Source organism: Methanomassiliicoccales archaeon (genome assembly GCA_038850735.1).
Taxonomy (GTDB): domain Archaea; phylum Thermoplasmatota; class Thermoplasmata; order Methanomassiliicoccales; family JACIVX01; genus JACIVX01.
The window spans coordinates 1-57,671 of sequence record JAWCLO010000005.1 but is presented as its reverse complement, the minus strand read 5'-3'; the positions used below and the strand labels follow the sequence as shown (position 1 = coordinate 57,671).

Genomic DNA, 57,671 nt, shown 5'->3' with positions numbered 1-57,671 from the left:
GTCTACCTATCTCCCCGATTCCGATGGCCTTCTGCTCTTTTACAAGTTCCGCGGCAATTTCCATGCCTCTTTTCATGATTTCCACTGCTCTACGCAGGCTGTGAATTTCTGATAGTGATGTTAGCAGGACAGGGTAAGGACCTACGACGGCTTCAATGCGAACGCTAATTTCGTTTCTGGCCCTTTGAGCCATTTTTATTGTAATATCATAAGACCGCCAGAAATCCGTTTCATTTACAATAGTAACTTCCTCATAGGGAAGATGCACGAGAATTGCATGTGTTCCTCCCGCTCTTTGAAACTCTTTCAAGGCGGAAACATTCCTGCCAGACGGCCGAAGATGTATGTGATTGTCGAGTATAGGAAAACTCATGAGTTCTACTCAATGTAGGAGGCCTGCCGCCCTCAATTCTTCTGTGATCTTGTTAACAGCGGCCTCAACATCCTCGGGCTTTCTTGCACCAGTACACACGAGCTTTCCAGAGCCAAAAAGGAGAACGACGACTTTTGGTTCATCGATCCTGTAAACGAGACCTGGGAACTGTTCTGGTTCATACTCAACCTTTTCAAGACCTAGTGAAATTGCAATGGCGTTTAGGTTGATCTCGGTGCCAAGATCGGATGATGCAACAATGTTCTGAACCTCGATCTGGGGCTCCATCTTAATTTTTATGCCAGCTCTCTCTATTTGCTTGGCTACTTTGCTTATTGCCACTTTTACGTGCTCAAGGCTTTTTGCACCGGTGCAAACGACCTTTCCGCTTCTGAAAAGCAGGGTAGCTGTCTTGGGTTCCTTCAGCCTGTATATCAATCCGGGAAATTGTTCTGGCTCGTACTCAGCACCTTCTAGAGCAAGTGCGATTGCCTGCAAATCCAGCTCTTCTCCAAGAGAGGTCGAAGCCACGACGTTCTCGATCTTAATTTTGGCCATTGAAAGTCACCTTAGCGGGTATTTATATACCCCTTAATAAACATTCTTAGGTCTAATTTTTATTTTTCTCATTTATTAATATATGGTATTTTAATCTGGATTTTACATGTTGTTTGCTCTTAAACGTTTATTGGTTTTGCAATGATGATACTTTCAGTCACCTGCGGGTCCTATCGCTCACCCCTCAAATTATGATTGTTGCTATGTCAAAGCTTGCTTTTCGCCGGACCTATCGTTATCATGTCATTAATGGAAAGCACATCAAGCACAAATCACATTGTTAGTTTATATTTCGTTTGTAACCCCATCCTTGGATGAGTTAGATTTTGCCAATCTTTAAATATGAACTTTCGCATAATGACATCCGTCGGACGATATAGACAAAATCGTCAGACGATATACTCTTGCAAGAGCCGAGGTCATGACCGAGACTGAGAGGATCACTGTGAGGATTCCTGCAGAAAAACTCAAAGCACTGCAGGAACTCGTTAAAAAAGGATCTTATCCAACAGTTTCCGATGCTATTCGAGAAGCTATCGATGCGATAATCGAGAAGCATTTTACACCAGAACATATCAAGCGCATCACGGTTGAATTGCCAAAGGGCAACGTAGTCGATCTAGAAAACCTTGTAAGAGAGGGAGACTCAGTTTCAATTGATGATGCGATTAGAAACGCCGTTCGAGAATATGTAAGGAGAAGGATTTCGAAAGCGATGGAGGAGATAAAGTAAAGGCGTCTGGAAACTGGAGAGGTGATCGATGACTTGGGAATATATCAATAACGAGGAAATTGAGGAAAATATTCGACCTCTCAAAATTCTCGTTATAGGATGTGGTGGAGGTGGATGCAACTCCATAAATAGATTACACGAGCTCGGCTTGTCTGGTGCTCAGACAGCCGCCATCAACACCGATCGGAAACACCTTTCCAGAATCAAAGCGGATCGAAGGCTATTGATAGGATCGAGTTTAACAAAGGGATTTGGCACAGGTGGGGATCCAGAACTGGGTAGAGTGTGCGCCGAAAACGCATTTGAGCCTCTCAACGATATTTTATGCGGGGCAGATATGACATTTGTTGTTGCAGCGATGGGCGGTGGAACTGGTACGGGTTCTGCTCCGGTCGTGGCCGATCTGGCGCGTAGGAACGGATCGCTTGTGTTTTCAATAGTTACGATGCCGTTCGAATGCGAAGGACGGCGACTCCAAATCGCAACTCATGGACTTCGGCAATTATCAAATTATTCTGACACACTTTTAGTTCTCGACAATAACCGACTCCTGGAAATGGTACCGCATTTGCCTATCGACCAGGCTTTTGGTGTTATGGATCAATTGATATCTGAAATTGTCAAAGGAATTACAGAGGCGATTACCGAACCATCCCTCATTAACATTGATTTTTCTGATTTAAGGTCGATCTTCAGGCAGGGCGGTATATCGACTGTTCTCTATGGGGAGAATTCTGATCCTGATTCGGTTGTCAAGGACGCATTGTCCAATCCATTCCTCGATATCGATTTTACCGATGCAACTGGTGCTCTGATTCACATCACAGGTGGCAGCAATCTCACGCTAAAAAGGGTTACGCGGGTAGTCGAGGGTATTACTGCATTCTTGGATCCGGACGCAAATGTGATTTTTGGTGCAAGAGTTGATGATGAATATGAAGGAATCATCAAAGTCATCGCCATAATCACCGGAATTGAAACTATTGAAAGCGCTGCAGATATTGAAATCTTAAACAGCCATCTTTTAACGACTTAGCGAGTTTGATGGAATAATAATCATGAAGGAATATACGATTCGAAGGAGATCATGGGAATTGGTCTCCTTCCGATGGTACTGTCTTTCTATCTTTGATCAGTTTGACGGCATCGCCTATCACGCCCATGAGGGTATAGAACTCCCAGCGGGTCGGAACCGCTCTTCCAATCAGCCTTCTGAACATTACTTCGGTTCGCTCTCTTCTGAAATCGGGATAACCGATTGCGTCTAGTAGTTCTGAGAAAAACTCATAAAGCTTCTCTTTCTCAACCTCGCTTGCCTGCGTTGGCAGAGAGGATAGAACGCCAGCTAGGAAAATTTCGTAGAAGATTATTGCTGCCGCATGGGATATGTTAAGAATCGGATATTGCTGACTTGTAGGAATGCGAACTAAAATATCACATCTTCTCAACTCGTCTTGCGACAAACCGTAATCTTCCCTTCCGAAAAGAAGTGCTAATCTCCCCTCATTAGCCTTGATCTTTTCGGAAAAATCTCTTGGAGTCAACGCCAACCTAAGAAAATTCTTCTCGCTAGGCGTTGAAATTCCGCTTGTTCCGACAACAAGCGAACAGCCTTTGAGTGCATCATCCAGATTATTAACGATACTCGCTGACTCGAGTATGTAAACAGCGTGCTTCGCCCTCTTGTACGCTTCCTCGGTAATCTGACACGGTTCCACCAGCCAAAGGTCGGTTAAATCAAAATTACCCATAACACGGGCTACTGCTCCGATGTTTCCGTCGTGCTTTGGATTAACGAGTACTACCCTAATCTGTGGCATAGTTCTTCCAGGAAAGCTTATTACGCCTTGCTTACTTAATGATGTCGTGGTGTGGAGAGCAGCCATCAAGACTGCTTATGATGGGAGGCTTTTCGCTGGATCTCAGAGGCAACCAGGTCTCCGCACCGTGGAGGGGGAGGTCATTAGAACGCTTAAATCGATTAATGCGATCACAGATGAAAAAACATCTAGATTTAGGGCTGCAAGTAGAACAGATCGTGGCGTGAGTGCCCTTGGAAATGTTTTTGCATTCGATACCGAATTTCGGGCAAATGAACTGCTTAAGGCTATGAATTCTGTAGCTGGAGACTTATATTTTTATGCGATTGCTAGAGCACCTTTAGACTTTTCACCAAGGAGAGCAAAGAGGCGATGGTACAAGTATCTGGTGCCAAAGTTCGATTGCGATATCGATCTCATGAGGAAATGTGCATCACTTTTTGAAGGAAGGCATGATTTTAAGCAATTCTGCAGGCGCGATGGCAGAAAGACGTTGCGAACAATCGACAAGATCGTCGTAGAAGACTATGAAGGCTATCTCTCTATTGACTTTTTTGCCAGGGACTTCCTTTGGAATATGGTGAGGAAAATTGTTTCCGCAATGATATCCGTTTCGTTAGGGAAATCTTCTATAGCAGACCTTGAAGATGCGTTGGCAGGAAAGGCGATTGATTTTGGAATGGCACCAGCAGAGAATTTGGTTCTAATGGATGTCGAGTACGACATTAGCTTCGAAATTCAATGCACCATGCCATTCTTAAAGAATTTCGCTCGAAAGAGAAATGAGATTGAAGTGCAAAGTTTCTTTTTTGATCATTTGAAGAGTGTATCGTGCGTCAATGCACAAACTCTCCAATCAATAATGTTCGGCCTAATCTCTTCCGAGCGGCATACTTAACGATTTTTGTAGCATGCTCAACCATAGTTTTTATACTAATGCTAAGTTGGAGTGAAGAAACCAACCGCCTATGGAATTGAGTTTGGGGAAGGCCGCCGGGGACTATCCCTAGCCAGGAGAAATCTTCTCCTGGCACAATGGGTAATGATGGTATAAATCTGATTTTATAGTTGATAGTTTCGTTGTGATCCAGGACTGTCAAGAATGAATCAAGTGAAGCGTAAATTCATAATTCAATGACTATGCAAACAATTTTAATATAAATGATGAATTGGTTGATGTGGTTATAGCAATAACTGGTACACCTGGGACTGGAAAAACATCGGTCGCATCGCTACTTCGAGCTAGGGGATATGATATTATCGAAATAGATCAAATCGTACGATCTGCTGGATTGATATCTGGGTATGATGAGGAGCGCGGGAGTGCTGAAATCGATATTGATGGATTAAGCGAAGCAGTTCGATCGGCGATTTCAAATAAGGGCACGATTCTCGTAGGCCATCTTGCTCATTTAATCGATCCATCTCTGCTTGAATTAATCATCATACTCAGGTGCAAACCGTCGATTCTTGAAAAGCGCTTGCGCAATTTGGGTTGGAAAGAGGAGAAAATACTGGAAAATGTTGAGGCTGAGGCCTGCGATGTAATTCTCATTGAATCTTTGGAGCAATCAGACAGCGTTTTCGAAATAGATACAAGCACCAAGACGCCAGACGAGGTGGCGACTTGCGTTCTTGAAATTTTAGCTGGAGAAAGGGAAAAGTATGCATATGGTAATATCGATTGGAGCGAGGAGGTACTAAACTGGTTCTAGAGAAATTGAGAAAAAATTCGGAAATCCTACTCGATCCGCTAGCAAGGTATTTTCAAAAGGTCAATCCTAATGCGTTATCTTGGACAGCACTCCTGTTTGCGATTGTTGCTGGTCTTATGATATATTTCAGTTACTGGTTTTACCACCTCCTCTTATCCTCTTCTTTGATGATAATGCTTAATGGCATTTTCGACGCGTTAGATGGAAAGGTGGCAAGAATATCCGGCAAAGCGTCGAAGAGTGGAGATTTCGTCGATCACGTGCTCGATCGATATGCCGATGTTTTCATGGTTGGTGCAATTGGTATCAGTGGTTGGTGTAATCCATACATAGGCATTTTTGCCGTAATTGGTGTGTTGCTGACGAGTTATATGGGCACACAAGCTCAAGCAGTTGGAGTCGGTAGACTCTACGGCGGCTTATTAGGGAGGGCCGACAGAGGAGCTTTGCTGTTTATTGCACCACTAATTCAGTGTCTTTTAATTCAATCGGGAATAGCTGCAATTTTTGTTGAAGAGTTTGCCTTCTCGACATTTGACATAGTAATGTTATGGTTTGGAATAGTTGGGAATATCACTGCGATTCAACGAGCCTATGTAATTTGGAAAAAAATCAAGTGAATCAATTGAAGAACCTATTGGAATTAGAATATCGCTATCTCTGGGGCATTCCTGTCGATGATATCTTAGCTTCTCCATTCTATGAAATTCGCCTTAAAAAGTTGATCGAGCTTTACAGTGTAATTTTGAATAGCGCCATCGATTTGAAGCGGAAGCCTGACTTATATCAAAATTGGCAAAATTTGAAGCCATTGTTGATAGAGTCGCAAAACTCAATAGGGGGAATGTTTTGAAAAAGCCGATCTTGGAAGAGAAGAGATTCTATCGATTCAGACAAATGCGTCGGGATTAGGTGATATTTGATGATATCTCTGAGATCAGCTCTCATCGTTACGGCGGTTGTGTATGAACTAGCTTCTCGCCATTGATAGTCTTCTTTCGCGTTTTCCTTCGGTAATAAACAAGTGGATGTTTGACTCGTTTGCAAAGCTCATCTGGATCGAAGCAAATCCCATAACTCCTCATAGTTGAGCATTCAGGAGGGGTGTATTCTGTGCCTGAAATTTCACCAGTTATATGTTCTATTTGATACCAGGTTTTCGAATGGTCAAAATCTGGTGAGGTTGAAAATAACTTAAGGATTTCCTCACGTTGCATCCCGATTCCATAAAGAAAAGCCGTCAAAGCAAATCTTCCACTATGAGGGATGTTTTCTCCGGCTTGTACCATTCCTATAAACCTTTTCATACAAGGCGGAAAGTTTACTATACTAACCTTCCCGAAATCTTCTGCCCTGTATTTACTCTTCCTTGCGTTCACCATTTCACGAATCTCAGAGATAATAGTCGAAAATCTATTCAATATGTCATCGTTGACCTCAAGCGGCAATTCATCCTCAATTCTTTCTTGAAGGGCTTGCTGAAGAATTCTCGTGAATCGTTGTTTAGAGAGGTACACGAAACCTCCGTGTATCTCGGTATTAACGAGTTTCCAATCGATGCTTCTTATTCTGGAAGTATATCGAAGGTAGCTAGTGAAATGCATGCGTAAACTTTCATCAATAACAGCGGTCTTCACCCCCAGTTCATCCGCAATTGATGTCAATGATTCGACGGATTCATCACTCAATCGCTTATTCATCGTAACTGCTTCGGCTAATGCATATCGGTGTATCAAGAAGCTGTCGTTTATGCATGATACAATGATTCTTGCTACAGGGTAACTCAAAATTTCAAGAAGACACTCCTCTCTCGACGTTTTTGGAAATTCACCAATCATTCCTGATTGCAATGCGTCTTCGACTCGCGCCTTTCCCAGAGCAATAGCCTCGACAAACGCAGGATCGTTCATGACATTATCGAGCGTGACACCGGCCTCTTTTACGAACCTAGCAGCTTCACGAAGGAACGGAAACTTCGCAAGTCTGTATTCGTCCATGTCGATGTATCCAAAGGCATTTTGTTATTTCATGTTTCCGGGGGACGTCAAGAGCAAGATTCCTTTTGACCCGCAACATCAAACGTCGAATGAAACAATCTTCGTAAGTTGCATAGCTACCAGAGGATCATCAATTGCTTTTGCTAAGTCATCAGTATCTCTAATGGGTCTTTTCCTCCAGATTCTTAGGGCTCTTCTCTCACCGACTAATGGAAGTGACTGTATTGCTGTAAGCGAAGCGCTGTTTATCGGAAATGGGAATTCAACCGCTGTAATGCTTCTGAATCCCCATCCTATGACGACTGCGTCCACGAATTTTCCAGTCTCTAAAGGATACTCAAAGCCTACAAGCAGAGGGTACGTACCAATTTGCCTGCCGAATGTTTTATTTCCTTCATTCAATTCAAGAAATACTCTCTTAAGAACTGTCCCCTTTGGAACAAGCCGTTCCAGCATCGGTCTATCGATTTCCTTTCTTACCGTTTCCTTGAATCTCAAGAAATCAGAATGCTTAATACCCATTCTGAAACTTCGCCTAATTGGCATGACCTGCCTGATGTTTATTCTCCTGATAAGAAGCCCGCTTTTTTGAACCCTATTCAGGAATGCCAGATTATCCCGTAGAGTCTTCTTGCTTTCCCCTTCGAGCCCGATTATGAAATTTAGACCTGGCAGTAATTTTGGAAGACCAGTTTCCCCTCTTTCTCCTCCGATCTCATTGATCAGTTTTATTGCCTCGAAAACTTGCTCAGGATTCGCATTGAGATTGTTTCGCTCGATCACAACCGGATCAGCGCTTTCCATACCCAGTGCAAGGATGTTGCCGCTTGTGCAGTATTCGACAATAGTTTTGAGAATTTTTCTCGCGTCGTCAGGATGATCAGCTATCACCGCAGGATTTGCGTTATCCAGATGTAGAACATCGACATTTAGGCGGGCAATTCCGGATAAAAGCTTTCGGACCGCTGTCTCATTCAATGTAATCGAGTTGCCCTTAATTCTCGCTTTGTATGAAATGAAACATGTCTGCCCCCCGATTCTAAAATTTCTCACCCCAAGGGCATGCAGCGCCCGTACCTCCTCGATGATCTCCTCAGGCTCTCTAAAAAGCGGCGCACCTTTCAGTGGCTCGACGCAAAATGAGCAACCCCCCGACTTATAACGTAGACATCCCCTGTAACTTTCAATGTCAGCTATGAGGGGTTGAGGAAAATCAGGATGCTTTGTCACAATAGTTGCGCCCTTCAATAACCATCTATTCCACTCTTCTTTTGAGCGCCATCTATTTGATGCTTCTCCTCTCGTCAAAAAATCGTAAACGCATGAAGCTGGATCCTTTTTTGCAATGAAGTCAAAGGATCCCAGCTGCTCATAATTATCATCATAGGTTGCTGGACCGCCAAGTATTCTAAATCCGAAGAGACCTTCGGAGAAACGTCGTATCTCTTCCGCCGATGCTGGCATAGCGCGAAGATATCTGCCCGGAACTGATGCGCCGCCAAGGAACACACTGACGTGCGCTGGGGTAGTCCTCACTCCCCGTCTCAAATCATCTATAGTAATATAGGTCACTGACGCGCCAGCATCGAGTGCGGCACCAGCTGTGACCCTGACATGTGGTGATATGTATGGGGGAACGCCTAATGAGGACGGCTCATCAATGAAGCCATCGATGATAAGGACGACCTCGCTCCTCTTCTTCATTTTTGTCATTCCGTTGCCACCTGTTTCTTAGCCATAAAGTTTCTCCTTCTAATCTATATGAGGTTCCTCGGATCCATCGACTGATCAGATTGAAACTTAATATTGAGCAGATCGATGATAATGATCGGTAAATTGGCGCCTTACCTTACAATAGCAATCTGCAAATTACTGTCTGCATGGTAATATTGTGCTGAAGGTGAACTTAGTGAGGTCTATGATTCAATTCTACTTAGTGCTTTGTCCACAAAAATTCGTCGTTTTGTTTTCGACGATCTACACTTTTCAAAAAACTTTATACAAAAAAATACGAAAATATTTTGGTAATTTCGCTATTCCGAAGATTCTTTCGAAGATGCTCGAATTTTCATATCAACGCTTATAAAGCTTTTTCATAATATGGTACCGATTGCCACGTCAGGGGACGTCTTCCTGATGAGCGATATGAAGAGATGAACACAAAGGATTTGCAGGTGTTTTCATGAGCAACGAAGAAAAAACCGTGGAGGAAAGACTGAATAAAGCGTATGAGCCAGCAAGGATTGCAATGGCATACCATCCTTTCTATGAGGGAAAAATTGAGGTGATACCGAAGGTACCTATCCGGAACTTCCAGGATTTTGCAATTTGGTATACGCCGGGTGTCGCAGAACCTTGCAGAGATATACAAAAGAATCCTGAAAGAGTTTACAGTCATACAAACAAGTGGAATATGGTAGCGGTCGTGACGGATGGGACAAGAGTTCTCGGCCTTGGAGATATCGGTCCAGAAGCCGGATTGCCTGTGATGGAGGGTAAAGCTCTATTATTCAAGTATCTCGGAGGAGTTGATGCCGTTCCGATATGCCTGAATACAAAAGATCCCGATGAAATTGTTCAGGCGGTCAAGTGGATTGTACCATCTTTTGGCGGTATCAATTTGGAAGATATCGCTCATCCGAAATGCTTTGCTATTTTAGATCGCCTGCGAAAAGAAGTTGACATCCCGGTTTGGCATGATGATCAGCAAGGCACGGCAACAATTGTAACCGCTGGAGCGATAAACGCATTGAAACTTGTGGGAAAAAAGATGAGCGAAGCAAAGGTGGCGATGATCGGGGCCGGTGCAGCAAATATCGCTATTGCTAGAGTTTTGATCGCTGCGGGTGTGAACATAAGGAACATCGTGATGGTCGATAGCAAGGGCATATTACATCCTGGGAGAAAAGATCTCGAGGGAAAGTATCCTGAAAAATGGGAGATGGCGTTGAAGTCAAACAGCGAAAGAAAAACTGGAGGAATCAAAGAAGCGATGGAAGGGGCTGATATTGTTATAGGTGCATCTCGACCAGGACCGAATGTCATCACAAAAGACATGGTGAGATCGATGGCAGATGATGCTATTGTGTTTGCAACGGCAAATCCCATTCCAGAAATTTGGCCATGGGATGCAAAGGAGGCGGGCGCGAGGATCGTTGCTACTGGAAGGTCAGATTTTCCGAACCAAATAAACAATTCTCTTGGATTCCCGGGGATATTCAGAGGTGCTCTAGACGTAAGGGCGAGGACGATTACGGACGAAATGTGCATTGCTGCGGCATTAGAACTCGCAAAGACGGCCGAAGACAAAGGATTGAATGAGGAATATATCGTGCCTACGATGGACGACTGGGAAGTCTTTCCTAGAGAAGCGGTAGCGGTTGGGATGAAGGCAATTGAGCAAGGAGTCGCTGGAGTGAAGCCGAGCAGGAGCGAATTGTACGAGAGGGCGGAACAAATTATCAAACGAGCTAGAGGTATGACTAAATTGCTGATGGATCGGGGCTGCATAAGACCTCCACGCGTCTAACGTTCGCTGGTCAACTTTCGCTTCTTGAAAGAATATTCGTAGGTATTTTTATCCAGATTTCTTACTTTTTTTCCGACCGTAAGAGGGTAGCATTGAAGGTGCAGTTCCCGACGTTCCCCTCCCCTCATCCTCTTCTATATAAGAGAATACTATTTTTCAGATTTTTATAATGCCAGAAAGTCCTACCGATTTATCGATTATTGTTCATATGCCATTATCAGAAGCAGACACTCGTATGCAATCATTCATCATCGACGCTAAAATCTTATTCAATTTCTCACGGTTGGAAAAAGACATTTTCAATGTATGTTCTTAGGATTACTAACCTGGTAGTAAAATACGATCGATACATATGTGTGAATGGAAAATACAAATGTCGTTCAGAATAAAGAAACATCTGCAAGCATAGAATCCGCGTTCTCAAATCAGCGTTACAGACACGGATTCAACACTTTGGACGCCTTTGATCTGCTGAAGCGCCTCTTCCAGGTTATCAACAATAGCGCCTGCGTCGTTCATAACAAAGGTAACAGTAAGCATCTTGAGTCCAAACGCAACTGGTCTTACTTCCATTCTCGCCACCTCAACGCCCTCTGGTATAACTCCCTTGATCTCATTAGCGATGTTTTCTATTTGAACATCAACGTCGTCAGGCATGAGATTGTATACAGCAGCAACCTTTCCCACAGTGATCACCTACGGACCCGTAAATCCGCACTTGGGGCACGTATAAGCAACACTCTGGTCTCTACATTTCGCACAGCGCCCAATTTCAACCTCTCCGCACATGGGGCATTTGAAGTATGTAAATCCCCTTTCAACAAGTCTTATGCCGCATGAACTGCAGATCTTTTCCTTCTTCATGCTCTCAGCCGGTGCGACATGAAGCATCACTCATTTATAAATCCTTCTTCGTCATAATTATCAACTTCCTCCCAGAGAAGGAAGTACTTCCAACTTTCCCAGCAGTTGTTGTAAAAATGAAGCTTCTAAGCTCCTGGCGAACTATTGTGCTGTATTTGCAAATAATGTTTCGATTAGCTGAGTATATTTCGCCTAGGATATGCCATAGAAACTCACACTATCGGCAATCGGAGGATCTGTGCATCGCTAAGGAGTCGTTAAATTGGAAAGGTTTCTCGACTTCTGTCGATAGCAATTGATTGATAGATAGAAGCTACAATAAATACACGTTGTCATTGCAGTGCAGCTAGGACAAAAATTATCTGGGACTTTTGCCATATAAAAATTTGGTAAAACTCAAAGATCGCGTATGTTGCAGTGCATTCGGAATTTGTGCATATCGACAAAGTTTAAATAATGACAGTTATTAGGGGACTCCCTACATGCCTGTGTGCACTTGCCAAGGGCCCGTAGCTCAGCTAGGTAGGATTCTTCGATGTCGAGCATCCCTAGAAAGAGCATCTGGCTTTTAACCAGATGGCCCGGGGTTCGAAAAGGCCTCGGATCCCCAAGGCCTTCGAAAATCCCCGCGGGCCCGCCTGGAAGGGGGAAGGATGTCAGCAGTGACAAAGTCTGGTAAAAGGTTGTTGCGTCGATGCCTTTTTATAATGATATCATTTAATATGAGGATGGGCCCGAGATCAAGGACGAGGTGAAATTGTGTCTGATGTTATTGAATTTAATGTTTTAGAGCATGAGCTAGTACCGGAGCACCACCTGCTTTCTGAAGAAGAAGCTCAAAAAGTGTTGACGGAGTTACGAATCACAAGAGACCAGCTTCCCAAAATAAGGAAAAGCGATGCGTGCGTACAGGTGCTGGAAAAGATTCATGGCCCCATCGAAGAAGGACGCATTATCAAGATTGTTCGGAAAAGTTCGACTGCAGAGATTTTTGTGGCATATAGAATGGTAATAAGAGGGTGATGTCCGTGCGCGAGCTTGTTGAGCTTTATTTTAATGAAAGGAGTATTGTAAACCATCACATTGCAAGCTTCAATGATTTTCTATCGACAATCGACAACCCGAACAGCCGAATGCAGAAGATTGTTGACAATCTCAGGGTATCTGTTGAGGATATGGAAAGAGGCGTAATAAGACTTGATCCAGATAAGACAGACGGCAGGATAATTGAAATCCGGGTTGGCAGGAAACGAGATGAGAAGACTGGAATGATTGACACACATTCCCGCCCAACCGTTCATATCAGGCTCCCTATCGTCAGAGAAGCAAACGGTGCATCTCATACATTAACACCAATGGAGGCTCGGTTAAGAAATCTAAATTATGTTGCACCTGTTTATGTTGACTTTACTGTTATAGAAGATGGCATTGAAAAAGAGCCAGAACACGTTCACATCGGCGATCTTCCCATCATGGTGAAGTCTAAGAAATGCACTCTTCACAAAGAAAACTTAGAAGAAGAAAAAGAGTTGACCGAGGAAGAATATGTTAAGAAATTGATCGAAGCCGGCGAAGATCCGATGGATCCGGGTGGTTATTTCATCATAGGGGGAACTGAAAGAGTATTGATTTCTCTTGAGGATTTGGCCCCAAATCGAGTAATGGTCGAATTCAATGAAAGATATGGAACGAAAATTGAAGTCGCCAAAGTTTTCTCGCAGAAAGAAGGATATCGGGCGCTGACCTTGGTTGAGAAGAAGAAGGACGGCATGTTAATGGTCACGGTTCCTGCTGCTTCGGGCCAGATTCCTCTTGTGGTGCTGATGAAGGCGCTTGGAATGGAAAGTGATGAGGATATATATGAGGCAATCGTCAGCGTCCCCGAAATGGCCAATATTGTTTATGCAAACATCGAAGAATGCCAAGATAAAAAGCTTTATCCACCTAATGGCATTTTTACAACAGAAGACGCAATCTTGTATCTTGAGAGAAAATTTGCAACAGGCCAGGCAAAAGAATACCGAGTTAAGAAGGTCGAATCGATCATTGATCGCTCTTTGCTTCCACACTTGGGCGATACCTCTGAGGACCGCCTCAAAAAAGCGATTTTCCTGGGCAGGGTGGCAAGAAGTGTTCTCGAATTATCCTTAGGACTTAGGAAGGAAGACGATAAAGATCATTACGCGAACAAGAGGCTTAAACTCTCAGGAGATCTTATGGAGGATCTCTTCAGGGTTGCTTTTACTAATCTAATGAAGGATTTGAAGTATCAATTGGAAAGGAGTTATGCGAGAAAAAAAGACATTCGCATTGCCAGTGCGATCAGACCCGATCTCCTAACAAATCGCCTAATTCATGCGCTCGCAACGGGCAATTGGGTTGGTGGAAGGGCGGGGGTAAGCCAGCTTCTTGACCGAACGTCTAATATGAGTACGCTCAGTCATTTAAGAAGAGTCACCTCGTCGCTCACAAGAAGCCAACCTCACTTCGAAGCCAGAGATCTTCACCCAACGCAATGGGGAAGATTGTGCCCCAACGAAACGCCAGAAGGTCAAAACTGTGGCCTTGTGAAAAACGCAGCGCTAATCATCGACGTTTCGGAGGGCTTTCCAGAAGAGAGTGTTCTTTGGATCCTCAGGGATCTAGGTGTTAAGGAGGTCAGGGGACAGCGAAAAACGGGAACGCGGGTTTATGTCAATGGAGATTTAATCGGTGTTCACGATCGTGCCCGAGAACTAGTAGCGGAAATCAGGCACAGAAGGCGTTCCGGCATCATTTCGCATGAAATTAACATCAGATATGATGAAGAAATGGATGAAGTGATAATAAACTGCGATGAGGGCCGATTGAGACGTCCTCTGCTCGTAATAAGAAATGGAAGAACAGTCCTTACAAGGAAACACCTCGATGAAATTACCGAGGGAAGGTTGCGGTGGTCCGATCTTATCCGCGAAGGTGTAATAGAGTGGCTCGACGCGGAAGAGGAAGAAGATACTTACATCGCAGTCGACGCTTATAGGATTCCGGAACGCTGTCCAAATTGCCAAAAGGCTCTATCACCCATAGATGTTAACTGGCTTAATCCCGGCGCAGAGGAAAACTACGTGTTGCTCCGCTGCCGCCATTGTAAAGGGGACATCAAGACCCCGCTATTGCTTACGAGAGAACATACCCATATGGAGATCGATCCTATTCTCATATTGGGTGTTTGTGCCGGCTTAGTTCCATATGCAGAACACAATTCGTCCCCAAGAATCACGATGGGTGCCGGAATGGCGAAGCAATCACTCGGCCTAAGCGCTACTAATTATAGAAGAAGACCTGATACAAGGGGGCACCTATTACACTATCCTCAGAAACCGATAGTGCAAACAAAAACAATGGACTTTGTTTCGTTCAATGAAAGACCAGCTGGACAAAATTTCGTTGTAGCGGTCCTTTCATATCATGGCTATAATATGGAAGACGCATTGATTTTGAATAAGGCTAGCATAGAGAGAGGACTTGGTCGCTCAACATTCATGAGGACGTATAGAGCTGAAGAGCGTCGATATCCTGGTGGACAAGAAGATCACTTTGAGATACCGAGCCCGGATGTACGTGGAGCTAGGGCGGATCTAGCTTACAGTAATCTTGGTGAAGACGGATTGATAAGCCCTGAGACCGCCGTCAACGGAGGAGATGTACTCATCGGTAAGACATCGCCTCCTCGTTTCCTCGAGGAGGAAACGGATTTCCTCACACCCCAGAAGCGCCGTGAAACCTCCATTACAGTCCGGCCAGGCGAAAGCGGATGGATAGACAGCGTTATGTTGACGGAATCGGAAAACGGAAGCCGCTTAGTGAAGGTGAAAGTGAGGGATGAAAGGATACCAGAACTGGGAGATAAGTTCGCATCGAGACACGGGCAAAAGGGCGTGGTCGGGCTGATCGTACCCCAAGAAGACATGCCGTTCACTTCTGATGGTATCGTACCTGACCTCGTTATTAATCCGCATGCAATTCCATCGAGAATGACAGTTGCTCACGTGCTAGAGATGATTGGAGGCAAAGTAGGGTCGATGGAATGCAGGATGATTGATGGTACGCCATTCAGTGGGGAAAAAGAAAAATCGCTAAGAGAGGCGCTAGTGAGATGCGGCTTTAAGCACACAGGAAAGGAAGTGATGTATGATGGCATGTCAGGACGGATGATCGGCGCTGACATTTTCGTCGGAGTGATATATTATCAGAAGCTGCATCACATGGTGTCAGGAAAGCTTCATGTGAGAAGTCGCGGTCCGGTCCAGATTCTCACCAGACAGCCAACCGAAGGTCGATCGAGACAAGGCGGTCTGAGGTTTGGAGAAATGGAAAGAGACTGCCTCATCGGACACGGTGCTGCTATGGTAATTAAAGACAGGCTACTGGATGAATCTGATGGTACATTCCAGTATGTCTGTGGAAATCCGAACTGTGGACACATTGCGATCCTGGATAGGCGTGGCGTATTGAGATGTCCTGTCTGCGGGAACAATACAAATGTTCACCTCGTCCAGACATCCTATGCATTCAAACTGTTACTCGATGAGTTGCTGTCGCTTGGCGTTGTGATGAGGCTCCAACTGGAGGATTTAAGATGATGCGAGGCGTTTCTAAGCGGATAGGCTCGATTAAGTTTGCGGTGCTCTCACCAGATGAAATCAGGAAGATGTCTGCTACAAAGATCATCACCGCTGATACATACGATGATGATGGGTTCCCCATTGAAATGGGCTTGATGGATCCTCATCTAGGTGTGATCGAACCTGGACTGAGGTGCAAGACTTGTGGACACAAAGCTGACGAATGTCCCGGTCACTTTGGACATATCGATCTCGCAATGCCAGTAATTCACGTTGGGTTTGTCAAAGAGATAAAGAAACTCCTTCAATCAACGTGTAGATCGTGTGGTCGACTGCTTTTAACGGAAGAACAGGCCCGAGAGTATAGAGAGGCAATGGAATCTCTCGAAACACTTGGAGGAGATGCGGTTGAGGTCCGTATGGTTTCCAAGGAAACGGCAAAAGATGCGGCTTCTCGGCCGGTTTGTCCGCATTGCGGTGCAGAACAACTAAAAATCACGCTTGACAAGCCAACCACTTTCAGGGAAAACGGACATAAACTCACGCCGAAGGAAGTGAGGGAGCGGCTGGAGCGCATACCGGATGAAGATTTGATTCCCCTTGGCATCGATCCTAAATCATGCAGACCGGAATGGATGGTTTTGACAGCTCTCCCTGTACCTCCCGTCACCGTGAGACCGTCGATTACCCTTGAGTCGGGTGACCGTTCTGAGGATGACCTCACTCATAAGCTCGTAGACGTACTGAGAATCAATCAGCGACTGAGAGAAAACAGAGATGCGGGAGCGCCCCAGCTCATCGTTGAAGATCTCTGGGAATTGCTGCAATACCATGTTACAACGTATTTTGACAACCAGACCTCTGGCATTCCGCCAGCTCGGCATAGGTCAGGTAGACCTCTGAAAACCCTCGTCCAGAGGTTGAAAGGTAAGGAGGGGCGTTTCAGGTCTAACCTCTCCGGTAAAAGGGTCAATTTTTCGGCGAGGACAGTTATTTCGCCAGATCCATCACTATCGATCAACGAGGTCGGGGTTCCAATAGAGGCAGCTAGAGAGCTCACAGTTCCTGTTTATGTGACACAACACAATATTGAGAAATTAAAGGAAATTGTAAAAAGGGGTCCGAATCCACCTGGACCAGGATATCTTCCTGGTGCCAATTATGTGATAAGGTCTGATGGAAGAAGGATCAAGATTACCGAAAAGAATGCGGAGAGTGTAGCGGAGACCCTAGATATTGGTTTCATCGTGGAAAGGCACCTTGTAGATGGCGACATAGTTCTGTTTAATAGGCAGCCATCACTGCACAGGATGTCGATGATGGCTCATACGGTAAAAGTCATGCCGTGGAAGACATTCAGGCTCAATCTTTGCGTCTGCCCACCGTACAACGCAGACTTCGATGGCGATGAAATGAACCTGCACGTGCTTCAGAGCGATGAGGCAAGGGCAGAGGCAATGATACTGATGAAGGTACAAGAACACATTCTATCTCCGCGCTTTGGTGGACCCATTATAGGCGCAATTCATGATCATATTACAGGTTGTTTCCTACTGACCCATAAGGATTCAAAGTTCACACTAAATGAAACACTGTTCATGCTGGCAAAACTTGATCACAGACCTTTGCCTGAACCCATCGTTGAAAATGGAGTGCAATACTGGACAGGAAAGCAGCTATTTTCGCTGATACTCCCAGAAGATTTCAGGATCACTTTCAGAGCTTCCATATGCAGGAAATGTCCTGAATGTCTCAAAGAAAAGTGTGATCTTGATGCTTATGTGAAGATAAGAAATGGTAAGCTTGTCTGTGGCACAATTGACGAAAAGGCTGTTGGTGCCTTCAAGGGAAGGATCATTGACAAAATTGCGAGGGATTACGGTTCCGATGCAGCGAGGGCTTTTATCGATAATCTTACACGGTTGGCAATCGGCGCCATCATGGTGCGGGGATTTACAACAGGCATCGATGATGAGGATATTCCTGATGAGGCCAAGCGCCAGATAGAAGAAGTACTTAAAGACGCGGAAAAGAAAGTCGAAGATCTCGTCTCAGCGTATCGCGAAGGAATCCTCGAACAACTTCCTGGCAGATCGCTTGAAGAGACTTTAGAAGTAGAAGTCATGAAGGTGCTGGGAAGAGCAAGAGACGAGGCGGGGCAGATTGCGTCAAGACATCTTGGACTGGAGAACTCAGCGGTCATCATGGCAAGGTCTGGTGCGAGAGGTTCCATGCTAAATCTAAGCCAAATGGCTGGTTGCATTGGGCAACAGGCTGTTAGAGGAGAGCGTTTATCAAGAGGGTATTGGAATAGGACATTGCCTCATTTCCGTAAGGGCGATCTCGGTGCTAGGGCCAAAGGGTTTGTCGTTAATTCGTACAAGAGCGGTCTTACACCAACCGAATTCTTCTTCCATAGCATGGGAGGTCGAGAAGGTCTTGTTGATACAGCTGTGCGTACATCTCGTTCAGGTTATATGCAACGCAGGTTGATCAACGCCCTTGAAGATCTTAAATTGAAACAGGATGGCACGGTGAGGAATACAGCAGATATGATCATTCAGTTTAGATACGGTGAAGATGGAATCGATCCGTCGCGGAGCGTTCAGGGGAGTCCAATTGACGTTGACGACCTCTTGATTGAGGTCTTGGGTGACGAGGCTGAGTTGCTGGCGAAGATCGAAGAGAAGAAAGTCGGTGGATACGCAACGATAGAAAAGGATCTCATGGAAGTTGAGGAAGAAGAGGAGTACGAGGAACCCGAATTTGAGGCTGGGGGTGAGGAATGATGGCCATGAAAGATACGGTCAATGCCTTGAGACGCCGTGGTTTGAAAGAGGAAGCGATATCAAAATTACTATCGAAGTTCAAATCCCTGGCCGAAATTTCGACGGCCAATGTAAAAGAGATCGCCTCTCTCGGATTTACCGAGGAAGAAGCCTCAGAGATCGTCGCAAAAGTCGGTGGAAAGCCTGCTAAGGAGCAAAAAAAGGTACCTGCGGAGAAGGCCAAGAAAAGAGAGGAAAAGAAAGAGGAGATTTCTGAAGTTTCGTCAGAAACGAAAGAAAGGATGAGGAAGGCGGAGATTTACATTCCAGTGAAAACGTGCCCTCTGACCGAATTCCAGTCAAAGATGCTAAAAATCGCTGACGAAATGAGACTTCATCTCCCACTGCGAATCATTTTGGACATCTCGGAACGACTCGAGGGCATTGATGTACCTGAGGCGACGTTGAGGAAGATATTAACAAGGGCGCATGAAAAGTATGAACTTCACTTAATGGATCCTCACGAGTCCGCAGGGATAGTCGCAGCGCAGAGTATCGGTGAACCAGGCACGCAGATGACAATGCGTACATTTCACTATGCAGGTGTCGCAGAAATCAATGTCACACTTGGACTGCCAAGACTTATTGAGATCGTTGATGCAAGGAGGATTCCGAGCACTCCCATGATGGAGATTCATGTTGACCCGAAAATTAGGAATGATATTGAGCGGGTCAGGAAGATCGCAATGGACATTGAATCAACAGTTCTTTTGGATATTGCCGACATAGAAACGGATATCATTAACATGAAAGTGATCGTGCATCCAGACGAAAGGAAGATGATACAGAAGGGAATCACGCTCGATGAGGTCTATGCTCAGCTATCTAAGATTCGTACAATTCGTGGTCTTGCAGAGGTTGTTGAAGGAAAGATCGTCATTACTTGCGAAGAACCATCATTCAAGAGACTACAGAATATTGTAGACGCTGTTAGGGAATGTAAGATCAGAGGTATCGACAACATAAAACGTGCGATTTTGAGGAAGGTTGGAGAAGAGTACGTCATTTATACCGAAGGCTCTAATCTGCAAGAGGTGCTTTCCATAGAAGGCGTAGACAAGACAAGAACGACCACGAACTGCATTCAAGAAATATATGAGGTCCTGGGCATTGAGGCGGCGAGAAATGCGATCATCAACGAAGCGTCGAGGACTCTTGAAGAGCAAGGGTTGACTGTAGACATTAGGCATATAATGCTTGTAGCTGACCTGATGACCCATGATGGTGATGTGAAGGCCATCGGCAGGCACGGGATTTCAGGTAGGAAGTCCAGCGTGCTCGCGAGGGCTGCATTCGAAATCACGGCGACGCATCTCCTGCACGCAGCGATAACGGGCGAGGTGGATCACCTAGATGGAGTAGCGGAAAATATTATAGTTGGGCAACCAGTTACTCTTGGAACGGGAGCCGTGAATCTGGTGTATGTTCCCGTTAAAAAGGAGGCGAGCAAATGATTGATCTTGGTAGGGCTATAAAAACGGCGGCAACAACAGGAAAGGTCGTATTTGGAACCCAGAGAACCGAGAAAGCGGTGAAGAAAGGCGAAGCAAAACTGGTTATAGTAGCCAAGAACTGCCCCAGCGAATTCTTGCTCTTTGGAAACCACGGTGTGAAAACATACCGATACGAAGGCACGAATGTTGAGCTCGGTGCACTTTGTGGCAAGCCTTTTTCAGTGGCAGCGCTTGCTGTTATTGATAAGGGCGCTTCAAATATTCTTTCGTTGTGATTTTTATGCCAGAAATCACGTTCACCGAAGAAACGCTTCGCTACATCACTCTCTTTGAAACGATCACAAAAACGAGGGTAAGGGATTGCCTGGAAACTGAAGACAAACTTGTTTTTGTTGTAAATCCCGGCCAGGCAAATAAGGCCGTTGGGAAGGGCGGGGAGAACGTCATCAGGATGAAAAATACTACGGGAAAAAACATCCAGGTAATAGAGTATTCAGACGAACCAGAAACATTCATCAGGAATGTCTTTTATAATTATAATGTACAATGCGTAAAGATCGAAAACCGTGGAAATATAGTTCATGCCACGGTGACTGTTGATCCAAAAGTCAAAGGAAAGGCCATCGGGAAGAATGGGAAGAATCTGAAAATCGCAAGGGACATCATTAACAGGCATCACAATATTCAGAGCATCAGTGTCGCTTAGCCTGAGAGGGTAATTGCTCCCTTTCGACTTCGAGCTTATCGGCGGTCGGGTACTCCTCGATAATGTAGCAATTGTATGGAAGAAATGAGGATATTTCTTCAAGAATCCACGGGGCTATCTCGATCCTTTTCTTACCTCTGTCGATGTAGATCAGTTCTTTCGGTACCTCGAATTCACTAATGAGATAGTCGCTGATTTCCCTAAGCTTATTACCCTCAATGACCCCTTTCAAAAGAGTACCGTCTTTTGTGATAATATCTCCCGCTCTCGCGATGTTCTTCGCTCTTCTCTTAATTCTGTTCCTCATCTGAATGCGGTCTTTAAAAGCAGAGGAACAGTAGTGTCTAGAGATTTCGAGATCGAGCTTCAAGATCTCAATGGCAAGTTCTTCGCTCCCAAGAACTGCACTTGATATATCATTCTTCACTTCAAATCCCTTTGCTTTGAGGCGCCGCCAATTGGTTTCTGAGACTTCAAGCTCATTCAGGTTCACGAAATCCATTTTAGCACGATTAGCATAAGACACCAATTCTACAATTTCACTTTTCATATCTGGAATCGCTGGAATTTCAAACCCCACGTCCATATTTGTATTAGCCACAAAGTCCGCTATATTTGTCTCCTCAAGTCTCCTCCACATGTGGAGCGGCGGATGGATGCGCAGTTCATCGAGACCAGACGCCTCAAGTGCTTTGAACGCTTGAATATTTATTGATGCTGTGTACAAATGAATATGGTGATCCTTTCCGAATTCATCCTTGAGGTGCTTGATAAACATGATTGTGCGATCAAGAACTTCAAGTGGATCGCCACCAGTGATACCAGTGCCCTCAGCATCGATCAGCCTTGCTTCTGCTATAGCTCCCTCGACATACTTGATTTTCATCTCATTTGCATAAATCACATCTCTCCCTTTTTTTTTCGAAGAAAGGGGACAGTAGTAGCACGACGCAGCACATCTCCCTGTGATAAGAAGAACGAGCTTGGCCCCCTTTTTGCAGATTCTACATCCTTGAGGTAATTCTCCAACATATCTTGAGCCGGCGCCGTGTGATCGCATGTTCATCGGATTTCAGCACATATTTCTTGAATTAAAGTTTTGTGGGTCTTGAAAGTGGCTGTCGTTCTTTCATCTCCGAAATAAATAGAACTGTCGCAGGATCTATGTAGCGCTGAATAGGTTAAGGCGACGATAATTCCATTCTGCCGTAATGCAGGCCCTAGTGCTTTGACTGGTCTTAAAGCGTATTGACTCTAAGAAGGGATTAAATTGAAACTATTCCATTTCCTTATACGGTTACTTGCAATCAGTCTTGATCAACTTCCTAAGCTAGTAAACTAAAAAAGGGGAGCCTCTATATGGTGATACTGAAGAAAAAAAATAGGCTAATACTTGCACTCGATGAAACAGAAAAGGAGAAAGCGCTGCGAATGGCCAGGGAACTAGCGGATCTCGTTGACGCCATAAAGATCAATTGGCCGCTGGTGCTGAGCTCCTCCCCCAATGTAATCTCGGAAATTGCTGACTTCTCGGACGTGATTTGCGACTTCAAGCTTGCTGATATTCCGAGTACTGTGAGGCTTATTGCGGAGAAAGCGATAGACCTAGGGGCATCGGGAATCATAGTTCACGGCTTCGTAGGGCATGATGTTGTGCGTGAGGCTGTTAAGGTTGCCGGGAATGCTGCTGATATATTTGTCGTGACTGAAATGAGCCATCCAGGAGGACGTGAATTCACGGCGCCAGTTGCGGAGAGGATAGCGTCCCTTGCCGTGGAGTGCGGAGCATCGGGTGTGATAGCGCCTGCGACGAGACCAGAACGCATACAAGCAATTCGCGAAATCGTTGGAGATCTCCTGATTTTGTCCCCTGGAGTCGGCGTTCAAGGTGGAAGTGCGGCAGAGGCTATACGCATGGGGGCAGACCATGTAATCGTCGGCCGATCCATCTACAAAAGTTCAGATCCTAGGGGAACTGCAGAATCGATATGTCAAGAAATTAGAAGCTGTCAAAAGTGTAAATGAGGGAACGACTGAGAATGTATCCAGATATGTTAATATTAGTATATGGCTGTGAACAAATATTTATATCGGGTCAGTTATCGACTTGCCACGATTTTGTCAGGGAGACTTTGAGATGGAAGGGAAAGAAGCGTCGAGCTTGGCAATAAGGAACCCATTCAAATCGTTTGGCGGTATCAGAACAAATTTCAGCGATTCCTGGCTTGGCAAGAACTGGCACACGATTCTCGTTCTGTTCATGGTCTTCCTATTAGCATTTTTCATGAGAAGTTATTTTGGATATTCACTTTCCGTCGATAATGGATTTCTTGTATCCGGAGGATCCGACTCGTATTACCATAAGCGCGTAATCGATCATGTAACGTCAACTGGACAGCATCTGGTTTTAGATCCACTATTGAACTATCCGATCGGCATGAGGAACCCCCGTCCTCCGCTGTATGATTGGTCCATTGCAGTTTCGGGAATGTTGATTTCATCGCTGAGTAGCGTGTCATTGGCGGATGCTGTTGGATACTCTCTCATACTATCAACGGCTTTCTGGGGGGCGCTAACGGTCTTTCCAGTGTATATGATAGGTCGAACAGCGTTTGGTAACAAGGCCGGAATAATCGCCGCATTTCTCTTTGCGATTATGCCTGGTCATATCTCACGCAGTGTGCTTTCCTTCGCGGATCACGATTCAATGGTTCTCTTCTTCAGTGTCTGCTCTTTTTATTTCCTTTTGGTATCCCTCAAGGTCATACAAGGTGACAAATGGGTTGAATCATGGAAAGACGGAAAGTCAATTCTCAATGGGCTAGCGAATTACTTGCGCATAAATTGGTCATCGATATGTTATGCCGTCCTCGCAGGCTTGTGCTTGGCTGCCGTGGGAATGATTTGGACAGGCTATGCTTATCTCCTTGTCATTGTTCTTGCATACTATTTAGCTCAGATTTTTATTAACAGGTTCAGAAATGCCGATTCTTTGGGAGTTATGATCACTCTCACTGCCATGCTGCTTGTTGCTTTTGCGGTAATGGCGCCAGTGTACTACCAGATGAATTATTGGGGGACATGGTTTGACATTCCTTTCTATTTATTTTTGGGATCGACCATTGTTGCAATGGTATTCGTTGTGACGAGAGATTATCCCTGGGCGCTTGTCATTCCGTCTTTTGCAATACTTGCTGGCTTCGCTCTCATCGTTTTGTCTATGACCGCTCCTGACATTTTTGAAGCGATAATTTCGGGTCAGGGGTATTTTGTCAAAAGTAAGCTCTATTCGACCATTTCCGAAGCTCAGGCGCCGAGCTTTTCTGATCTGGCGCTCTCCTTTGGAGCTATAACCTTCTGGCTCTCGTTTGCCGGTGTGGTTATCGCAGCTATAAAAATTAGGAAAAATGTGGCACCATACTTCGTATTTATCGTGGTCTGGACTGCAGTGTCCATGTTCATGGCAGTCTCCGCAGCAAGGTTCATGTTTAATGCGAGTCCCGCTTTCGCATTAACAGCTGGCTGGATTGTAGCGATGATCGTCGATGCTGCCAAGTTCTCTGAGATCTCTCGTGCGCTCGCAAGCGGTCCTGGGATTAGGCCTCTCAGCTTGCTGCGACGTGCGATTAAGATAAGGCACGTATTTGCAGCGTTTTTCCTTGCGTTTTTGGTCGTGTTGCCGAATGTGTGGGGGGCAACTGATGCCGCAATACCATCCGAATTGAAAGCGCAGTATGATAAGCAGATTTATGACATTATGCCTGGTTTTGCCAAACCTTCAAGCTATGATGTCATAAATGGTTCTAATTGGTACTTCGGAGCATTTTCATATAGTATGCCGCTCCCTTCGCAGTATTGGCCCGCTGCGTGGAGCTGGTTCAGAACCGCTGATTCTGATATCATTCCTATTTCTCAGCGGCCTGCATTTCTCTCTTGGTGGGACTATGGATTTGAAGCAATCCAGGAGGGGCAGCATCCCACGGTTGCCGATAACTTCCAAAACGCATATCAGTTCGCCGGCAACGTCTTGATGTCGCAGAATGAAACGTCTGCTATCGCCCTTTTTATAATTAGAATTCTTGAGAAAACGGGAATTGACGATGGGGCAATAAACCAGATCCTTTCAGGTCGTGGAGTGAACTGTGTGAAGCTCTACGACATTTTGAATCATCCAGAAAGATATGTCGAGATCGTTAAGAACAATCCTGAAATCTATGGACCTAGAGACAGCGATTTGAGTGCCACAAATGCAAAGTACGTTGCTGGAAGTGTAGAATTGTCGAAGGTTGGGCTTGAGAACCTTGTTGAAATTTACAGCGAATTGCGCGAGCTGACGGGAATTGATGTTTCGTACGTAGCGGTTGATAGTCGTTTATTTCCATTTACGGCACTGAGTGCCAATATATTCTACGCTCCAGCCAAACTCGCTGATTTTAGAATAGATCCTCTAACAAACTCCCCCGTTGATTTCTTTGAAATTAAAGCTGTAGATAGCGAGGGCGGTCTTCACGATGTCGCAAATGTAACATCAGATATGACAATTGTAAATTACCAGATAGTTTACAAGGAGATGTTCTACAATAGCATGCTCTATAGGGTCTTCATGGGCTATGGACCTTATGACGTGGGGCTCACACAGCAAGGTCTGCCAGGATTGACGGGAAGTCTCGCAAGTTATCCGCCTATGCAGGGATGGAACATGACACATTTCAGGATGGTCTATAGGACCGCATACTACAATCCATTCCCTGAGAATCAGGCAAGAAATCATTCATCTGCTTGGCGGGCGGTGAGCTACAACGAAGCACTGGAACTGAAAAAGAAAATTGAAAGCGGAGAAATCGAGGGAGTTGTTGATGCCAGTGCTAGCGCTCTGATCCAGGGCGTTGTTTTCCTCCAATATTATGATGGTGCAGTTGTAGAAGGAACGGTGACAACAAATGCGGGTCTTCCGTATCCAGATGTATGGGTTACCGTTCTCGATGAGTATGGCATTCCTCATCAGGCAGTAAAAACGGATGAAAACGGACGCTATGAGGTAATCGCGCCTTTTGGTAACGTCACACTCGTTTACTCTTATGGTTCTCTCGACCTGCGGACACAGGTTGCCACGGAGCTTGAGAGAGTATCCTTCGATGTCACATACGACCAGGCAATGAGGAAGAAGGTTGATTCGGATCTTGATGGTAGGTGGGACTACTTCATCACTAAGAATGTGATGATAAAAGGTAGCGCTATTAAAGGAAAGGTGTATTGGGATGTTAACGGCGACGGATCATTTACCTCAGGGTCAGACAAGCTCATGAGTGACGCCACGGTAATAATAGAGAACTCAAGCAGGGGTCTTCGATTTGAAACAACGGCGAGCTCGTCGGGATATGCTTTCTATGGGTTGCCGCCGATGAACGCCTCCCTGTACGCGGTGCATTTGAACCACAGCTTTGCCTTCAAACAAGCAAATCTCATGCCACTTGGAAATATCACGATTGATATCGGTGTGAAGCCTGCCAAAATTGGAGGCAGAGTAAGCTTATTTGATAACACATCGGCTGCGAATTTTGATTTTATCATTGTTGACACGGTTAATGGGGAAAGAATCGAAGTCACTACTGGTGTAGATGGAGACTACGTAGTCGATCTCTTACTCTCAGGTCGGTATATCATTGAGTCCTCGAACCCATCGCTAATTTTAGTACCCCGCGAGATCAACATCAGCGAGGGCGAGGAAAAAGTTCTCAATCTTTTTGTAGACAACGCCATTGCTATTTCGGGGAGGGTGACGATAGGCGACGTAGCGGTAAGCAACGCTACTGTTGCATTCATTTCGGAAAATGAGAGATTCTGGGTAGTCACAGATGCAAAGGGATTCTATGATATTGTTCTGCCATCCCGCAGTTATACTGTCTTTTCGCTATCACTATTTAACGACCAGATGTATGTTCACCTATCTTATCTGGGCGCATCATCATCGGGAACTAATTATAACATTCGGCTTGTTCGAGCTATTATAACAGATATTACTGTTCTTGATCATTCATCACGGAGCATTGCAGGAGCGGAAATTGTTGTCAAATCGCAGGCAACTGGCGCAGAGCTCATGTCCGTTACAAATGCTAGCGGATCTGCGAAGTTGATTATTCCATCTGGCGGTTATTTGATATACGTAAGGTCTAACGATTCTGCATATTGGAACGACCTCTATGTAGACAGGTCAGAACGCATTTCTATTGTTTTATCTCCTGCCATCTCAGTATCTGGGCGGGTCTGGTACGATGAAAATGGCAATGGTATTGCAGAGACGGGTGAATATCTAAAGAATGTAGATGTGAGTCTTCGAGACCGCAGTGGCAGGGCAATTAGATCGTCAACAGATTCTCTCGGAGCTTTTGGCTTCGTCGTTCCATCGGGTTTCTCGTATGATTTGACAGTTTCCAAGTTTGGATTTGCCACGGAAACGATCGGGTTGCCGTCGCAGGTCGATTCCTATTACTCGAACATTAAGCTCTCACCTTTGAACAGAACGGTCAGTGGGATTGTGCGTTATGCATCAATGCCAGTTAGCGATGTTACTGTAACATTCGTATCGACTCTATGGGGCACACACGCAGCTGTGAGCGACGCAAACGGGCATTTCCATATTATGTTACCACCTGGTGAGTATTATGTAAGTGTGCATCAAAATGTAACGATCGGAAGCAATGCTACCATATATCAGTACACTTCATCAATTAAGGTTTTAATCGGTTCTGATCCCGATTTGTTAGAAATTGATTTATTAAAGAGAACGAGAGTTTATGGGTCGATATATCCAAGTGATCTCGGAACGGCGACAATCACCTTTAGCGGAGTCGAAAATAAGACCGTTTCGACATCCAGCTCCTTTGATTTATATCTGATGGAGGGCAACTATTCAGTCTACGCAGTGATCAACCGAGCTACAGCTGATTACGCGTTCCTTGGTTTGCTTACAATCACCCCATCCTCGTCGCCCTTGAATTTGACCATGTCAGTTGCACGGACCATCCGTGGAATGATTTATTCTGGTAGTTTGCCGTTTTCGTACGTCGTTCCGGTTGAGGTCAGGAATGAAGAGGGGGCTGTTGCGAGAGTCTCCTCTCTTGCCACGGGGGCTTTTGAAATTATACTTCCGAACGGCAACTACATAGCTAGTGTAGATTATCGCACGACATCGTGGATCGGCAGAGACTTTCGATATGTCAGATATATTGGCAATGCGTCTATGACGATACCTTACACCACGTATGCTATTATATCGCTTGAGCGCTCCTACGACAATTCAACGATGAGTGGGATAGTCTTGGATAGGTTGGGGAAGCTCACAGCCGCAGCAGTCGAATTCATCCCGATGTCGGCAACTGCCATGCGAACATCAGTAACTTCCTTTTCTGGAAGTTTTATTGTAAGTATAGCACCTGGCAATTACACGGTCTACGCAAGACAGATTGGTGGCCAAGACGTATTCCTTGGCCTTGCCGAAATCCATCCGTATTCAAGCACAGTACAAAACATAACACTCCTGAAGGGAATGAAGTTTTCTGGTACGACCTTCAAAGGTGGAGTTGCTGGTAATGCCACCATGGAGATCGTTTCATCAGCAGGTGCGAAGCTGATGTGGTCATCGGACAATTTAGGCAACTTTGAAATCATACTGCCTGGGGGACACTACTCAATATATCTTTCATCTACGGGTGTGGAAAAGGGAATGTCTGTGCATTACCGAGGCGAGGTCAGCATAGAGTTGCTTGCGGATACGAGCCGAACGCTCGTTATGCAGAAAGTGGAGGCAAGACAAGTCGAAATCCAGTGGGACGAAAGCGAGAAAATGACGTTGAGCGCTGGGCAGACGGCAATCTACAATCTTAGAATTATCAATAAGGGTAACGTTGAGGACACCTTCGTGTTATCAGCTTCTGCTTCTAACTGGGCGATATCATTCTCTCAGAGCGCGGTGACAGTCGACTTTGGATACATGAATTCACAGCTCGTTACGGTAAGTATCACTCCTTCTGAGGGTGTGGGAGTATCGCATGCTCCTATAACGGTCAAAGTCGCCTCGACAGTGAATGCGTCTGTATACGACAGCGTCTTGATTGATGCGAACATTCTTCCAAGGTATAGCATTGCAATTAAATTTGATAAGCCGTATCAGGTCAATGGCACGCTCTATTCTTACAGTTTCCGAGTTGACAACAATGGCAATGCCAATGATACAGTCGTCGTCAAAATCGAAAATCGCGAATTTTTGGAACGAATGGGATGGAATGCCGAGCTAAAGGCTCAAGATGGCACGCACGTCAGCAATTTCACTGTGGAATTGCAGGCGGGGAAAGTCAAGTACTTCGATGTACTTCTCATACCAATTCGAAGCAAGCCCTCTCCAAGCATCACGATTATTTTATCTGCAACTTCTGAGAATTCATTGAGTGCTTCTGCTATTCTTGAAATGAAACCTCCGATGCCTCTGGTTCTGCTGCCATCTGGTGGGATTACCATAAGCGGCGAGGGAGTGTACTATTCGGAAGAACCTGTTCCCGCATCGACAATTGGTCTTGCAGGGGCATCTATTGCCGCATTTACGATCTTCATATTAATTGGAATTCACAGGGGGGTATTCAGACGAAGAAAGCGCTGACATTTCTTGCCACTTTTGCATTGATTGCTCTTTTATTTCCAGTATGCTCGTCGTCAGTGGTACTTGCCACTTCGTCATATTCTCCTCTTTACGCCACGATTGAGGGCAAGTATTGCATTGCAACAAATGAAAAATCAGAATATTTCATTAGGGTTGTTGGTGGACCTGCGGAAGTCACTGGTGGGAACTATAGTTTCACCGCAAAGCTCATCGGACCGCCGGTTGTACAAGCAAAAGTCGTGCCTACAAACGGAAAATCAGCTACGGGCATTTTTAGAGTCAATGTAACTGCCCCACCGAACCCTCAAAACATGATTCTGCGAGTGAACGTAACCTCTGCCTCTCCCGACGGTGTATCAGTTGAGACGGTTACAAAAGAATTCGTGATTGAAGTGCTCACTCCCGTCATTATCTCAGCAACGGTAAGAAATGAGGGTAACATGACCGTCAAAGATATCCCTTTCGCAATTTACGCTGATGGCTCGAGAATCTATGAAACAACGATAAGCTTGGATCCCAAAGCATCCAAGACTATTATGTATAACTGGACCGATCCTAATTTGCAGCCTGGTGTGCATGTAATAACTGTTGTTATCGATCCCGGCAATGAGCTTGTGAACCTTGAAACTGGAGGTACCTCGTACACCACGACGATATACATTGGCAAATCTGACTACACGATTGCCAATATCACGCTTGCGGCCGCATTTATCATCTCTTTAATCGCTATTTACATCGTTTACAGAAGACCAAAGAGAAGAAGGATGAAACAGCGGTGAGAAAGACCTCCTCTTTTCACCACATTTATCACTCATTTTCGAAAGATCGACTCGCCTTGCATTGGATTGAGTGCTTGTAAAATGAGGAATTAATAACATCCTTTGCGAATTTTTGCTTAGTTCTTAAGTTCGCCGAAAATTGCAGGGAAGATAAAGCTCGGTAAATTCACCGTATGTGGTGGTCAATATCCGGTACGATTTAAATATGAGTTTTATGTTAGTCCAATTCATGGCCGGAAATCTCATTGAAATCACTGACAGTAACTTTGATCGCATCAGAAAAGAAAACGCGAAATTGATTGTTGACTGTTGGGCGGATTGGTGCGGTCCATGCAGAATGATTGCGCCTGTTTTTGAAAAACTTGCGAATGAGTACATTGGTAAGGTAGCTTTTGCGAAGATGAATACCGATCAGAATCCTGAGCTCGTCAAAAGATTCAGGATAATGGCGATTCCAACTCTGCTGTTTTTTAAAGACGGCGAAGTAGTCGATCAAATAGTCGGCGCGGTCCCCAGGGAGAAAATAGTAGACGCAATAAAGCGGAATTTTTGATAATCGCTATTTCTTTGGTTTCGTCGTTGTTTCAATCGATTTTCATTTTGATTTTAATTATAATCCCATGCCTAGAGTCATGAATATATGTGCAAAACCCTATAGTTCTATCTAGGGTCGCATTTGTAGAAATCAATGGACTTTTCGAGATTTTTTAGCCTCTCTTCCAGCCTTTTGGAACAGATAGCTACGGCAACTTCTCCTCTAGTCTTTTCAAGCAACGACCTTGCGACGTCCTGCTTCCTTCTTATTGGAACGATTGCATCAGGGTAGTCAAAGCGCATGAGTATTAAGAAGATCTCCTCCATCATATCTAGGTATCTTTGTGCGGATTCTACTTCGCCATTTCTCAGCGACTCAAGTGCAAACCTGCGCAGCTCCCCGATGACATCTCCGAGCCCCAAAAGATAAGAAGCGGAAGTAATACCAAGGTCTTCCGGATCCGGTAGTTCTTCAGAATTTATGATCGAAAATAGAATCGAGGCTTCCGCAATTTCCGCCATTGCGTCCTCAACAAAACCAGCATTCCATATATCTGGGTGGTCTTCGAGAAGGCTTCTCAATCTATGGACTTCGTCCCTTGCTTCAGTGAATTCATTCTTAACATCTTCGTGCTTGTGGATTGCATGTACGATGCCTGCAGCAATTCTGATAATCGCCCTCGATGATTTGAGGGCCACCTCCCTCACGGCATCCTTTTCGTCGAGTTTGTATTGGATTTGACTGGCAATCTCTTCCAGATTCTTCATACACGAGAATATGGTGGGTTGCGTAAATAAAATTACTTCTGACAACGGAGTCTATTCATGTGTTCAACCCTCTTTTGAATCAGTTCTTGCTTGCCGATATCGTGCCTCACGTAAATAGCCTCGCCTCCTATGTGCTTAAGTCCGCGCTCGCATTGCGCCTCTGCCATGTCGAGATTGTCATCAATTCCCACCACTGCTACCGCTCTCGACGACGTTGTCGTGATTACACCGGAGTCTTCGTTCACCGAAGCGTAAAAGAGACGAGCCCCCTCTTTTTTGACGGCCTCTTCATCAACCCATATCCTTAACCCGCTCCTCGACTTTGTGCCATATCCTTCTGGTACAACATACTTACACACGGTGGCCTTGCGCTCAAACTCGACGTCTGCCCCGGATAAATTCCAGTCAGCAATGGCGGAACACACATCGACGAAGTTACTTTTCAATAGAGGGAGGACATTCATGGCCTCGGGATCACCCAGCCGAGCGTTGAATTCAATGATCTTTGGGCCGTCCGCTGTGAGCATGAACTGTCCATACAAAAATCCGACATATGGACAACCCTCCCCCCTCATGGCACTGACCACCTTTCTCATTATTTCCATGGCCTTTTCAAAATCGTCATTAGTCATGAAGGGCAGAAGATGGTTCTCTGCTGAGTATGATCCCATACCCCCCGTATTTGGCCCAATATCGCCCTCGTAGGCTCGTTTATGATCTTGGACAAGTGGCATGGGCACTACAGTTCTCCCATCTACAAATGACTGCAAAGTGAACTCTTCACCCTCCAATTTTTCCTCAAGTACAACGCCTGCGCCGCCGATACGCCTTTCGAAAATCTCCCTGATATATCCTACCACCTCATTCTTATCTCTGAGATGCTCCCCTTCGATTTTAACACCTTTTCCCCCAGTCAGTCCTACTGGTTTTACTGCTAATTGTCCATCAAAATCAATCGCAAATCTCTTTGCAGCTTCAAAGTCATCAAATGCTTCATATTTCACATTACCAGGTATGTTGTACTTTTTCAAAAGGTCCCTCATGAATCTCTTTGAAGTCTCGATCCTTGCTGCCGCTTTATTTGGTCCTACGCAAGCTATACCCTGGCGAGAAAGTGCATCAACAAGCCCTATCTCCAATGGCGCCTCAGGACCGATTACAGCTATTTCAACTCCCGCATCTACTGCAAACTCAGTTATCGTTTCGAAATCTACTTCTCTAATAAGGCGAAATTCCTTGCAGACGCGGCTGATTCCTGGGTTTTTGTTACTCATTGCCGCATAGATCTCCGCGCCGCCATCTACAAGAGCGCTCACGATTGCGTGTTCCCTTCCTCCCCCTCCTACCGTGAGAACTTTCATTTCAGATCACATCTGCAGAATCAACATGGGCACTTATAAAATTGTTCAAAATCTTATTTGGATGAAAATGCACGGTTGGCAATCTTTAGAATGGTGAACAGAGGAAATTACAGTCATGGACAAGCGATACAGTCGGATCGCAAATTCGATACATTATCAGTCAAATATTCTGAAAAGCGCAGTATGGGGTAAAAACGTCAGTAAAGTGATCTACCAATCACGTACTGCCTTGCGAAAGCTCAAAATCATTTAAATTTCGATTCCCATATCTTTTGCCAGTTGAGGTATCCCATCACCCCTCTTGACACTAATCATATGCATAGACTTGTTCTTTGTAATTTTTCTGTAATCACTTGCAATGCGCTCTGGGTCGATGTCAAGGTAAGGAACAAGGTCTATTTTGTTTAGAGCGGCAATGTCTGCGATCGAGAATATCATCGGATGTTTCCTCACCATGTCATCACCTTCAGTCACGGATATCAGCACAAGTCTCTTATCGGTTCCCAGTGGGAAATCTGCAGGGCATACGAGATTGCCAACATTCTCTATAAAAAGAAAATCGATAGAATCAAGATCCAATTGCTCAAGCGCGTGGCTCACTAAGTGAGCGTCGAGATGGCATTCTTTCCCTGTATTGATATTCACCGACGGAATTCCGATGGATGTAAATCTTTCGTAGTCATCCTGCCCAGTCACGTCGCCAGCGACAGCAGCCGGCCGCAAGCCTTTATTTATCATCTCAGAGGCTATTCTTTCTATAAGCGCCGTCTTTCCCGAGCCGATCGATCCCATAATATCTACTGATTTTATCCCTCTTTCTCTCAAAATCGAGTGATTTTTTTCCGCAATCTTTTTGTTTTCCCGCAACACGTCGAATTCCAATGAGATATCACTTGTCTTATGCACAGGCTAAATACGGCTCCCGTATAATAACTATCTTTTCTTTCACTGACACCATTAGAATTTCAATATGAGGCAATTACATATCAACATTGGTTATCGAAAAGTTTATCAATTTTCGAGAAAAACCCGAATAATTGGTTGACGCCTCAGTAGTTTGGAGTATCTAGTAATTGCTTTGTTCGTTATGGAATGGAACATCAAAAATATAAAGAGATTAGATTAGAGGGAAATTGCTTTTTCGCATCAACCATGAGTATATCCTCGGTCATTCCCGACAACGTGTTCGGTTTTTATGTTCCAGGATACAAAATATACCCGACAATCTTTAAATAAAGAGACTCCAATACTACATACAAATCCTTTCAAAACAGGGAGGAAGGATTTGGTCAGTAATTGGGGTGTAAACTATGAATTCAGACAATGAAAATGAGCGTGAGCCTGGCATAGGCCACGTTCTAGGAAAGAGAACGTTGGTTTATCTTGGGGTGCTAGCGTTTCTTTTTGCACTGTTCTTGCTTTTGAGCAGTGGTAATGCAAGCGCAGAGTATGTTTCCGAGGATATCACGGTGGATACAACGTGGGATGAAACTGGGAGCCCATACATCTTGAATACAACTATTACGATCCATAGCGGTGTAACATTAACAATAGAACCAAATGTAACAGTGATGGTAGATCCATTTGAGGTCTTAGTGGTTGATGGCAGTCTGGTTGCAACGGGAACTCCTGACAAGCCGATCACATTTACAACCAATGTGACAGATGTTTATTGGTATGGAATTGTGGTGCAAGAGGGTGGAAACGTTGCAATCACTAATGCGATCATTGAATATGCAGTTGTTGCCATCGAAATCCAGGATGGAAGCGCTTCTGTTACCGACACAGTTATTCGGCACTGCGATGTTTTCGGGATATACTGGAAATCTACAGTTGGAGATATTGAAGCTGCGTTTTCTGGGTTGCAGATAACGGATATTCGCGGTTGGATTTGGGGAATAGGCAATGGAATATCAATTACCGCGATCAGCGGAAATGTGACATTCGCGCTTTCAAACTGTAATGTAAGTGAAACATGGGGGTCGGGGATTGTCGTTCAAGCATCTGGGTGGATTGAAGCAGAGATCTCAGATACTGCAGTGAGCGATGCGTATCTCAATTCTGGTATCATCCTGTATTCGGCAAATGGAGACATTGTAGCTGCCTTAGAAGCAGTGATGCTCGATAGTTGCGGCTTACACGGAATTATAATATACGCCGCCAATGGGAACGCTGAAGTTGTTGCCACTTCTATCGAGGCCATTTTCAATGCGGAAGCAGGCGTTCAAGTAGAAGGGCTGAGCGCATCACTCTCGATAACCGACTCAAATCTGACAGAGAACAATGCAGGTCTTGCAGTATATGCCGATGACGGCGATGCAAGATTGGACGCTTCAGGCTTGGTTTTAGTGAATAATCAGGGATATGGGATCGTTGTGAACTCTTGGCCCGGCGATATAATGTTGGCTTTGGCATCTTCTAGCATTACAAATGGTGACTGGGCACTTGGAGTAGTCGCGGAAGCGAATGGTGGCGATCTTGAAGCGATTATCAATGATGTCGTTATAATAGGTGGCGCAGTCGGTCTTGATTTGAACGCGGCGGGCGATATAACATTGGATATTGCGAACACTGACCTCATTGCCAACAAGTACATGGTTGCATCGATTGTGGCAGAGGGAAGCGTTTCAGCGAATATTGATGAAGTATCGATGAACGGCGAAGAGGCAAACCAGTTTTCTTGGTATTATCCCAAAGAAATAGACTATGAATATGCTATCATAAATCCAGATGCATATACAATGGGGAGCTTGATGGTAATCACATTGCCATTTGCATTTCCATTTGGGACCAATACCTACACAACTTTGTATGTTTACCGCGGAGGATACATCTCTGTAGGTTCACCTTATCCATACACACCACCATTCAATATGTATTACGGCTCTGCAAATTTGATCGTTCCATGCCAGGATAATTACTACTATACAAACTATCCTTATATGAGTTACAAAATCGTTGGCGAAGATAAGATCATCATACAATGGTACATGATGAGCAGATCGATTGATCCGTGGTATCTCGGAAATGTCTTCCAGGCTATTCTATACTCCAATGGTGACATACAATTCAATTATGCTAACATGGATGCGCTGAATATCAATTATATCTCATATGATTACGGATTGAAAATCGGCTCAGATGCGATTTTGCTGAATTACGTTTGGATTCCGAATGTCTACGATGCTGACTACAAGAGCATATACCTAACAAGGGAAACATTCGCATATTATGGCATGTATGTAGCAGCAGAAAGCGGTGTCGAAGTCTCGATAGCCAATACGACGATTTCTCACTATGTCGGGTTCGGGTTGCTGTTCCTATGTGACAATGGTGACATAGCGCTTAGCGTGTCCAACCTCGCGGCTGATCATCTAGCTATTGGATATACTTCTTACCCAGTGGCCATCGGCGCAATTGCAGAGAACGGCACGATCAGCGCGACGATTACAGATTCCACATTCTCTAACATTATGGTTTATGCAATTGGATTCTTATCAAATGCGCTTTGGGGCGGTGAAGATCGCATCGAAATAACATCGAACACATTCGAGGAGGTTGGATGGTCGGCCATAGTCCGCAATGGAGCAGAAGATGAGGATGGACATAACGAGTTTGTTGAATACAGTGCCACTCGCACTCTGTCGGACAACAAAGGGATAAATAGTGGCGGAATGGCAGCAATGACATATCTCTGGACGACGGACTCCAATTGGAATATAACTGTAGAAGACGTCGTCGCCGGAAACAGCTTCACGGGTAGCCCAACCTTTGGATACATGCTCATCATTGGCGGATCGTTGCCGTTGCAAGGGCCTATGATGTCAATGATTGGACTATACTATGAGTTCGATATAGAGTATGAGAGTGCGAATGTGGATATTTGTGTTGCAGTGACCGGAAACTCGATAGAAAGTACAGGCACCGGCGGCATTTCTGTCTATCATGAGATCTATACTAATAACGGAGGAAGCGCCCAGATAAGCTCGTCAGTGGTCGTTAACGAAAACGAGCTCGTGGCACCGCTGGAGACACCGTTCTATGGTTGTGTGGATTTGATCTTCTATGCTTTTGCTAACAATGCCGATTCTGACAGTGCGATCAGCTCCGAGATCAGCTTCACAGTTGTGGATAATGAAATGATGTCAGAAGATTGTCTGACAATTGAGTCGTATGCCATTTACGTGAGCATCGAGCAGGCTATGGAGTACGGCCGTGGAAACGGATCTCTGGTAGCAGATGTTGTGATCGAGAGAAACCTCGTGGAAAATGCTGATGGTGGCATTGGTTTAGATCTTGAAGTAGGCAATTACAATCAGTTCGGAAGCCAGACAGTAGACGCAAGCATTTCTATTTCGAACAACGAGATCGGTGCAAATTATATCGGCATAGATGCCTATATCACTGCATATTCTGACTTCAGCCAATACTATCCGGTATACGAAATGGAGGTCTCTTCTTGCATTTCAATGATGTACGCCATGAATATTAACAACAACACCATCGCATCGACAGCATTTGGTTACGAGTGGTGGAGAGGTATCTCAATTCACACGGAATTATACGCGTACAACTACATGAGCCCCTTCGCACACGCAGCTCTTGAGGCAACTGACATGGTTTCAATAGCCGAGAATACGATCAATTTCTCGAGCTCATATGAATGGGTCGATGGATTCGTGATCGGGGCGGAGAACTATATCTACGCATCTGGTAAGGATTCCGTGTCGGATGCAAGTCTGGAAACATCGATCATATGCAATGCAATTACGATCTCCGAGGGCTCCGTTATTAATACTGGCATATACACATATGATGATTATGAGGCATGGACATATAATTATGACTTCAGCGGAGCTCCGCGCACCCAGATTGAATCAAAGCTTACAATTGCAGAAAATCAAATAGTAGGGTCGATCCTGTATGGTATTGAAGCGGAGCTGGATCTATATTCCGGTTACGGCACCTCGATGCTCGAAGTTGATGTGACCCAAGAGATACGGAATAACATTATCAATGGGTTCTACTGGTACGGAATAGATGTCGAGTTGTACTCGCAACTTGATCAATTCATTTATGATCTATTGCAATCTTCCGCAGCAATCAGCGGATCAATTGGTATATCCATAGCTAGCAATGAGATCTCATCCGATGAAGCAGCTATAGAAGCCAGTGGGATATCCTTGTATGATTATAGGTACCTGTATGCATCAAACGGTTATTGGACCGGCGAAGCGACTTACCCGAGCATGGCTGTTGAAATATCCTCAAACAAGATCGCATTTGCAGAAGATCCTTATTACGCATACAACTGGGGAATCTACGCCTATTCTGAGTTGTATATGTACAATAATTACTACTGGACTTATGTACCTGGATTCCTCTCCCTAATAGTAAATGAGAACACGATCGAGTTTGCTTACGACGCAATAGACGCCGAAGGCTGCAATGCGACGATAACCAATAACGTCATCACATCAGCAGGTGACTATGGAATCTACCTGTGGAACTGCAAAGGAGTTGTTTCAAGCAATGAGATCTATGGTGGAATCTATGCTTATGGAATTTACGTTGAGGGGTGCGACGAAATTGAAGTCACTGGGAATACTGTCGACGGATGCGCTGACGGCGTCGTAATAGAGTATTCTTCGAATATTCTAGTATCTGGCAACCTGCTGATTAACAACGGCATCGAGGGCGGAGACACATACGGCATAGCGGCCTACGAGAGTTACAATGTAACCATTGAATCAAATGTCATCACCGGCAATGGAGTGGGCATTGAGATTTATTATGCTGAGAAGCTTGTCATCAGGGAAAACACAATTAACGACAATCTCTACTATGGTGCCTATGTTTACGAAGCCTACGACGTGGTAGTTGAGGAAAATGCGATCTGCCAGAACGGCGGCGACGGGTTGTATCTAGAGTACTGTTATGCAATAGTTGTTGGCAACAACACGATCTGCGAGAACATGGGCTATGGTCTCTATCTCTATGACTGCTACGCAACGATTTACAATGGAATTTATGCTGACAACAGCGACGAGGGAATATTTGCATGGGGTCTGGTTGAGTGGATTATTGATAGTGTTTCCGAGGCTCGCAACAATGATGTCTATGTTGGTGGAGACGTAACAGTTGTTAGCGGTGGCGTGCTTACACTCGACAACGTCTGGATGTACTTCTCGGAAGACTGGGACGACGGCGTCCCGCAGCTAACCGTCGAAGAAGGCGGGAAGCTGATTGCCGTGATGTCTGCCATAAGCTCTTGGTGGTGGTGGGAAGGTCCATTGCCCGACGGCTATCACTTCCGCTTTGAAGTGTATGGCGCCCTTGAGATGGAGACGAGCCAAGTGATAGGTGCTGTCGAACTGTATCTCGCACCAAGCTCCGATGCAAACATAAGGGCAAGCGTTGTTGCAGATAACTGGAGAAACGGTATTCACATTGACAACTGCTCTCCGAATATTTCCGGAACGATCATCGTGTACAACGGCATGGACGGCATTTACATCGAGGGAGAGAACGCAGCTCCAACGATTATGGACTGCCTCATCTCAATGAACAACCGCGGAATATACGCAGTTGGCGCTAACCTAGCGAACGTTATAGACAACGTGATCATAGGTAACTACAGAGCAGGCATCTATGTGCTGCGTGCTACAGGCTCCTTGCACGACAACATTCTAATGTTCAACATGGTCGAAATCTACGTCAAGGACAGCAGTGTCACGGTAGAGGACAACCAGATAGGCTATTCAACTCTCGTTGACATCATGGCGACCTATGCGCCTGCGTTCATAGGTGGAGAAGAAGTTCCGCTGTTCGGCGAATGGGTATTGACACCAGAGATGATCGCTTCGGCTCAGATGGAGCACATAGGTATTTATGCGATCAACTCAACGGTAACGGCGAGTAGCAATGTCTACGGTCTGCTGACTTACGCAGTATATGTAGCTGACTCAACGCTTGCATTCAGCGATGAAATAAAGTCAACGACACTTGTACTACCGTATTACGATGATTTCGGTACGCTCTACAACATCACCTTGCCGATATTCGTGTATGACGGTATCTACGCTTCCAAGTCATCGATCACGGTTAGCGATGCATACATCGAAGTCGTAGACGACGCGATCTTCCTCGGATCATCTGAGGCGCAGATCACGAACACCGTTCTCGAAGCAGGAGACTTTGATCTCTACCTCGTTGGAGGATCGAGTGCATGCGTTTCAGAGGTTACATTTGGATCCAAGGGAGCTAAGGTACTTGATGACTCGGTTCTTACAATCAACTATCGATTAACTGTGAAGGCACTTGACGAGAATGGTCAGCCTATGAGTGGAGTATGGATCGTAATCTACGATGCAGATGGACAAGCGGTTGCAGAAGGTCCGACGGATGAAAACGGCATATTCAGCGTTTGCCTTATTGGATATATACAAACCAGCGCGGGTCTGAGCGCAGCGAGGACCTATACGATCAACGCTTCCTTCGATAAGGGCTACGTTGTTGAAACGGTGGAACTCACGGACTCGATGGAGGTCATCGTTCAGCTACCTGTTAAAGAACCGATACAGTATGATCCAATGATTGGGATAGCGTATCTACTGATCTGCATGCTCATAGTATTCATCGCCGTTTTTGGCATGAGTACAAAACCCTAAATCCAAAACCCTTTTCCTTTTCTTTCATTCCTCATTTTTTATTTCGCTGCATTTTTTTCTGACTTCATAAACTAGTTAAAGGCAGAGGCTATTTATTGCGAGGATTGTTGATGACGCATTCTCAATTCATAAGGGACATTTTATTTCGTGCGGGCGCTGAGGAGGGGGACGAGATCAGAATCGAGATCGAAGGGCGCGTATACGAAGGGATACTGATGCCCCATCACGATTTCAGTAATCCGGAGACGCTTATAATAAAGCTGAAAAATGGATACAATATTGGCGTTAGGATTTCCAATGATGCAAGGGTGGTTTCTTTAAAGAAGGGGATTGAGAGGGGAAAAAAAATCATCAAAAAAATATGTCGCAACGAAAAGAAGAGCGTCGCCGTCATCGGCACTGGTGGAACGATAGCGAGCTACGTTGATTATAGGACAGGCGGCGTTCATCCAGCCGTGACAGCGGAGGAACTCATGAATGCCGTACCCGAAATCACAGAAATCTGCAACATAGACGCTCAAGTACTATTCTCAATTTACAGCGAGAATATTGACGTAGATAAATGGCGAGCGCTTGCAGAGGCTGTAGCAGACAAGCTAAGGAGTGGATATGAGGGGTGCATAATTCCTCATGGGACAGATACGATGGGGTTTACGGCTGCAGCACTTTCGTTCATGTTTGAGAAGCTACCCCGGCCAGTCGTTCTTGTAGGAGCTCAGCGATCATCAGATCGACCATCGTCCGATGCATACACCAATCTAATTGCATCAGCGCGTGTGATAATTGAATCGGACATCGCCGAGATATGCGTGCTCATGCACGAATCGCCATCAGACGTCTCCGCCCTTGTTCATCGGGGTGTCAAGGTGAGGAAAATGCATGCGAGCAGACGTGATGCCTTCAAAAGTATCAATGATTCTCCGATAGCGAGGGTTTATTTTGACGGTGGTATCGATTATCTCACCTCTTACAACAAAAAGAACTCAGAAGGCGTAGTCCTGAGGCCTGAAATGGAAAAGGAGGTCGCGTTGCTCTATTTCTATCCAGGCATGAGCTCCTCGAAATTTGAATCAATTCTGACTGGTCACAAAGGTGTCGTTATTGCTGGCTCTGGTTTAGGACACGTTTCCTCGGACATGATCAAATCGATAGCGAAGGCAATCAAGTCCGGCACGAAGATCGTGATAACATCGCAGTGCCTTTACGGTAGGGTAAACCTGAATGTCTACGATACTGGACGGGACCTTCTCGCTGCGGGTGTTATACCCGGCGAAGACATGCTTCCTGAAACTGCCTTTGTCAAGCTCATGTGGGTACTCGCAAACGCTTCGTCTGACGATGAAGTCTCCGCAATGATGCAGAAGAATCTCCGGGGTGAAATCTGCCAAAGGAGGGAACTCAGTGGTTGAGCAGGCAACAATAGGGCTGGAAATCCATCAGCAACTCGAGACTAACAAGCTCTTCTGTTCATGCAAATCTCGTCTTGTGGATGAAGAAGGAAAAGAGATCGTGCGACGTTTGAGGCCATCACAAAGTGAACTCGGGGAGATTGATCGAGCCGCTCTTGCTGAGGCTGAGAAGCATATGAAATTTCATTATCAGCTTCCTCCGGACGTGTCTTGCCTTGTTGAAGCTGATGAGGAGCCTCCGCATGATGCGAATAGCGATGCCGTTGACATCGCCCTTACTGTTTCTTTTCTTCTCAACGCAAGGCCGGTTGATGAAATTCATTTCATGAGGAAAATCGTGATCGATGGGTCGAACACTACTGGGTTTCAAAGAACAGCTCTCATTGCACTCAATGGTTTTATCGAAATTGGAGAAAGGAGAATAACAATCCCGACGATTTGTCTCGAAGAAGATGCAGCTAGGAAAATCAAGTCAGGAGAAGGCGAAGTGGTATATCGATTGGATAGGCTGGGAATCCCTCTTATCGAAATTGCCACTGGCCCAGAGCTTCACTCGCCAGAGGAGGTTAAATTAGCTGCGCAGAAAATTGGATCTTTGCTGAGGGCGACCAAGCGAGTCAAGAGGGGCATAGGAACGATAAGGGAGGACCTTAATATTTCAATTCCAGGTGGCGCAAGAGTAGAAATAAAGGGGGTACAGGAACTCAGGATGTTGCCTATCTATGTGTCTAAGGAGATTGAAAGGCAGAAAATGCTCCTTGAGATCCGCGATATGCTTGTATCCCGCTCCCCTCCGAAGGTCGAACTGAAACTCTACGATTGCACGGAAATCCTCAGCCGAACGAATTCGAAGATTATTCGCTCATCGATATCATCCGGCGGCAGGGCTCTCGTACTCCCTCTAAGGGGTTACGCAGGGGTGTTAAAAAGCGCGGACGGTCGATTGCGACTCGGAGCCGAGCTCGCTCAGCATGCAAGGTCAAGAGGGGCGGACGGTATTTTTCATTCGGATGAATTGCCCGATTATGGCATAGATGATGCGGCCGTCCTGAAAATTCGCTCCGTCTTGGGGTTGAATGAAGACGATGCATTCGTCATCAGTGTTGATATACCTCAAAGGGCAGAGAAAATACTAGAGGCAGTTGCTGCTAGGGCCCAGTATGCATTGATAGGCGTGCCGGAAGAAACAAGGGATCCGTTGGATGATGGTACGAGCTCTTACAGCAGACCGCTACCTGGAGCCGCTAGGATGTATCCCGAGACTGATGTTAGACCGATCGTAATCGAGGCATCGCGGCTCAATCGTATTCGAAATAGTTTACCAGAACTCCCAGCATCGAAGATCAAGAGGTTTGTTTTGCAGTATCGGATTCACGAACAGCAAGCAGAGCAGCTGGTGAGAGAAGGATATGAGGAGATATTTGAGGAGATTGTTTTGGCGTACGGAATGGCTAACGTAGTAGCGAGAACATTTCTTAATACGCTTCCCGAGCTTGAAAAGGAAGGAGCGAACATTACTTCGCTGAGCGACGACATCTTCAAACAGGTCTTTCGAGCGTTGCATCAGAACAGATTTGCAAAGGAAGCGTTACCCAACATCTTGCTAACGATTGCGAAGGGACGTACTCTTGATCAGGCTATAGAGGAACTCGGTTTAAGAGCAATGTCGAACGAAGAAGCAATGGCTATAATAGAAAGCCTCGTGGAAGCGAACAGTGAATTCGTGAAGAGAAAAGGACATGGAGCAATTGGCCCGTTGATGGGAGAGGTAATGGCACAGCTGCGCGGTAAAATCGACGGAAAGATCGCAAGCGAACTGGTAAGGAAAGCTGTAGAGAAAGTAATGAATTCATGAGATTCTAATGCAGAATGGGGCGCAGTTGCAGTACCGAAATGGTCTCAAAGAACAAGTGCATCTCGGCGATTCTCTCGACTTTGAAGTCGCTGAGTATTTTCTTTAATTCATTTTCGTTCATGAGCGAAGAGACTACGACGATGATTCGACCCTTTTCCGAAAGAAACCTAGGGGCTTCTCGCAGGAACCGTGCTAATACAACGGTTCCACATTCGCCGCCGTTCCAGGCGACAGATCCGTCCGCATCATCGTTGGCGGGGATGTAGGGCGGGTTGAAAATAATCGTGTCGAAGCAGCCCTTGGTCGACGAGAACAGATCAGAATGAACGGCATCGATCTGAACATCATTGCATTTGGCATTTCTTTTTGTACACTCAATCGCCTTCTTATCAATATCCACTGCAGTGACAACCGCACCAGCAACAGCACAATGAATTGAAACGATACCGGTACCGCAGCCCATTTCCAAAAGTCTTTCGCCAGGCGTGACCTCGATGGCTTTGATAAGCAGAAACGTATCCTCCCTTGGTGGATAGACACCGGGGCATTCCCTTATTATAATATGTTTCAATATTTGCAAGAGTTCACCTTAAAATGCATTTTATCGTCTCTTCTACAGACTTAGGTTCATTTTCTTATTTACAAAATTCGTCATAATTCTTCTCTTTCAAAATTTGCCCGCAAAACAAAAATAATGCTGCATCTTGCTACACCCAAGAGGTGCGGACCCAATGAATTATATGTCTCTATTATCGATAATCGCCATCATTTTTTTCATTATTTTCGGGCTTACAAAAAGATCCAGTCTGACAAATTCGCTAGTTCTCGGAAACCTTATTGTTTTTTTCTTCACGATCTTATCGTTAGAGAGATTTGGTTTTTTTATCGTGTCTCCTGTGCAGTTGGAGCTCGGATTTAGACCCGCATACTTGACAAATATGGAAAATTTATACACTCTCTTCACTCAGATGTTCGTCCACTCAACTATTGCCCACATTTTCTTTAATATGCTCTTTTTGTTTTTCATCGGAGGGCATCTCGAATCTAGAATAGGAAAGCCTCGTTTTCTTCTTGTTTATCTTTTCTCAGGGATCGTAGGTGTACTTGCTGAATCTCTGGCTCAATGGAATTCGGCCGTGCTTATTATCGGAGCTTCCGGTGCAATCTCTGGAGCAATGGGAGCTCTTATTTATCTATATCCTAGGGACGAGATTCCTATGTTTTTGGGCCCCCTATTCTTACCAAAGGTTCCTGTGTGGCTTTCTGTGGGTTCTTGGTTTGCGATTCAACTCGCGATGGCATTTGTTGACACAGGGCCAGTTGCATACATGGCGCACATCGGCGGATTTCTCGGCGGGGCCTTGCTCGCGTCAATTCTGGCAGGAACTGTTAGGAAAGCAGAGGAATCGGCCATAGGAAAAGCGCTTCATAGCACGCAATCAATTGAGTCGCTGGAAGAATTGGCAACGACGGAAGAGCTAATGCGCGCTCTTTCAATAATAAAAAAAGAGAGATTCGATGACGTGAGAAAGGCATGGCTCGAGTATTTTGCGAGGAAAGCTAGGTGCACAAGATGCGGATCGGAGATGTCGCTTCAAAAGAATAAAATTCGATGCAATTCATGCGGTTTTGAAGTGAAGATCGAATGAGTGATATCACGGTCACCGTTCTCGCCGAAGGCGCGATCAGAAAAGAATGTGGATGTATATTGGAAGCCCACTCGACTTCCACTCTTATCGAAGACGGCAATTTCAAGATCGTCGTTGATACAAGCAGCCGCGAATATCGTGAGAAGATTCTCGCAAGATTGAAAGAACTTGGCATCAGATGTGACGAGATTGATGTAGTTGTCATCACACACCTGCATCACGATCACTGCTCAAACAACGATCTCTTTGTGAACGCCCAATTCATAGCGCATGTTGCCGAAAACCCACCGTCGCATTACAGGGTAATTGATGAAAACCATAAACTCTCGCCATCTGTAGAAATCGTGCATACCCCAGGACATACCCCGGGTAGTGCCAGCGTATTTGTCAATGCATCTTCGAAGACTGCAATTACGGGCGATGCATTGCCTACAAGGGATAATTATATCAGATGGATTCCGCCGGGTATAAACTATGATTATTCTCTATCCCTGCACAGCATGAAGCGCATTGTAGAATTTGCAAATGTAGTCGTACCTGGTCACGATCGACCATTTCCTATCGACCGATAAGTATAACTTGAAGTATTCTGAATTGATCAATACGATAGAAATGACGATGCCTAGTACCATCTATATAGAATGTCCGAATTGCGGAGCAAATACTTTGCACGAAGTGTTAAGCGGAAGAATTGGTGGGAAGAGAGAAAGCCTTGAGGCAACGGTCCAGTGCAGGAAATGTGGGACCATTCACAACACATCATATGTGGAAATGAAACCGGTCAAAGTTCCAATTATCATCAGCAACCTAGGAAAATCAAGAAAAGAGGAAATCGAACTTGGTCCTGATGAACTCATCGCGATCGGCGATGAATTGTTGATAGGGGATTCCCAGGTGATTGTAACTTCGATTGAGAGCCACGAGAGGCGAATGAAGGAGGCAGTTGCAAGAGAAATTGACACAATTTGGGCGAAGAAGTTCGACAGAGTAAGGGTGAAGATTTCCATTAACAAGGGTAGCCGAACAATACCTGCTGAGTTAGAAGTCCCGCCCGATGAGGAATTTTTCGTCGGGGACATCTTTAGAGTTGGAAAATTCGATGTTGTGGTGCATAGCATCAAAACAAGGAACAAACTGATGCATGAGGGTAGCTGCCAAGCCCAAGATGTTGTCAGGATTTATGCGAAAATTGTCAGGACAACGAATGCCTGAGGTGTTGGCGACATGGATTATGAATCTGATAGAAAGAGGATGGTACAGATCCTAGTCGATAAGGGCTATCTCACGAAGCCTGAGGTCATCACGGCCATGATGAAAGTTCCACGTCATCTTTTCGTTCCTGAAGACATTAGACGTAGCGCTTATTACGATACCCCTTTATCAATTGGTGAAGGCCAGACTATATCTGCACCTCACATGGTCGCAATTATGCTTGAGATCCTCGATATCCAATCGGGCATGAGAATTCTAGAGGTCGGCGCTGGATCTGGATACCATGCAGCCCTTATGGGAGAACTTGTAAGACCTAATGGCCATATTTATACAATTGAAAGAATTGAGTCGCTGGCCGAAAAAGCGAGGAAGAATTTGGCACTGGCAGGATATGAAGATGTTGTTACCGTTATACTTGGCGATGGATCTGAGGGTCTCGAGCAATATGCCCCGTACGATAGGATCTGTGTCACGGCAGCCGCCCCCTCCGTTCCAGAACCGCTGAAAAGGCAACTCTCTGATGGAGGCAGATTGCTAGTACCGGTAGGAGGTCATTGGTATCAGGATCTAATTCTTGTGGTAAGAAAAGGAGACGACTTCCTCCAGCAGAATCTTGGTGGCTGCGTATTTGTTCCGCTGATTGGAAAGTATGGCTACAGCGAATAATGAACATCGATGATATAAGGTAAAATAGAACGGAGATCCTTCGATACGATGGTGAGGTGAGCATTCCTGGCAACAACATCATCAACAGGATTGAAAGCAATCGAGAGACCGCACCCCCTAAACATTGACACATCGACAGAACTATTACCAATACAAACAGCTCTTCTCCTACTCACCGCAAATTTCTCGAGAATCGACTCAAGTGCGTGGTTCTTGTTTTTTAGCTTTACCCTCAAAATTCCCTCCCCAGTAAGAAAACCATTTTCATCGCATTTCACTCCATTGGCAATATAGTCGTCGAACCCAAACTCATTCTTGAGTCTTTCTGCGACAATGTCCAAGCCACCGCTAACGATGACAGTTTTGATACCTCTCTCTTTAAGTGTCATCACAGTTTCCATAATGCCGCGAGATAGCGGAATTTGGGATAGGATGTCTCGGAGCTCATCGATGCTCAGCCTTTCTATGCGATCTTTCCATAACGCGATATCTCTCTTCATGAATTCAAGATCATCGATCTCATCTCTTAGATAGGCTTGAAGCGCGGTTTCGTTCTCAACTCCGAAATGCTTGTGGATCCACGTCCATGAGCTTGGGTAATCTACGAGCACTCCGTCCATGTCGAAAGCCACGATGTCGAATACTTTTCTAGGATTCATTTCCAGAATTTACGACGAGTATGAAAAGGTTATTAAAATCTTGCCGCGATGAGACAATCGATGATTGTACTAGTCGGCGTTGGGCACGTATTCGATATTGCCGCACAGGTCCGAAAGATCATTCTTCATGAAAGACCAGCAGCAGTCTGTGTGGAATTAGACCCATATAGATTTGAATCACTTCGAAATCCCGAGGCGACTCGCGCAGTCCCGATAACATACCGAATTCTCGCAGAGGTTCAGAAGCGAATGGCCAAGGAATTCGGTGGAGAGGTTGGTGGTGAGATGATCGCCGCCATCGAGGCGGCCAAAGACATCGGTGCAAGTGTAGAATTCATAGATGAGGATGCCACGATGGTGTTCCAGAAGCTTTGGCGGGAGATGCCGGTAAAAGAGAAAATCACCCTTATGTTTTCGGCAATAACAGGGATTTTTGTCGCGAAGGGTAGAATTGAGAAAGAACTCGAGAAATTCCAAGAGAGCGAAGAAGAATACTTCAATTACCTTGCAAGGGAACTGCCAACGCTGAAAAAAATTCTGATCGATGACCGTGACAGGATTATGGCGGAAAGGATCGAGAGGGCTGATGCTCGATATGGAAGTGTAGTTGCAGTCATTGGAGAGGGGCATATTAATGGCATCAAAAAACACCTCGGTCGGGTCGACATCAAGGTATTTAGACTTAGCGATCTACGTGATTGGTCATCAAAAGGTAGTAGGTTATTGACCGAAAGCAATGCCGAAGCGACGGTTCAATTTGTATCTTCTGAGTACAATCTCTAAAAAAACATCTGAAAAAATATATTCTCTTCAATGCATTTGAACCAATAGGTTGAGAGAGCTGATGAAGGTTAAACTCCTTTCTTACACGAAAGACGCGGAAAAATTGTGCGCAGCGGCTGCCCAATCATGCTATTCAGAGAGACCAGCAAGTGACTTGTTGGAAACAATGGCTGAAGCGACTCCGAACAAGATCATCCCAAAGGTCGTGGGCATGGGCCACCACTCAGTCATTGAACACGCTTATTACACATTCAGCCTTGAGGGCGTGTCGAGGGCGCTAACTCATCAGCTCGTTAGGCATAGAATCGCATCATACTCTCAGCAAAGCCAAAGATATGTTTCTATGAAGCAAGCAGATTACGTGATCCCGCCGAGCATTATTGCAGATACGGATTTGAACAAGAAATTCAGGAATCTCATGGATGAGATATGGAAGATCTATTCGGAATTGTGTGACAAGGTGGATGTGGAAGATGCAAGATACGTACTTCCTAATGCGTGTACGACGAATATTACTGTCACAATGAACGCAAGGGAACTATTTCATTTCTTTTCGCTCAGATGCTGCAACAGGGCCCAATGGGAAATAAGAGAAGTCGCTGATAGAATGCTCGCGGAGGTGAAGAAGGTCTCCCCCGTGATCTTTGAGAACGCGGGACCACCATGCGTCAGAGGCCCTTGTCCCGAAGGGCAGTTCAGTTGTGGTAAGCCACGGAGGGAGGAGTTGAAAAGACTTAAATAACCCTAGGGCTTAACCGATTGCCACCGGTGTGGCCATGGGAAAAATAAGACCTACATATATCAAGAGGGTAGCGCTGGAGCTTGTGAAGAAGTATCCAAAAGCATTCAATGACGATTTCGAGCACAACAAAGAGCTCGTTGAAAAGCTCACCGATGTTTACTCTCCGACTATTCGCAATAGGGTCGCAGGGTACGTGACTCGCTACTGGCAACAAATTGCAAAGTGAGCGATAGATTTTTCTCTATTCACTATCTTCTCTCGGCCGATAATGAATAATGCTATTGAATGTAGATCTCTTACTCGCAAATTTAAGAAAGTTGCTTCGGAACACGAGATTATAGCACTAGATAAGATTGATCTCGAGGTAAGAGAAGGGGAGCTATTCGGACTGCTTGGTCCGAATGGTGCTGGTAAGACAACGTTGATCAAGATACTTGCGACTCTCTTGCTTCCCACCTCAGGAAAAGCTTTCGTGCTGGGACACGATGTTGATAAAGAAGCCGACGAGATTAGGCGACGAATCAACATGGTATCAGGAGGAGAGGTTTCAGGATATGGGCTATTGACAGTTAAAGAAAACCTGTGGATGTTTTCGCAGTTTTACGGTGTGCCGGGAAATATAGCCAGAAAAAGGATTGATAAACTGCTCGATGCTTTCTCTCTTGCTGAAAAGGCGAATGCAAAGGTGAGGACGATTTCTACTGGCCAGCGACAGAGAATGAATGTTGCGCGGGGCTTCGTAACAGATCCGGATCTAATTTTTCTTGATGAGCCTACTCTGGGGCTCGATGTCAATTCCAGCAGGACGATAAGAGAATATATAAGAAAATGGGTCAAGGGACAACGTGGAAAGACTGCGCTTATTACAACTCATTATATGATGGAAGCTGAGGAGCTATGCGATCGTGTTGCGATCATTGACCGAGGGCGCATCCTCGCTTGCGACACGCCAATCAATCTAAAAAAGCAGATTTACAAAGATGCAGTGTTCACCGTAGAACTAGCGAATGTTATCGATTTTGAATCGATCAAGAACGTCAATGGTGTGAGAGGAGTGAGCGGCGAGGTTGTTGAGAATCACCAAAGGGTAAAAGTGGTTGCGGAGGACGAAGGCGTCCTTGCAGAAGTTATTCAGAGACTTGCGGAAAATGGGGCTCGAGTATTATCCTTTCAAAAAACTGAGCCAACCCTTGAAGATGTTTTTATTAGGCTCGTTGGAAGAGGTTTAGAATGATTGATTGGCGTCTGAATCTTCGCGCGATCATTGGAAGAGCCTACCCTAGAATCGTTGGGTCTCTCAGGGAACCGAGTTGGTTGTTCTTCGACATATTTCTGCCACTCCTTGGGATTGCGGCCTTCGTATTCTACTACAAAGCTTTGGGCGCTCCATCAGTGTTCATCGGTTTCGTGATTCTGGGAGGAGCGATGACAGCGTACTGGATCAACGTTTTGTGGAGCATGGCTGCCCAGTTTTATTGGGAGAAGGAAGTGGGAAATCTCCAACTTTATCTTGCTGCGCCAATGTCTCGAATGTCTGTTCTCGCTGGTATGGCACTGGGAGGGATGTTTTCCACAACTCTCCGAGCAATTTCTACTCTGGCTCTCGGATTCGTTGTCTTCAATGTCGAAATAGAAATAATTTCGCCAATGAAACTCGTCGCCGTTTTCTTTCTCACGCTTGTCGCCCTATATGGCATGGGTGCGATGTTCTCGTCTCTATATTTGCTCTACGGCAGAGGGGTGTGGCACCTCTCTAGCATTTTCCAAGAGCCAATTTACTTGGTTTCTGGTTTCTATTTTCCTGTAAGGGTCTTGGGGTTTTGGGTTGCAGCCCTTGCATCAATCATTCCAATTACGATCGGACTCGATGCGATGCGGCAACTAATTTTCAATGGTCAGGATACCATGGGATTTCTTTCGATCGACATTGAAATTGCCATACTTTGTGTGCTAACAATCGCTTTCATCATCGGCGCAAAGATCGCGCTTGACTTCATGGAGAACCTCAGCAAAAGGGAGGGGAGGCTGACACTCCGATGGCAATGATTGAAAATATGAGGACGATTAAATGGGCTGCTTGGCTAGGATGGGAAATGGAATCCAATTGGACAAATCCGATTGTTTTCATTATTTACTCTATCATAAGACCAATAATGGCAACCTTGATCCTGGTCTTCATGTATCTTATCGTTCTCAAGTCAACAAGCGCTGAGCCTGCTCTTTTTTCGTACATGTTCATCGGGAATGCATTTTACATGTATGTTGCGCAAGTTTTAATGGGAATAACTTGGGTGATTCATGAGGATAGGGAGCACTATCAGACGCTGAGGCATATCTACATCGCCCCAGTGAATTTCAAGGCGTATTTGATCGGTCGGGGCGTGACAAAGATCGTTACAACGACCGTGGCTATCCTTATAACTCTGGCCTTTGGGATTTTGGTGCTCGGATTGCCTATAAGTTTTCACGAAATTAATTGGCCCATGCTTCTGCTAGCTATTTTCGTAGGTTTGCTGTGTATCTGCACAATTGGTATCGCACTTGCAGGTATCTCTCTTATAACAGCTAGGCACGGAGCAGGGATAAATGAAGGTGTTGCCGGTGTTTTCTATCTATTTTGTGGGGTCATCTTTCCTTTAACGGTTTTACCTTCGTGGGGGCAGTCTGTCGCACTTGCCATACCTCTTACGTACTGGCTTGAAATTCTGAGGAGATCCCTTGTCCCCGAGACTGCAATGATAAGTGGATTGTCCGGTTTTTCGGAACTGGAAATTCTTATCTTGCTTTTTGTATCCTTCTTATTCTTCTTGTCTTTGTCAAATCTGATTTTTAGATATGCTGATTACGTTGCGCGGAAGAAGGGCAGGATTGATATGACTACGACCTATTGAGCAGAAAGGGAATTAAAGGGTGGAGGGATATACCGAGAAAAAGATGCCCGAGTGGGGTAGCTTGGATATCCTAGGAGGCTGCGGACCTCCAGACCCGGATTCGAATTCCGGCTCGGGCACTCTCATATATCAATTTCCAAATTTTTTCTCTCAACAATCGAGATGTTGCCAGGGGGGAGTATTCTTGAGACTTCTTCTTCTGGCACTTCTAAAATGTCCGACATCGCTGCGGAAAAGCGATCCCTGCTTATGCTCCCAGGTGCTATGACGACGAATCTTTCCGCTTGCTTCTCCATGGCTGTGCGGGGCGCACACATGACTTTTCTTTCGCCTTCGTATATGATTTCGCCAACAGCGAGTTCAACTGGAAGATGTTGCATGTAGTTTCTCTTGCCCCGGATAATGAAAGCGCCCCTGGGAACAAATTCGCCAGCTTCGGGAGTTTTCGATACTTGATCTGGCAATACCCAATATGCACTACCCTCGCCAACTCCTGCTTTCCACGCTTTGGAATGTGAAACGGCAAAAATGCCCGCTTCTCTCATTTCATCATCAGTCGCATGCGCTCCCTCTTTAATTACAACACTGGGCGCTCCGTGAATGTCAGCATGGACATACCTATCTGCTGGCGTCATGTGTTTCTTCACCAGTTGCTCATTTGTCCTCGCGTCCCTGCCAGCAATCACTAATTTTCCCTCGGAAGTAAAGAACCACTTGTATCTTTCAAACCAGAAATCTTTAGTTTTTCTTTTCTTTTTTTCCGCTGCCAATTCGCCTGTTTTTGACTTGCGCTCAGCAATAAGTTTTTCTGTCTCTGCCAAAGCCACTTTCGCGCCTTCGATCTTGTCTCTCATTTTTTTCGCTTCTTGATACATATAATTTGCGTTTTCCTCCAGCGTCTTGAGATAATCCAACTTGACAGCTATTTCATCAACGTTTATTTCGATGGTGTGGGTCGCAGGATCAATTGACTTTACGTTCGGCAAAGATCTGGCAAATGTAGAAATCTCATCCCATTTCATTTTAGAAGACTTTTCCTTGAGCAACGAAAGGACATTATTTACGTATTGATAATTCATGTAAAGCATTTCCGCTTTCTGAATAAATTCATTCGCCTTTTTTTCCAATTCCAAGACCGACTGGCGCTGCTGATCCAATTGTCTCTCAAGTCTTTGGAATTCTCCATCAATCGCTGGAGAAGAAATGTCTTTTTTTGTCTTGAGGAATCGATCGAGCGCTAGAGAAAACGATTCATGTCTTTCAGTTTTGAGGTTTGAATAAATCAGCAATCTTATCGGGGTAACATCTACTGGTGCTTCTCCGTCATAAATAACCACGGGGTCGGGCTGAAGTCGGACAGCGTCGATCAATTCTCGCATTTGGCCGTAAATCCTTTTCAATTCATCTTCATTCATCGAGGAAGGCTTGGCGCTCTTATCGATACCGGCTCGGGTGCAAACCTCTTCTGCATACTGGCCTCCAAGGTTTATCATTGTAGCTAGCGTCCTTACGGCATCGGATTTGGATGCCACCATCAGCTTAACAAACTTATCAAAGTCGGCCTCTAATGGATTGAATCTCTCAGGCGGAAACTTATAATCGATACCGGGCCTAATCTCGCGGTGCTTCCATCTTCTCGAGTATAAAGCGATGAGGATCTTTTCCTCGTCCGCGATTATGAGATTACCATCCCTGAAGAGCTCGAAGATCAGTCTATATTTTTTCTCTTTTTGAATTTCAATGACAATGATACGATCGAAGTCTCTCTGGAATATAGAAGTTACCCGGCCACCAGAGAGGTGTCTTCTCATCATCATAGCGAGCTGAGTAGGTGTATCTGGAAGCTCTGGCCTTTCGCCTGCAAGATAAATCCAGCGAACTTCTGATAAAACTATTTCCTTTTTACCTGTCCCCGGAACGTTGAACCGAAATAGAAAGTTGTTATTATCCCAGTGAAATATTTTATCGATATAACCTCCCTTAACTGACTGCAGCTCGACGACTAAGGCCAGGATGTCAAAGGTGCTTAATTCCTCTTTCATCATCGCAGCCATATGCGCTTGTGTGATAAAATGTTGCGCTCGCTTTTGGAAAGTTTTATGAAGGTCGACCTGATTGAAGGGCTTGAAGCCACTGTGGCTTAGCGGTAGCGTAGAAGAGCGCCGCCAAATAGCGACGCCTTGGTAAGGCGTAGGTCGAGGGTTCGAATCCCTCCAGTGGCTCCATTCGCTAGTTATTGAGGAGCTTGCATGTGGGCTTGTGTAAGAATTAAATATCCTTCAATCTCTGTTTTATGCAGCTATAACTAAGGGGGGCAACATCTGAAACGCCGTCGACTGCTTTATTCCCTCTATGGGCTTATTGCAGTCTTATTCATTGGTACAATTGGTTTTACTTTTTACGAGCCAACTGTTCATAATCCTGCGGAGGCGCTCTATTTTACCTTAGTGACCATGACGACGGTCGGATATGGGGACCTTGTTCCAACGACTGGCCCGAGTAGAATAATTGCCTCAATTGTTATGGTGGGAGGAATTGGAGCGGGTATTGTTGCCCTTCAATCTTTATTCGATACAGTTATAAGTAAAGGTATCAGAGAGGAGCTTGGTTTGCCAGAGAGGCGAACGAAAATGAAAAATCACTTCATTGTGTGTGGATATGGTCACGTTGGTAAGCAAATTGCAGATCAGCTTGGTGCAAGGGGTGAAGAATACATAGTGATTGAAAAGAACAAGGAAAAAGTGTCTTCTCTAGTTGAAGAAGGAATACCAGTTATCGAGGGCGATGCAATTTATGAAGAGGTTTTAACTAGGGCAAATATCCAGGAAGCTAGGGCACTTCTAGCAACAATGTCTGATATGACTAATGTAATGGTTGTCCTGACCGCTAAGATGCTCAATCCAAATCTGCATGTGGTAGCGGAAGTTGAGGACACTCGAAACACCTTGAAGTTAAGGAGAGCAGGTGCGGATGAAGTTGTGCATTGTCATGAATTGGGGGCTCGGATCATGGTAAGTAAAGCGAGACGTATCGAACTAGATCCAGTCTGTGGAGCGGAGATTGATCCAACAAAGGTGTCTAGAGTGGCACAATATGGAGGGAAGAATTTTTACTTCTGTAGCGAAGAATGTGCTGAGGCATTCAAGAAGAATCCCGAAAGATTTATTGAACTACAGAAGACACTGGATATGACATGTCAAGTTAAACTTGGCCTTGACTAAATTGACCGTTCTATGATCATCGTCTCAGTATCTTTAACAGCTAGTCGTATCCATGCTTGTATTCCGTGACTAATAATGACGAATCTGAAAACGTATTCAATGAAGATTTAGCTTTGATTGTTTGTCCAAACTTCTCGTTTCTTCATATATCGATTGAGTTTCAAGCGCAATCCTCCAAATCTACTGCCAAGTTATGATCGCAAGTTTCTTTCACGGCCTGGCTGGGAAATCCTTATCAAGACTTGTTTCTCATCAAGTAAATTACTAAACCTGACCAAATTTTTGGCCAAAAATAAGTAGTCTTTTTTGGCATTCTGCAATTCTTCTCCGCCACCTTCCAGATCTGCTGCAGCGTTGGAGGCTTTAGAATTGCTGCGACATCAAATCCTTTTTCTTTTGCATCTCTGATAATAGCTTCGATATCGTGTTCGTATTCGATCTTGATGCCACTAGATGAGGATAGTTTTTCAAAAGTCTTAAGTACATATTCTTGAAACACATATGCATCGATGTCCCATAACGGACTGTCTGTTGGCAGATTTTTTGGTTTTAAAACCGCCAAATTCCCATCGCGTAAAATGAGCCCTATGCAACGATCCTCCGATCGAAGAACACGCTTCTTGAGATTAGATGCATCGTCTACCAATGTGATTTCAAATTTTGGTTTCAATGAAGCCAGTAGTTCTGATGTGTTTGCTCCTACCCCAAAAATCAATCGATGAGTTGGAAAAACTACCATTCCCTGATCATTTGAACTTACAAGTGTAGCGAGTATGTACTTGCTCTCTTCGCTATCGCATTCGCGAGCGTATCGAAGAGCAGTCTCGTATCTATGGTGTCCATCAGCAATGAGAATCTTCTTGCCGTCAAAATTCTGTCTGATATCCTTTATTGCAAGGCAATCACTTATTCTCATAAATGTGTGCTCAACTCCCTCACTATCATTAAATTTCCATATAGTCTCAGCAACCGCTTCAGCACGATTCACTAATGAAATGTCACCACCGTAAACGCCGAGTATGGATTCTAGGTGGGCTTCTGTGACTTTGAGCAAAGCAAAGCGATCCTCCTTCACTCTCAATGCAGTTTCTTCGTGAGGTAGAATGTTCCCAGTTGCATAATCCTCGAGTCTTAATAATCCGACAATGCCTTTCCTACAGACCTTTTTTCCGTTATAGTCAAATGTCTGCTTATACAAATAAAAAGAATCCAGTTTATCTTCTATGATTTTCTTATCCACAAGCCAGCGATCAAGTTCTTGGCGTGCGAAAGCATAGTTATCATTATTGTTACCAAGCGTGATCCTCGCGATATTTAGTGGTTTCTTTTGCAAATCGATTCTTAATCTTTCGTCAATTACGTCATAAGGAGGGGAAACCCTATCGCATATGGATTCAGTCGGATCAATATTTGGCAAGTATCCTTTGAATGGCCGAAAGGTAACCATGGACACACCGGGAATTTGGGGAATGATTATGGAATTCAATATACTTTCTATCCTTTCATCAGCACAATGCGCTTGGTTTTCCAGCCAAGTAACTAGTACCATGACTTTTTTTTTCAACATGACCTTTTAAGGATCATTTGAGGGAAATGACGAAAAATTACTGTGAAGTGGAATGTTGTAGATGTCTCGAC

45 protein-coding genes and 3 tRNA genes (1 of these 48 running past the window's edge) are annotated in these 57,671 nt (G+C 45.0%); 33 read left to right on the top strand and 15 right to left on the bottom strand.

Going from position 1 to position 57,671, the window contains the following annotated elements; genetic code table 11:
• Positions 1-373: the start of a TatD family hydrolase gene (locus tag QW087_04385; protein ID MEM2943957.1), read on the bottom strand. It extends 467 nt beyond the left edge of the window; only the first 373 of its 840 coding nucleotides appear in the window; its start codon is at positions 371-373; its stop codon lies off the left edge, out of view.
• Positions 374-382: 9 nt separating this feature from the next.
• Entirely contained in the window at positions 383-931 is a 549-nt protein-coding gene (locus QW087_04380) for a TATA-box-binding protein (GenBank protein MEM2943956.1), read from the bottom strand.
• A gap of 421 nt (positions 932-1,352) precedes the next feature.
• Between QW087_04380 and QW087_04375 the strand changes: the two genes are divergently transcribed.
• Both QW087_04375 and ftsZ read left to right on the top strand, forming a co-directional pair.
• Positions 1,353-1,664: a ribbon-helix-helix domain-containing protein gene (locus tag QW087_04375; protein MEM2943955.1), complete on the top strand. Its 312-nt coding sequence runs from the start codon at positions 1,353-1,355 to the stop codon at positions 1,662-1,664.
• 28 nt (positions 1,665-1,692) lie between these two features.
• Entirely contained in the window at positions 1,693-2,700 is a 1,008-nt protein-coding gene (ftsZ, locus tag QW087_04370; GenBank protein ID MEM2943954.1) for a cell division protein FtsZ, read from the top strand.
• Between the two features lie 49 nt (positions 2,701-2,749).
• Here ftsZ and QW087_04365 read toward each other — a convergent pair whose 3' ends face one another.
• A complete protein-coding gene (locus QW087_04365) occupies positions 2,750-3,550 on the bottom strand; it encodes an RNA methyltransferase (protein MEM2943953.1) in 801 nt (266 codons plus the stop codon).
• On the opposite strand from QW087_04365, the gene truA reads away from it, so the two are divergent.
• The 3 genes from truA to QW087_04350 all read left to right on the top strand — a co-directional run bounded on the left by truA (position 3,534) and on the right by QW087_04350 (position 5,819).
• Positions 3,534-4,382: a tRNA pseudouridine(38-40) synthase TruA gene (truA, locus tag QW087_04360; GenBank protein MEM2943952.1), complete on the top strand. Its 849-nt coding sequence runs from the start codon at positions 3,534-3,536 to the stop codon at positions 4,380-4,382. The genes QW087_04365 and truA overlap by 17 nt on opposite strands.
• A gap of 280 nt (positions 4,383-4,662) precedes the next feature.
• On the top strand, positions 4,663-5,199 hold the full coding sequence (locus QW087_04355; protein ID MEM2943951.1) for an adenylate kinase family protein: 537 nt from the start codon (positions 4,663-4,665) through the stop codon (positions 5,197-5,199).
• A gap of 5 nt (positions 5,200-5,204) precedes the next feature.
• On the top strand, positions 5,205-5,819 hold the full coding sequence (locus tag QW087_04350; GenBank protein MEM2943950.1) for a CDP-alcohol phosphatidyltransferase family protein: 615 nt from the start codon (positions 5,205-5,207) through the stop codon (positions 5,817-5,819).
• Positions 5,820-6,149: 330 nt separating this feature from the next.
• Here the strand turns inward: QW087_04350 and QW087_04345 are convergent, their stop codons facing one another.
• The gene (locus tag QW087_04345; GenBank protein ID MEM2943949.1) at positions 6,150-7,196 is read right to left on the bottom strand and encodes a DNA primase large subunit PriL; all 1,047 of its coding nucleotides are present in this window, start codon (positions 7,194-7,196) and stop codon (positions 6,150-6,152) included.
• 78 nt (positions 7,197-7,274) lie between these two features.
• Complete coding sequence (locus QW087_04340) at positions 7,275-8,909, bottom strand: radical SAM protein (GenBank protein ID MEM2943948.1); 1,635 nt, start codon at positions 8,907-8,909, stop codon at positions 7,275-7,277.
• Between the two features lie 469 nt (positions 8,910-9,378).
• Here QW087_04340 and QW087_04335 point away from each other — a divergent pair, with 469 nt between their 5' ends.
• Complete coding sequence (locus QW087_04335; GenBank protein MEM2943947.1) at positions 9,379-10,725, top strand: NADP-dependent malic enzyme; 1,347 nt, start codon at positions 9,379-9,381, stop codon at positions 10,723-10,725.
• A 420-nt stretch (positions 10,726-11,145) separates the two neighbouring features.
• Here QW087_04335 and QW087_04330 read toward each other — a convergent pair whose 3' ends face one another.
• Complete coding sequence (locus QW087_04330) at positions 11,146-11,412, bottom strand: elongation factor 1-beta (GenBank protein ID MEM2943946.1); 267 nt, start codon at positions 11,410-11,412, stop codon at positions 11,146-11,148.
• Between the two features lie 9 nt (positions 11,413-11,421).
• On the bottom strand, positions 11,422-11,616 hold the full coding sequence (locus QW087_04325) for a zinc finger domain-containing protein (protein MEM2943945.1): 195 nt from the start codon (positions 11,614-11,616) through the stop codon (positions 11,422-11,424).
• A 476-nt stretch (positions 11,617-12,092) separates the two neighbouring features.
• Between QW087_04325 and QW087_04320 the strand changes: the two genes are divergently transcribed.
• The 7 genes from QW087_04320 to QW087_04290 all read left to right on the top strand — a co-directional run bounded on the left by QW087_04320 (position 12,093) and on the right by QW087_04290 (position 21,181).
• Positions 12,093-12,226, top strand: a tRNA-Lys gene (locus tag QW087_04320).
• Between the two features lie 122 nt (positions 12,227-12,348).
• Positions 12,349-12,612 (top strand): DNA-directed RNA polymerase subunit H, encoded by a 264-nt coding sequence (locus tag QW087_04315; GenBank protein MEM2943944.1) that lies wholly within the window; start codon positions 12,349-12,351, stop codon positions 12,610-12,612.
• 5 nt (positions 12,613-12,617) lie between these two features.
• Positions 12,618-16,211 (top strand): DNA-directed RNA polymerase subunit B, encoded by a 3,594-nt coding sequence (locus tag QW087_04310; protein MEM2943943.1) that lies wholly within the window; start codon positions 12,618-12,620, stop codon positions 16,209-16,211.
• Positions 16,208-18,982: a DNA-directed RNA polymerase subunit A' gene (locus QW087_04305; protein ID MEM2943942.1), complete on the top strand. Its 2,775-nt coding sequence runs from the start codon at positions 16,208-16,210 to the stop codon at positions 18,980-18,982. The genes QW087_04310 and QW087_04305 overlap by 4 nt, the downstream gene beginning before the upstream one ends.
• Entirely contained in the window at positions 18,979-20,475 is a 1,497-nt protein-coding gene (gene rpoA2 / locus QW087_04300) for a DNA-directed RNA polymerase subunit A'' (protein ID MEM2943941.1), read from the top strand. Before QW087_04305 ends, rpoA2 begins: the two co-directional genes overlap by 4 nt.
• Entirely contained in the window at positions 20,472-20,750 is a 279-nt protein-coding gene (locus QW087_04295; protein MEM2943940.1) for a 50S ribosomal protein L30e, read from the top strand. Before rpoA2 ends, QW087_04295 begins: the two co-directional genes overlap by 4 nt.
• A gap of 5 nt (positions 20,751-20,755) precedes the next feature.
• Positions 20,756-21,181, top strand: a complete 426-nt coding sequence (locus QW087_04290) for a NusA-like transcription termination signal-binding factor (protein MEM2943939.1) — start codon at positions 20,756-20,758, stop codon at positions 21,179-21,181.
• Here QW087_04290 and QW087_04285 read toward each other — a convergent pair.
• Positions 21,168-22,247, bottom strand: coding sequence for a 4Fe-4S cluster-binding domain-containing protein (locus tag QW087_04285; protein ID MEM2943938.1), 1,080 nt, complete (start codon positions 22,245-22,247; stop codon positions 21,168-21,170). The two genes, QW087_04290 and QW087_04285, sit on opposite strands and share 14 nt — an antisense overlap.
• A 293-nt stretch (positions 22,248-22,540) precedes the next feature.
• On the opposite strand from QW087_04285, the gene pyrF reads away from it, so the two are divergent.
• From pyrF to trxA, 4 genes are all read left to right on the top strand, one after another.
• On the top strand, positions 22,541-23,206 hold the full coding sequence (pyrF, locus tag QW087_04280) for an orotidine-5'-phosphate decarboxylase (protein MEM2943937.1): 666 nt from the start codon (positions 22,541-22,543) through the stop codon (positions 23,204-23,206).
• A gap of 112 nt (positions 23,207-23,318) precedes the next feature.
• Positions 23,319-29,834: an STT3 domain-containing protein gene (locus QW087_04275; protein ID MEM2943936.1), complete on the top strand. Its 6,516-nt coding sequence runs from the start codon at positions 23,319-23,321 to the stop codon at positions 29,832-29,834.
• Between the two features lie 56 nt (positions 29,835-29,890).
• Complete coding sequence (locus tag QW087_04270; protein MEM2943935.1) at positions 29,891-30,613, top strand: CARDB domain-containing protein; 723 nt, start codon at positions 29,891-29,893, stop codon at positions 30,611-30,613.
• 229 nt (positions 30,614-30,842) lie between these two features.
• Positions 30,843-31,166, top strand: coding sequence for a thioredoxin (trxA, locus tag QW087_04265; GenBank protein ID MEM2943934.1), 324 nt, complete (start codon positions 30,843-30,845; stop codon positions 31,164-31,166).
• A 107-nt stretch (positions 31,167-31,273) separates the two neighbouring features.
• Here trxA and QW087_04260 read toward each other — a convergent pair whose 3' ends face one another.
• From QW087_04260 to hypB, 3 genes are all read right to left on the bottom strand, one after another.
• Positions 31,274-31,915 carry a hypothetical protein gene (locus QW087_04260; protein ID MEM2943933.1) on the bottom strand — a complete coding sequence of 214 codons (642 nt, stop codon included), beginning with the start codon at positions 31,913-31,915 and terminating at the stop codon, positions 31,274-31,276.
• A gap of 32 nt (positions 31,916-31,947) precedes the next feature.
• Positions 31,948-33,276, bottom strand: a complete 1,329-nt coding sequence (gene purD / locus QW087_04255) for a phosphoribosylamine--glycine ligase (protein MEM2943932.1) — start codon at positions 33,274-33,276, stop codon at positions 31,948-31,950.
• A 249-nt stretch (positions 33,277-33,525) separates the two neighbouring features.
• A complete protein-coding gene (hypB, locus tag QW087_04250; GenBank protein MEM2943931.1) occupies positions 33,526-34,182 on the bottom strand; it encodes a hydrogenase nickel incorporation protein HypB in 657 nt (218 codons plus the stop codon).
• A 404-nt stretch (positions 34,183-34,586) separates the two neighbouring features.
• Between hypB and QW087_04245 the strand changes: the two genes are divergently transcribed.
• The 3 genes from QW087_04245 (at position 34,587) to gatE (ending at position 44,210) form a co-directional block, all read left to right on the top strand.
• Positions 34,587-40,946, top strand: a complete 6,360-nt coding sequence (locus tag QW087_04245) for a right-handed parallel beta-helix repeat-containing protein (GenBank protein MEM2943930.1) — start codon at positions 34,587-34,589, stop codon at positions 40,944-40,946.
• Positions 40,947-41,056: 110 nt separating this feature from the next.
• Entirely contained in the window at positions 41,057-42,355 is a 1,299-nt protein-coding gene (gatD, locus tag QW087_04240; protein MEM2943929.1) for a Glu-tRNA(Gln) amidotransferase subunit GatD, read from the top strand.
• A complete protein-coding gene (gene gatE / locus QW087_04235) occupies positions 42,348-44,210 on the top strand; it encodes a Glu-tRNA(Gln) amidotransferase subunit GatE (GenBank protein MEM2943928.1) in 1,863 nt (620 codons plus the stop codon). Before gatD ends, gatE begins: the two co-directional genes overlap by 8 nt.
• A gap of 4 nt (positions 44,211-44,214) precedes the next feature.
• On the opposite strand, the gene QW087_04230 is transcribed toward gatE, so the two are convergent.
• The gene (locus tag QW087_04230) at positions 44,215-44,790 is read right to left on the bottom strand and encodes a methyltransferase (protein ID MEM2943927.1); all 576 of its coding nucleotides are present in this window, start codon (positions 44,788-44,790) and stop codon (positions 44,215-44,217) included.
• 151 nt (positions 44,791-44,941) lie between these two features.
• On the opposite strand from QW087_04230, the gene QW087_04225 reads away from it, so the two are divergent.
• From QW087_04225 to QW087_04210, 4 genes are read left to right on the top strand one after another with little or no spacing between them, the layout of a single operon-like run.
• Positions 44,942-45,859: a rhomboid family intramembrane serine protease gene (locus tag QW087_04225; GenBank protein ID MEM2943926.1), complete on the top strand. Its 918-nt coding sequence runs from the start codon at positions 44,942-44,944 to the stop codon at positions 45,857-45,859.
• The gene (locus QW087_04220; protein ID MEM2943925.1) at positions 45,856-46,431 is read left to right on the top strand and encodes an MBL fold metallo-hydrolase; all 576 of its coding nucleotides are present in this window, start codon (positions 45,856-45,858) and stop codon (positions 46,429-46,431) included. The genes QW087_04225 and QW087_04220 overlap by 4 nt, the downstream gene beginning before the upstream one ends.
• Positions 46,432-46,477: 46 nt before the next feature.
• Entirely contained in the window at positions 46,478-47,071 is a 594-nt protein-coding gene (locus QW087_04215; protein MEM2943924.1) for an HVO_0476 family zinc finger protein, read from the top strand.
• Between the two features lie 12 nt (positions 47,072-47,083).
• Positions 47,084-47,737, top strand: a complete 654-nt coding sequence (locus tag QW087_04210) for a protein-L-isoaspartate O-methyltransferase (protein ID MEM2943923.1) — start codon at positions 47,084-47,086, stop codon at positions 47,735-47,737.
• Here the strand turns inward: QW087_04210 and QW087_04205 are convergent.
• Positions 47,725-48,396, bottom strand: coding sequence for an HAD-IB family phosphatase (locus QW087_04205; GenBank protein MEM2943922.1), 672 nt, complete (start codon positions 48,394-48,396; stop codon positions 47,725-47,727). The genes QW087_04210 and QW087_04205 overlap by 13 nt on opposite strands.
• A 60-nt stretch (positions 48,397-48,456) precedes the next feature.
• Between QW087_04205 and QW087_04200 the strand changes: the two genes are divergently transcribed.
• The 7 genes from QW087_04200 to QW087_04170 all read left to right on the top strand — a co-directional run bounded on the left by QW087_04200 (position 48,457) and on the right by QW087_04170 (position 52,931).
• Positions 48,457-49,179, top strand: coding sequence for a TraB/GumN family protein (locus tag QW087_04200; GenBank protein MEM2943921.1), 723 nt, complete (start codon positions 48,457-48,459; stop codon positions 49,177-49,179).
• A 61-nt stretch (positions 49,180-49,240) separates the two neighbouring features.
• Positions 49,241-49,921 carry an FAD-dependent thymidylate synthase gene (gene thyX / locus QW087_04195; protein MEM2943920.1) on the top strand — a complete coding sequence of 227 codons (681 nt, stop codon included), beginning with the start codon at positions 49,241-49,243 and terminating at the stop codon, positions 49,919-49,921.
• 34 nt (positions 49,922-49,955) lie between these two features.
• A complete protein-coding gene (locus QW087_04190; protein MEM2943919.1) occupies positions 49,956-50,147 on the top strand; it encodes a 30S ribosomal protein S17e in 192 nt (63 codons plus the stop codon).
• Positions 50,148-50,189: 42 nt separating this feature from the next.
• Positions 50,190-51,155: an ABC transporter ATP-binding protein gene (locus QW087_04185; protein MEM2943918.1), complete on the top strand. Its 966-nt coding sequence runs from the start codon at positions 50,190-50,192 to the stop codon at positions 51,153-51,155.
• Positions 51,152-51,967, top strand: a complete 816-nt coding sequence (locus tag QW087_04180; GenBank protein ID MEM2943917.1) for an ABC transporter permease — start codon at positions 51,152-51,154, stop codon at positions 51,965-51,967. Before QW087_04185 ends, QW087_04180 begins: the two co-directional genes overlap by 4 nt.
• Positions 51,958-52,812 (top strand): ABC transporter permease, encoded by an 855-nt coding sequence (locus QW087_04175; GenBank protein ID MEM2943916.1) that lies wholly within the window; start codon positions 51,958-51,960, stop codon positions 52,810-52,812. The genes QW087_04180 and QW087_04175 overlap by 10 nt, the downstream gene beginning before the upstream one ends.
• A 45-nt stretch (positions 52,813-52,857) precedes the next feature.
• Positions 52,858-52,931: transfer RNA gene (locus QW087_04170), tRNA-Arg, on the top strand.
• Positions 52,932-52,934: 3 nt separating this feature from the next.
• Here QW087_04170 and rqcH read toward each other — a convergent pair.
• Positions 52,935-54,854: a ribosome rescue protein RqcH gene (gene rqcH, locus QW087_04165; protein MEM2943915.1), complete on the bottom strand. Its 1,920-nt coding sequence runs from the start codon at positions 54,852-54,854 to the stop codon at positions 52,935-52,937.
• Between the two features lie 87 nt (positions 54,855-54,941).
• On the opposite strand from rqcH, the gene QW087_04160 reads away from it, so the two are divergent.
• Both QW087_04160 and QW087_04155 read left to right on the top strand, forming a co-directional pair.
• Positions 54,942-55,037: transfer RNA gene (locus QW087_04160), tRNA-Thr, on the top strand.
• Positions 55,038-55,133: 96 nt separating this feature from the next.
• Positions 55,134-56,033 (top strand): NAD-binding protein, encoded by a 900-nt coding sequence (locus tag QW087_04155; GenBank protein MEM2943914.1) that lies wholly within the window; start codon positions 55,134-55,136, stop codon positions 56,031-56,033.
• A gap of 235 nt (positions 56,034-56,268) precedes the next feature.
• On the opposite strand, the gene QW087_04150 is transcribed toward QW087_04155, so the two are convergent.
• A complete protein-coding gene (locus QW087_04150; protein MEM2943913.1) occupies positions 56,269-57,480 on the bottom strand; it encodes a DUF1015 domain-containing protein in 1,212 nt (403 codons plus the stop codon).
• Positions 57,481-57,671 lie beyond the last annotated feature (191 nt).

What these genes read in the sequence shown, in the direction of transcription:
- ftsZ (MEM2943954.1), top strand. Translation starts at nt 1,693, where the DNA reads ATGACTTGGGAATATATCAATAACGAGGAAATTGAGGAAAATATTCGA.
- QW087_04305 (MEM2943942.1), top strand. Translation starts at nt 16,208, where the DNA reads ATGATGCGAGGCGTTTCTAAGCGGATAGGCTCGATTAAGTTTGCGGTG.
- QW087_04340 (MEM2943948.1), bottom strand. Translation starts at nt 8,909, where the DNA reads ATGACAAAAATGAAGAAGAGGAGCGAGGTCGTCCTTATCATCGATGGC.
- rpoA2 (MEM2943941.1), top strand. Translation starts at nt 18,979, where the DNA reads ATGATGGCCATGAAAGATACGGTCAATGCCTTGAGACGCCGTGGTTTG.
- QW087_04210 (MEM2943923.1), top strand. Translation starts at nt 47,084, where the DNA reads ATGGATTATGAATCTGATAGAAAGAGGATGGTACAGATCCTAGTCGAT.
- QW087_04295 (MEM2943940.1), top strand. Translation starts at nt 20,472, where the DNA reads ATGATTGATCTTGGTAGGGCTATAAAAACGGCGGCAACAACAGGAAAG.
- QW087_04335 (MEM2943947.1), top strand. Translation starts at nt 9,379, where the DNA reads ATGAGCAACGAAGAAAAAACCGTGGAGGAAAGACTGAATAAAGCGTAT.
- QW087_04205 (MEM2943922.1), bottom strand. Translation starts at nt 48,396, where the DNA reads ATGAATCCTAGAAAAGTATTCGACATCGTGGCTTTCGACATGGACGGA.
- QW087_04190 (MEM2943919.1), top strand. Translation starts at nt 49,956, where the DNA reads ATGGGAAAAATAAGACCTACATATATCAAGAGGGTAGCGCTGGAGCTT.
- QW087_04150 (MEM2943913.1), bottom strand. Translation starts at nt 57,480, where the DNA reads ATGGTTACCTTTCGGCCATTCAAAGGATACTTGCCAAATATTGATCCG.
- QW087_04290 (MEM2943939.1), top strand. Translation starts at nt 20,756, where the DNA reads ATGCCAGAAATCACGTTCACCGAAGAAACGCTTCGCTACATCACTCTC.
- QW087_04185 (MEM2943918.1), top strand. Translation starts at nt 50,190, where the DNA reads ATGAATAATGCTATTGAATGTAGATCTCTTACTCGCAAATTTAAGAAA.
- rqcH (MEM2943915.1), bottom strand. Translation starts at nt 54,854, where the DNA reads ATGAAAGAGGAATTAAGCACCTTTGACATCCTGGCCTTAGTCGTCGAG.
- QW087_04345 (MEM2943949.1), bottom strand. Translation starts at nt 7,196, where the DNA reads ATGGACGAATACAGACTTGCGAAGTTTCCGTTCCTTCGTGAAGCTGCT.
- pyrF (MEM2943937.1), top strand. Translation starts at nt 22,541, where the DNA reads ATGGTGATACTGAAGAAAAAAAATAGGCTAATACTTGCACTCGATGAA.
- thyX (MEM2943920.1), top strand. Translation starts at nt 49,241, where the DNA reads ATGAAGGTTAAACTCCTTTCTTACACGAAAGACGCGGAAAAATTGTGC.
- QW087_04225 (MEM2943926.1), top strand. Translation starts at nt 44,942, where the DNA reads ATGAATTATATGTCTCTATTATCGATAATCGCCATCATTTTTTTCATT.
- QW087_04245 (MEM2943930.1), top strand. Translation starts at nt 34,587, where the DNA reads ATGAATTCAGACAATGAAAATGAGCGTGAGCCTGGCATAGGCCACGTT.
- QW087_04215 (MEM2943924.1), top strand. Translation starts at nt 46,478, where the DNA reads ATGCCTAGTACCATCTATATAGAATGTCCGAATTGCGGAGCAAATACT.
- QW087_04365 (MEM2943953.1), bottom strand. Translation starts at nt 3,550, where the DNA reads ATGGCTGCTCTCCACACCACGACATCATTAAGTAAGCAAGGCGTAATA.
- QW087_04260 (MEM2943933.1), bottom strand. Translation starts at nt 31,915, where the DNA reads ATGAAGAATCTGGAAGAGATTGCCAGTCAAATCCAATACAAACTCGAC.
- purD (MEM2943932.1), bottom strand. Translation starts at nt 33,276, where the DNA reads ATGAAAGTTCTCACGGTAGGAGGGGGAGGAAGGGAACACGCAATCGTG.
- QW087_04175 (MEM2943916.1), top strand. Translation starts at nt 51,958, where the DNA reads ATGGCAATGATTGAAAATATGAGGACGATTAAATGGGCTGCTTGGCTA.
- QW087_04200 (MEM2943921.1), top strand. Translation starts at nt 48,457, where the DNA reads ATGATTGTACTAGTCGGCGTTGGGCACGTATTCGATATTGCCGCACAG.
- QW087_04275 (MEM2943936.1), top strand. Translation starts at nt 23,319, where the DNA reads ATGGAAGGGAAAGAAGCGTCGAGCTTGGCAATAAGGAACCCATTCAAA.
- QW087_04380 (MEM2943956.1), bottom strand. Translation starts at nt 931, where the DNA reads ATGGCCAAAATTAAGATCGAGAACGTCGTGGCTTCGACCTCTCTTGGA.
- gatD (MEM2943929.1), top strand. Translation starts at nt 41,057, where the DNA reads ATGACGCATTCTCAATTCATAAGGGACATTTTATTTCGTGCGGGCGCT.
- QW087_04180 (MEM2943917.1), top strand. Translation starts at nt 51,152, where the DNA reads ATGATTGATTGGCGTCTGAATCTTCGCGCGATCATTGGAAGAGCCTAC.
- QW087_04325 (MEM2943945.1), bottom strand. Translation starts at nt 11,616, where the DNA reads ATGCTTCATGTCGCACCGGCTGAGAGCATGAAGAAGGAAAAGATCTGC.
- trxA (MEM2943934.1), top strand. Translation starts at nt 30,843, where the DNA reads ATGGCCGGAAATCTCATTGAAATCACTGACAGTAACTTTGATCGCATC.
- QW087_04375 (MEM2943955.1), top strand. Translation starts at nt 1,353, where the DNA reads ATGACCGAGACTGAGAGGATCACTGTGAGGATTCCTGCAGAAAAACTC.
- QW087_04285 (MEM2943938.1), bottom strand. Translation starts at nt 22,247, where the DNA reads ATGAACATGCGATCACACGGCGCCGGCTCAAGATATGTTGGAGAATTA.
- QW087_04220 (MEM2943925.1), top strand. Translation starts at nt 45,856, where the DNA reads ATGAGTGATATCACGGTCACCGTTCTCGCCGAAGGCGCGATCAGAAAA.